Origin of the sequence: Kaistia terrae, assembly GCF_026344005.1 — a bacterium.
Classification (GTDB): domain Bacteria; phylum Pseudomonadota; class Alphaproteobacteria; order Rhizobiales; family Kaistiaceae; genus Kaistia; species Kaistia terrae.
The window spans coordinates 113,533-168,806 of sequence record NZ_JAPKNH010000008.1 but is presented as its reverse complement, the minus strand read 5'-3'; the positions used below and the strand labels follow the sequence as shown (position 1 = coordinate 168,806).

The window sequence follows — 55,274 nt, the reverse complement described above, 5'->3', positions numbered from 1 at the left end:
AAGAACCAGCCATACATGTCTGGCCGACGCTCTGCCGGGAAGGATGGCTTTTGCACCCGGCCGTCGCGAACGGCGGGAAAATCATAGCCCGTTGCCCAGGTCTTGGACGAGACCTCTTCGCGAAACGTGATCTCGCCCTTGGCAAAGGCCTGAAACTGCACCTCGTCGTCCTGGTAGAATTCGACCCGGATACGATCGAAATTATAGGCTCCGACGGCGACCGGCAGATCCCTGCCCCAATAGTCGGCGACGCGCTGGTATTCGATCGAGCGGCCGGGGCTGACCTTGCCGACGCGATAGGGGCCGGAGCCGAGCGGCGGGTCCATGGTCGAGGCTTCGAAATCGCGACCGGCATAATAGGCTCTGGAGAAGATCGGCAGCGTCGAGGCGACGATCAGCGGCACCTTGCGGTTCTGCTTGCCGGAAAACACGATTTTGACGTCGCGCGGTCCTTCGGCGGTCACCGAAACCATCTCGCGGATCGACTGCGAGATGTCGGGATGGCCCTTCTCTTTCAGTGTCTGGAACGAAAAGACGACGTCGTCGGCCGTCAGCGCCGAGCCGTCATTAAACGTCACGCCGTCGCGCAGGCGGAACGCATAGATGTTGCGGTCTTCCGAAACGGTGACGCTCTCGGCGATCAGGCCATAGGCCGAGCCGGGCTCATCGGTCGCCGCGGCCATCAGCGTGTCGAAGCAGAGCTCGATACGGGGCGGCGCGTCGCCCCGGAAGGTGAAGCCGTTCAGCGTGTTGAAGGTGTAGGCGTTCTGATTGTAGTACCAGCTCGGCGCGGAGAAAATGAAGCTGCCGCCTTTTGGCGCATCCGCGTTCAGATAGTCGAAATGCTTGAAGTCGCTCGGATATTTGAGGTCGCCGAAGATCGAAAGCCCGTGCGCGCCGGTCGCTTCGGCCGCCGAGGCGGAGATCGGGGCCGAGAGGCCGATCCATGGAGCGGTCGCCCCCGCCGCCGCGCCTGCGAGCAGGGCGCGGCGCGTCAGGCCAGATGCGCGGTGCGGGTCGTTCAAGGCCCGTTTGCTCAAGGCTTGGCCCCCAGGGCCTTCTCCTTGGCCGGATCGATCCACCAGGAATCGGTGTCGATGCCGACATAGTCGGGCTGCTTTTCCGGAATGCCGAACTTGTTCCAGTAAGCGACGTTGATCGTGTCGCTGTACCATTGCGGCACGACATAATAATTCCACAGCAGCACGCGGTCGAGCGCGTGGGTCGCGGCGACGAGGTCTTCGCGGTTGGTGGCGAAGACGACGCGGTCGATCAGCTTGTCGATGGCCGGGTTCTTGATACCCATCAGATTACGGCTACCGGGTGCGTCGGCGGCGGCCGAGCCCCACATCTCGCGCTGCTCGTTGCCGGGCGATTGCGACTGGCCAATCACGGTCGAGACGACGTCAAAGTCGAAATCGTTGGTTCGGGCGACATATTGCGCCGTGTCGACAACGCGAAGTCGCGCGTCGATGCCAATGCGCTTGAGATTCTGGATGTAAGGCGCGACGACGCGCTCGAAGGACGGGTCGCTCTCGAGGAACTCGATGGTGAAGGGTTCGCCTGACTTGGCGTTGACCAGTCGGTTGCCCTTCAACTCCCAGCCTGCTTCCTGGAGCAGGGAGAGAGCCTTGCGCAGATTGTCGCGGAACGCCTGCGGCGTGTCGTTCACCGGCAGCTTGAACGGCGTGGTGAAGACCTCAGGCGGAACCTGATCGCGCACCGTTTCGAGGATTTCCAGTTCCTTGCCTTCCGGAAGGCCGCTGGAAGCGAGGTCGATGCCGGCGAAGTAGCTCTCGATGCGCTTGTATTTGTCGAAGAACAGCGTGCGGTTCATCGTCTGGAAATCGAAGACGTAGTTGAGCGCTTCGCGGACGCGCGGGTCCTGGAACTTGTCGCGGCGCTGGTTGAGCACATAGCCCTGCATGCGGCCGGCGGCGTGATAGGGGAAGGAGCGCTGGACCACATTGCCGCGCTTGACCGCGTCAAAATCATATTCGGTCGTCCAGCGACCGATGCGGTTCTCCTGGCGGTAGTCATCGAGACCTCCCTTCTTGAAGGCCTCCCAGGCGGCGTTCGGGTCGCGGTAATAGTCGAACTTGATGCGATCGAAATTGTTGCGGCCGACGCGGGTCGGCAGATCCGCGCCCCAATAATCCGCCACACGCTTCCAGACGATCTGGCGGCCGGGCGAGAGGGATTCGATCGCGTAGGGGCCGGAGCCGAGCGGCGCCTCGAGCGTCGACTTCGAGATGTCGCGCTTCCTGCCGCTGGCGTCCGAGCCTTCCCACCAATGCTTGGGCAGGATCGCCAGGTCGCCCATGATATTGGGCAGCTCGCGATTCCCCGCCTTGTCGAAGGTGAAAGTGATCTCGCGGTCTCCGGTGATCTCCGCCTTGGCCACATTGGCGTAGTACTTGTTGTACATCGGGCTCTGGGCCTTCAGCGTCTCGAACGACCAGATGACGTCTTCCGGCGTGATCGGCTTGCCGTCATGCCAGCGCGCCTTCGGATTCAGGCGGAATTTCACCCAGGCGAAATCATCGGGATAGCTGAGCGCTTCGGCGATCAGGCCGTAATTCGTACCGGCCTGGTCGGTCGCCTGTTCCATCAGCGTGTCGTAGAGCAGGCCGCCGCCAAATGCGCCAAAGCCGGCCGCCGGCGTGCCCTGTACGATGTAGGGATTGAGACTGTCGAACGTGCCGACGGCGGCTCGGTTCAGCGTGCCGCCCTTGGGCGCGTCCGGATTGACATAGTCATAGTGCTTGAAGCCGTCTTCGTATTTCGGCGCCCCGATCAGCGAGGTCGAGGACCGCCAGACGTCGTCGGCCATCGCGCCGGTTGTCGCAGGCAGCAGCAGCGAAAGGCTGAACAGGGCGGCGGCGACAAACTTCATGGACGCGATTCTCCGGCTGGCTACACTCATTACTAAGGCGGATCGCGCGAAGGGCAACTCCTGCGTGATCGACTGAATCGTCATCGCAATAGAAAAAGGCCGGAGAGTGATCTCCGGCCTTTTGCAATTTGTCGCAGGAATGCGTGTCGCCTAGTGCGCGGCAGGCTGATCGGCCGGGGTTGCCGGAGCCGGAGCCGGAGCCGCGGGCGCGGCCGGGGCTGCAGGCGCAGCATCGGCAGGTGCCGCCGGTGCAGGCGTTGCCGGAGCAGGCTCCGCAGCCGGTGCTGCAGGAGCAGGCTCGGCTGCCGGTGCTGCGGGAGCAGCCGGAGCGGCATCCGTCGCCGGAGCGGCCGGTGCTTCGGCGGCGGCCGGCGCTGCTTCTGCCGGAGCAGCGGCTTCAGGGGTCGGCAGCGGAACCGGATCATGCGACAGCGAGCGCAGATATGCGATCAGATTGGCGCGATCCTCGGTCTTCGGCAGGCCAGCAAAACCCATCGCCGTGCCGGGCATGTCGGCCTTCGGGCTCTTCAGGAAGTGGTAGAGGTGCTCATAGGTCCACTTCTTGCCTTCGCCGTGTGCCGTCTGCATTGGGGCGGAGTATTTGAAGCCGTCGACGGAACCGATGCCGCGATCGACGATATTGTAGAGATCCGGGCCGACCTTGGAGCCGGCGCCCTCAACGAAGTTGTGGCAGGCCGCGCACTTCTTGGCGACAGCCGCGCCGGCGTCGACATTGGCGCTGGCGAGCAGTGTCGCAATCGGCGGGTCCTGCACAACGGCCGCAGCCGGACCACCCTCGGAAGTCTGTTCAGCGACCTCGATGATGAAACCCGGCTTGGCCGGAATCGCCGGCGAATAGATCACTCCCGAGAAGATGCTCAGAGACATCACCACCAGAAGCGTAAACAGGATCGCACCGACGATCTTGTTGAGCTCGAAAGAATCCATCGGTCTTGGCCCCAGACGCTTCGAAAAGGCTATAGGGGCCGGCAGCCCCCTTGGCGCCATGTCCCCCGCATATGGCGCGGAAACTACAAGCTTTCCAGTGTTGGGTGCAATACGTATGAACGCTTCCAGATTGAGACGTTTTGACACCCGCATGCCTGTCATCGGGCAAAAATCGAGGAAAACCCAATGCGTTCCGCCTCCGAGGCCCTGGTGCTTATCCCCGCTCGCATGGCTGCGACGCGGCTGCCGGGCAAGCCTTTGGCCGATATTCACGGCGTTCCGATGATCGTTCACGTCTGGCGCCGGGCCTTTGAGGCGCAAATCGGGCCGGTTGTCGTCGCCACCGACGATCACGATATCGCCGCCGCCGTTCGTGTTGCCGGCGGCGAGGCGGTGATCACCCGCACCGATCACGAGAATGGCTCGGCCCGTATTCACGAGGCGGCGGGTATCGTCGATTCGGCACGGCACTATGATGTCATCGTCAACGTCCAGGGCGATTTGCCGACGATTGAGCCGGCTTCGATCGCCGCCTGCTTCGCACCGCTCGCCGATCCGGCCGTCGATATCGCCACCATCGCGGCGCTGATCGATCGCGACGAAGATCGCACCAACGAGAATGTCGTGAAGATCGTCGGTTCGCCGCTTTCTGCGAATCGTCTGCGCGCCCTCTATTTCACGCGCGCCACCGCGCCCTGGGGTGACGGGCCGTTACTCCATCATATCGGCCTCTACGCCTATCGCCGCGCCGCGCTCGACCGCTATGTCGCGTTGCCGCCGTCCGCGCTGGAAAAGCGCGAGAAGCTGGAGCAATTGCGGGCGCTGGAGGCGGGGATGCGCATCGACGTCGCCCTCGTTGACGCCGTGCCGCTCGGTGTCGATACTCCCGCCGATCTCGAAAGGGCGCGCAGCCTGCTTGCCGCTCCCCACGGCCGCTAGCTCCTTGTCTGGTCGCGTTTTCTTCACGCGAACCGGAACCCACTTCGCTCGAAAACGCTCGAGTCGCCAGCAATCTTGAACAGAAGTCTCAATCCCATGAAGAAGATCGTGTTCCAGGGCGAGCCTGGCGCCAATTCCCACATCGCCTGTGCCGACGTCTATCCCGACTATGAGGCCATACCAGCCGCCACCTTCGAGGATTGCTTCCAGGCGATCACGCGCGGCGAAGTCGATCTCGCCATGATCCCGATCGAGAACTCGCTCGCCGGTCGCGTCGCAGATATCCATCATCTGCTGCCGGATTCGGGCCTGCACATCATCGGCGAGTACTTCTTGCCGATTCGCTTCCAGTTGATGGCGCTCAAGGGCGCGACGCTGGAGACGATCAAGACCGTCGAAAGCCATGTCCATGCGCTGGGCCAGTGCCGCCGCATCCTGCGCGAGCATGGATATCGCGCTGTCGTCGCCGGCGACACGGCGGGTGCTGCCCGTATCATTTCCGAGACCAGCGATTTGACGCGCGCTGCGCTTGCGCCGCGATTCGCCGCAGAGATCTATGGCCTCGATATCCTGGCCGAGAATGTCGAGGACGCGGAACACAATACGACGCGCTTCGTCATTCTTTCGCGCGAACCGGCACCTGCCGCCCATGACGGCAGTCCGGTGATCACCACCTTCGTCTTCCGCGTCCGCAACATTCCGGCCGCGCTCTACAAGGCATTGGGTGGTTTCGCGACGAATGGCATCAACATGACGAAGCTGGAGAGCTACCAGCTGGACGGCCGCTTCTCGGCGACGCGCTTCTATGTCGATGTCGAGGGCCATCCGAAGGACCCGGCTTTGGCGCGCGCGCTGGAAGAGCTCGCCTTTTTCTCGGCGGAGTTGCGCATTCTCGGCGTCTACGCGGCGGCCCCGTTCCGCGCCGATGTCGTTGAGCCGCACGACTAGGGCTGCCTCATTCTGAGGCGGGCCTCAGGCCCTCAACCCAACCCTCTCCCGCAAGCCGGCGAGGGAGCTTTCTTCACCTCTCCCTGAGGGAGAGGTTTGCGCGACGCTGGCCGACTATTTTGAGGGAGTCCTCGATCATCATCCTGAGGTGCCCGGCGCAGCCGGGCCTCGAAGGAGGGTCCAGGAAACGCCCCTGACGGAGACCACGGGGGATTTTCCCGACTTCATCTACAAGTCGGAGTGCCCGCTGGATCCTCCTTCGAGGCTTCGCTCACGCGAAGCACCTCAGGATGATGGGGGAGCCGGTCGATCGCCCTGAAGCGTAAGAACGCCCGCCAAAAAAGCCCTCGCCCGCTTGCGGGAGAAGGTGGGGTGAGGGACCTTCCGTCCGTTCAGCCCGCTTCGACCCAGGCGCGAATCAGCGTGTGGGCAATGGCCATGCGCGGGGGCGTCGAAAGGCCGTCCGTATGGTCTTCGTCCAGCATCGCCCGCGTCTCGTCGCGCGAGAACCAGCGACAATCTTCCAGTTCTTCGGTGTCCGGCACGATGTCGGTCGAAATCGCCTCGGCGATGCAGCCGATCATCAGCGACATCGGGAACGGCCAGGGCTGGCTGGCGTGATACGCGACGCGGCCGATCTTGATGCCCGCTTCCTCCTGGATCTCGCGGCGGACAGCGTCTTCGATCGTCTCGCCCGGTTCGACGAAGCCGGCCAGGCAGGAATAGGTGCCGGGCGCGAATCGCGCCTGCCGGCCCATCAGGCAGCGGTCGCCATCGACCGCCAGCATGATGGCAACCGGATCGGTGCGCGGGAATTTCTGCAGGCCGCAATTCGGGCAATCGCGGCGATAGCCGCCCTGCGCCATCGTCGAGCGCGTGCCGCACCGGCCGCAATGCCGGTTCACGGCATGCCAGTGCAGCAGCGCGCGCGCCTGTGCCAGCGCGCCGAGCGTGCCGGGCTCGACCGTATCCGACAGGATGCCGCCGGAATAGGCGGCGGTCGCCAGCGTGCGCAGCGGCACGGCGTGGAAGGCGTCAACGTCGAACGAGGTTTCGTTGCCGACGATCGCGGCGATGCGGGGCGAAGATCCTTCCCAACCGAGCAGGATCGCGTCGTCCATCAGGGCGCCGAGCGCCTTGGCCTCCTTGAGGCTAAAAAGGCTTTCCGAAGTCCCGCCGGCGCGCATCATTGCTTCATCGCCGCGCAGCAGGAAGACGCGCAGGTTCGGATCGGCGAGGGCAGCGGCATAGGTCGATTCGTTGCGCCCCTCGCTGCGGCGGTCGAGCGAATTGCCGGAAAAACCGACAGTCGTGCTGGGCTCGACAGGCGGCAAGCGATCAAAGAAATTGCGGGTCATGGTGCTGCTTGATGTGCGGGATCGGTGGTCGACGAGCTTGGACTCGCCCATGAATCTGGTGATTACGCCACAGACCCCTTATCCGCGATAGCCCCGATCAAGCTTCGGGCTTGCCATTTCGATCGGGAACGACGATATGTCTCCGCGGGAGGTTGGTGGTGGACGAGCCACTCGCCAATCGGGTCAGGTCCGGAAGGAAGCAGCCCCAACGAGCCACGGCACGGGTCGCGTGCCAGCCTCCTACCTTTTTCCCAGCCATCGCGTCATCTCGATGATCAGACGGCGCGCCCTTCGGGGTGTGCTAAGGTCGGGAAAGCATGCCCGCGAGGGCAGCGCGAAATGGGCTTGGACAACAGGACGGTAGCGGGCGACGCATGGACGGCGGTGATCTTTCCAGCAACCCGAAGGACGGCGCGAACGGCGCCTACCGCGTGCTTGCGCGCAAATACCGGCCCCGCAGCTTTGACGATCTCGTCGGCCAGGAGCCGATGGTTCGCACCCTCAAGAACGCCTTCGAGACCGGCCGCATCGCGCAGGCCTACATGCTCACGGGCGTTCGCGGTGTCGGCAAGACGACGACGGCCCGCATTCTCGCCCGTGGCCTGAACTATTCCATTCCCGGCCAGGTCGACCGCCCGACCATCGACATGCCGACCCTTGGCGTCCATTGCGCCGAGATCATGGAAGGCCGCCATGTCGACGTGCTCGAGATGGATGCGGCTTCCAATAACGGCATCGACAACATCCGCGAGATCATCGAGGCCGTGCGCTACAAGCCGGTCACGGCGCGCTACAAGGTCTACATCCTCGACGAAGTGCACATGCTGTCCGGTGCTGCCTTCAACGGCCTGCTGAAGACGCTCGAAGAGCCGCCCGAGCATGTGAAGTTCATCTTCGCTACGACCGAAATCCGCAAGGTTCCCGTTACCGTCCTGTCGCGCTGCCAGCGCTTTGACCTGCGTCGGATCGAATCGGATCGGCTGATCGGCCTGCTGCGCTCGATAACCGAGAAGGAGCAGGTCGAGATCGGCGACGACGCGCTGGCTATGATCGCCCGCGCCGCCGAAGGTTCGGCGCGTGATTCGCTGTCGCTGCTCGATCAGGCGATTGCCCATGGTGCCGGCGCGATCTCGCCCGAGGACGTGCGGGGCATGCTCGGCCTCGCCGACCGCGCCCGTATCATCGACCTGTTCGAGGCTTTGATGGGCGGCCGCATCGCGGAAGCGCTGGCGCTGCTCAAGGAACAATATGACATTGGCGCAGATCCGGCCGTCGTGCTGCAGGATCTGGCTGCCTTTACCCATGCTGTGACGCGCTTCAAGGTCGTGCCGGATAGCGGCGAGGACGCCGCTCTGCCGCAGGAAGAACGGGTTCGCGGTCGGGCCTTGGCCGAAGTCGTTTCGCTCCGCGTTTTGGCGCGCGCCTGGCAGATGCTCTTGAAGGGCATCGAGGAAGTGTCAAGCTCGAGCCGGCCCCTGGCCGCCGCCGACATGGTTCTCATTCGCATTGCTCATGCCGCCGACCTGCCGACGCCGGACGAGGCGCTGCGCCTGTTGAAAAGTGGGGGGTTCTCGGCCGCTTCGCCGGGCGGCGCTGCGCCGCAGATTTCGCATCAACCGTCTTCCGCGCCGCAATCGTCAGGCGGTTCGAACGGTGGCCCGGTCGGCCAGATGCGCACCATCACCAACACGTCGCCAATGCCGGCTGCTACCATGGCGCAGCCGATGGGCGCGCCGCAGGCGAAGGCCGAGCCGGCGATCCGCTTCCAGCGCTTCGAGGATCTCGTCGCCTATGTCGGGCTGAAGCGCGACATCCCGTTGAAGCTGGCGCTCGAACAGCAGGTCAAGCCGATCCGCTTCGAGGCCGGCCTGCTGGAATTCGAGCCGACGCCGGATGCGCCGCGCACGCTGGCGCAGGATCTCGGCCGCAAGCTGACCGACTGGACCGGCGACCGCTGGGTGGTGGCGCTGGGCCGTGGTGCGACCGAGCCGACGATCGCTGAGGCGCGTGCCTTCGCCAAGGACAAGGCGCGCTCGGACGCCGCCGCTGATCCGCTGGTCGCCGCCGTGCTGTCGCGCTTTCCGGGCGCCAAGATCGTCGATATCCAGATCCGCGGCGCCGAAGAGCCCGAGGGCCTGCCGTCGCCGGCCGTTCCGGTCGACAATCCGGACGAAGCGCCCGATCCCGACGACGATTGATCCGTCGAACTTCCATCCATTCGAACCAGGAGAACCCGCATGCGCGACATTCTCGGCATGATGAGCAAGGCCAAGGAACTGCAATCCAAGATGCAGGACATGCAGGCCGAAGTTGCCAACATCGAGGTTGAAGGTTCGGCCGGCGCCGGCCTCGTCACGGTTGTGATGACCGCCAAGGGCGACCTGCGCAAGCTGACCATCGATCCGTCGCTGTTGAAGCCGGAAGACGTCGAGATCCTCGAGGACCTGATCATTGCCGCCCATGCCGATGCGCGCGCCAAGGCCGAGCGCACCATGGCTGAGAAAATGGAAGCCCTGACGGGCGGCCTCGGCCTGCCGGCTGGTCTCAAGCTGCCGTTCTAGTCTGACGGAGAAGGGGCGAATGCATCGGCTTTCGTCCTTTTCGTTCCGCATAGCCAAGTAGAAAAATGTCGCGCAGCACTGCCGGTCCCGAGATCGAACGCCTGATCCAGCTTTTGGCGAGACTGCCCGGTCTTGGGCCGCGTTCGGCCCGGCGCGCGGCGCTGGCGCTGGTCAAGAAGAAGGACCAGCTCTTGGTGCCGTTGGCGGGCGCGATGACCGTCGCGGCCGAGCGTATCCTGACCTGCTCTGTCTGCGGCAACATCGATACGGCAGATCCCTGCACGCTCTGCACCGATCCGACACGCGACTCGAAGACGATCATCGTCGTCGAGGATGTGTCGGATCTCTGGGCGCTGGAGCGGGCCGGCGCCATGAAGGCGCGCTACCATGTGCTCGGCGGCACGCTCTCGCCGCTCGACGGCGTCGGGCCGGAGGATCTCAACATTGAATCGCTGGTCGGACGGTGTTCGACGGGCGAGGTGTTGGAAGTGATTCTAGCGGTCAACGCCACCGTCGACGGCCAGACGACCGCGCACGTCATCACCGACCGCCTGACCGGGACACCGGTCAAGGTCTCGCGACTTGCGCATGGCGTTCCGGTCGGCGGCGAACTCGATTATCTCGACGAGGGCACGCTCGCCGCCGCCATCCGCGCCCGCACGCCTTTCTAAGGCGGCCGCTTTCACGGAAGTTTTCTCGCCCGCTGCCGTAGAGGGGGCGGGATAGCCACTTGTCATCACGGGGGAACGAGCATGCCGTCCGAAATACCCGACGTCGCCATTCTGCTGGAAGCCCACCGCTTCTGGTTCGAGGAACTGGTTGCCGGCGTCGATGCGCCGGCCGAGCGGGTGAAGGTCTGGTTTTCGCGCCGCGACGCCACCGACGACGCTTGCCGCGTGCGATTTGGCGATCATCTCGATGCCGTCGCCGAGACGGATTGGCCGTTCGAGACGCTGCCGCCGGCGGCCGGGATCGGCTTCGTGCTGTTCCTCGACCAGTTTCCGCGCAACCTGTTTCGCGAGGATGGCCGCGCCTATGCCTATGACGCACGCGCCCGGGCGGCGGTGCGGCGGCTGATCGCCGGCGGGGTCGCGCGGTTCACGCCGATCGAGCGCGTCTTCCTCTATCTGTCGTTCGAGCACAGCGAGGAACTGGTGGACCAGGATCTTTCGGTCGAGCTGTTCGAGGCCCTTCTGGCCGAGGTGCCGGAGGCCGAGAAGGAGACCTATCGCTCGTTCGTCGACTACGCCGAGAAGCATCGCGACCTGATCCGCCGCTTCGGCCGCTTCCCGCACCGCAACGCCGATCTCGGCCGCGCCTCGACGCCGGAAGAGATTGAGTTTTTGAAGGACGGGCGCGGGTACTAAAGGAAGCTGTGTCACACTCGAACGGGGGACATACCTCACCTCTCCCTGAGGGAGAGGTCGACGGCCAAAGGCCGGCGGGTGAGGGTTTACGGCCTCACCGGATGGTTTCCTAAACCCTCACCCGGAGCTTCGCTCCGACCTCTCCCTCAGGGAGAGGTGAGGGACTGAACTCGACAATCAGGTTCACCACCAGCCAGATATGACCTACTCCCCGGCCAAGAGATCCGGCTGGCGGTCATAGGCGGGCGAACCTTCGTCGCCGAATTCCAGCGCCTCGATCTTCGCGCCGCGCGCGCTGAGCTTGCGGGTCGAGATCAGGATGTCGTCGATATCCCTGGACGCCAGGTCGAAATGCGTCTTCAGCTTGAGGACGCGGTCGTTCACCCGGCCGACATCCTCCATCAGCTTCATCACCTCGCCCTGGATCAGATGCGCCTGCTCGCGCATGCCGGCATCCTTCAGCACGGACTGAATGACCTGGATCGACAGCATCAGCAGCGACGGCGAGACGATGACGATGCGCAACCGGTGTGCGCCCTGGATCAGATCCTCGAAGCGCTCGTGGATGTCGGCGAAGATCGATTCGGACGGCACGAACATGAAGGCCGTGTCCTGAGTCTCGCCGGGGATCAGATAGCGCTCGGCGATGTCCTTCAGGTGCTTGGTAACATCGCGGCGGAACTGTGTCTCGGCGGCGCGCGTCAGCTCAGGCCCCTCGGCGGCGCGGATCGCGTTCCAGGCTTCGAGCGGGAACTTGGCGTCGACGACCAGCCCGGCCGCGCCATTCGGGAAGGCGACGACGCAATCCGGTCGGTTGCCGTTCGAAAGCGTCGCCTGGAACTGGTAGCCGCCCATCGGCAGGCCGTCCTGGACGATCGCCTCCATCCGCGCCTGGCCGAAGGCGCCGCGCGTCTGCTTGTTGGCGAGGATGTGCTGCAGCCCGACCACCTGGCTCGAAAGCTCGGTGATGTTGCGCTGCGCCGTGTCGATGACGGCGAGGCGTTCATTCAGTTTCGTGAGGTTTTCATGGGTGTTGCGGGTCGATTCGACCATGGTCTGGCCGATGCGGTGGCCAAGCCCGTCCATGCGGTTTGACAGCCCGTGCAGCAGCTCCGATTGCCGCGAACCAAAAACCTCCGCCATGGTCTGCATCCGGCCGGTCATCTCGCTCTGGATGCGCACCAGTTCGCCGATCCGGCGTTCGAATTCGCCGCCCAGCATCGCCTGTTCCGCCTCCGCCGCGTCGCGCCGGCTCATGCCGCGCCAGACCACGATCAGCACGAAGAAGAGCAGCGCGACGCCAAGGGCGGCGGCTGCCAGCACCAGCATGGCGACGGTGATCGGCCGATCGCCGACGGAGAAGAGGACATCCTGCATGGCCCCTTCATAGCAGATTCGCGTGCCAAGACGAGATCAAAACAAGAACATGGGCGCAATCGATACGCCCGTGCCCCATCATTCCTCGTTGACCGACCCGGCTGCATCTCTTATCTGAAACGGCTTAATCTGAGGTTTTCATGGCCCTACTCGACATCATCACACTGCCGGACGCGAAGCTGAGGCTCGTCAGCGAGCCGGTCGAGCGCATCGACGACGAATTGCTGCGCTTCATGGACGACATGCTGGAGACGATGTACGAGGCGCCGGGCATCGGCCTCGCCGCGATCCAGGTCGGCGTGCCGCGCCGCATCGTCACCATCGACGTCTCCGGCCGCGAGGAGGGCAGCAAGCCCGCGCCGCTGTTCCTGATCAATCCGGAAATCGTGACGAGCTCCGACGACCGTTCGGTCTATGAAGAGGGTTGCCTGTCGATCCCGGATTATTATGCCGAGGTCGAGCGCCCCGCTTCCGTGCGCCTGCGCTATCTCGATCGCGACGGCAAGCTGCAGGAAATCGAGGCCGACGACATCCTCGCTACCTGCGTGCAGCATGAAGTCGACCATCTCGATGGCAAGCTGTTCATCGATTATTTGTCCCGCCTGAAGCGCGACATGGTGATCAAGAAATTCGTCAAGGCTGCCAAGACGGGCATCCGGCCGGAATTCAAGTCGCATACGCCTGAAGAGATGTGAGGCGGATATGAGCCTCCGCGTCGTCTTCATGGGCACGCCCGACTTCTCCGTGCCCACGCTGGTCGAGATCATCGGCCAGGGACACGAGGTCGTCGCCGTCTATTCGCAGCCGCCGCGCCCGGCCGGTCGTGGCATGGCCGAGCGCAAGTCGCCGGTGCACGAGACGGCGGAGCGCTTCGGCATCCCCGTCTTCACGCCGAAATCGCTGAAGGGCGCCGACGAGCAGGAGGCCTTTGCCTCGCTCGACGCCGATGTCGCTGTTGTCGTCGCCTATGGCCTGATCCTCCCGCAGGCGATCCTCGACGCGCCGCGCGAAGGTTGCCTCAACCTGCATGCCTCGCTGCTGCCGCGCTGGCGCGGCGCCGCGCCGATCCACCGCGCCATCATGGCCGGCGATGCCGAGACCGGCGTCATGGTCATGCGCATGGAGGCAGGTCTCGATACCGGCCCCGTCGCCATGGCCGAGAAGATTGCCATTGCGCCCGACATCACCACAGGCGATCTGCACGACAAGCTCGCCCGGCTCGGCGCGGATTTGATGGTTCGGGCGCTCGCCGCCGCCTTGCGCGGCAGCCTCGATGCCGTGCCGCAGGCGGAAGAGGGTGTCACCTACGCCTCGAAGATCGACAAGGCCGAGGCCCGGATCGACTGGTCGAAGCCTGCCACGGATGTTCACAATCACATCCGAGGCCTGTCGCCGTTCCCGGGCGCCTGGTGCGAAATGACCTTTGGCGACAAGGTCGAACGCGTAAAAGTGCTGCGCTCGACGCTGGCAACCGGTTCTGGTGCGCCTGGGGCGGTGCTGGACGAGCAACTGACCATTGCCTGTGGCGAAGGCGCTGTCCGGCTGGTCGAGGTGCAGCGCGCCGGCGGCAAGCCGTTGCGGGCTACTGATTTCTTGCGCGGAGCATCGGTCGAAGCCGGTGCTCTCATCGGCTAGCCGATGCCTCGTTACAAAATCCTGATCGAATATGACGGCACGCCCTATGCGGGCTGGCAGCGTCAGAAAAACGCCCCCTCCGTGCAGCAGGCACTGGAAGCCGCCATCAAGCGGTTTACCGGCGAGGATGTGCTGACCTTTGGCGCCGGGCGCACCGATTCCGGCGTGCATGCGACGGGGCAGGTCGGCCATTTCGATCTCTCCGGCGAGTGGACCGGTCGCCGGATTCGTGACGCCATGAACGCTCAGCTGCGTCCTGCGCCGATCGCGATCCTTGAAGCCGAGCCGGTCGACGACAGTTTTGATGCGCGCTATTCGGCGGTGAAGCGGCACTATGTCTACCGCGTCATCGACCGACGCGCACCGGCGGCGCTCGAGATCAACCGGGTCTGGGATGTGCGAAAGCATCTCGACATTGACGCGATGCAGGAAGCCGCCAACTCGCTGCTTGGCTGGAACGACTTCACGACGTTTCGCTCGACGGATTGTCAGGCCCTGAGCCCGATGAAGACGCTGGACAAGCTGGACGTCCGGCGTGAGGGCGACCAGATCCTGTTCGAGGTCTCGTCGCGCTCGTTCCTGCACAATCAGGTGCGGTCGATGGTCGGCACGCTGAAAAAGGTGGGCGAGGGCAGTTGGCCCGTCGGCCGTGTCGCCGAAGTGCTGGAAGCACGCGACCGCAAAGCCTGTGGCCCGGTGGCCCCGGCAGGTGGTCTCTATCTGGTCCGCGTGGACTATGCCTCAGGCACCGAACAGCTTGCTGAAGATGCCGCTGAGGATGAGGCTTAGCGCCAGGTCAGCGCCTACCAGGCCGATCCGGAAGGCGACCGGGCCGCCGAGCGTCGCGCCGACAATCTGGTAGTGATAACGCAGCATGACGCCGATCACGGCCAGCGAGACGATGGCGGCGAACTCGATCGGCACCACGCCGAGCCCCGCCAGCAGCGCGATCAGCGCCTGCGGCGCCGCCATGATGACCGATGCCCAGTTCCGCACGACGATATAGGACGCGTAACTGCGCGCGATGCCGAGCCGCTTGGCGAAAATCGCCAGCAGAACCGGCATGGCGGTCCAGTCGAGCAGGAGGTCGAGGCCGCGCGACACGATGAACATCCCGTCGGTCGGTCCGGCGATGGTGACGTCTTCGGGGCGCAGCCGATGCTCGACGGCGATGCTGATCGCAAAGAAGGGCAGCATGTAGAGGATCGCGCCGAACGAGCGCCAGAAACCGTCGACGCTGAAATCGAAACGCCGCAGCCCGTCGCGCCGGCCGAGAAAGAACTCGAGCGCGCCGATCAGCGCGCTGGAGGCGGATGGGCTGATCATCGGGCTGCCGCCGTCACGCAAAATACTGGTCGAGAAAGCCGCGATAGATTGCCGTGAGCGCCACGAGATCGGCAACCGCCACCCGCTCGTCGATCTGGTGCATGGTCTGGCCGACCAGTCCGAACTCGACCACGGGACAATAATCCTTGATGAAGCGGGCATCCGATGTGCCGCCACTGGTCGAAAGCGCCGGGCGGCGGCCGGTCGTCTCTTCGACCGCGTCCGACAGCGTGCCGATCAGCTTCTCCGAATGAGTCAGGAACGACGCGCTGCCGGTCGGCACCAGATCGAGTTCGAAGACGATCTCGTTGCCGGCCGCGTCCTGGAGCCGGTTCAGCAGCCAGGCTTCCAGCGTGTCGCGGTTCCACTCGTCGTTGAAGCGGATGTTGAAGCGGGCGCTGGCCTCGGCCGGGATGACATTCCATGCCGTGTTGTCGACGGTGAGCCCGACGAATTCGAGATTCGAGGCATCAAAACGTTCATTGCCGTGATCGAGCGCTTCCGCAGTCAGCCGGCGGATCAGCTTCATCAGTTGCGGGATCGGGTTTATCGCCAGATGCGGATAGGCAACATGGCCCTGACGACCCTGTACGGTGATCGTTCCGGAGAGGCTACCGCGCCGTCCGACCTTGATGGCATCGCCGAGCGCCTGCGGGTTGGTCGGTTCGCCGACGATCGCCGCGTCAAAACGATGGCCGCGCTTGGCCGCCCAGTCGAGCAGCTTGACCGTGCCGTTGATCGAAGGACCTTCCTCGTCGCCGGTGATCAGCAGCGAGATCGTTCCCTGCTGCAACCTGTCCTCGGCGAGGAAATCGAGCGCCGCCGCCGCGAAAGCAGCGATGCCGCCCTTCATATCGACCGCGCCGCGGCCATACAGAATGCCGTCCACGATGTCGCCGGAGAACGGGCCATGCTGCCAATGCGCTTCGTCGCCGGGCGGCACCACGTCGGTGTGGCCGGCAAAGACGAAGTGCGGCGCGCCGCTGCCGATGCTGGCGAACAGGTTTTCGACGTCCGGCGTGCCGGCCTCGGAAAACACCGGCCGATCGACGGTGAATCCGGCTTCGGTCAGGACGCTGTCCAGATAGGCGAGCGCCCCGCCTTCAGCCGGCGTCACCGACGGGCAGCGGATGAGGTCTTGCAGGATGCGAATGGGGTCGCTGGCCATGGCATTGGGTCCTGCTGGAGCGGTGTCGAGCGAAGCGGGTGTTGGTTCGCGTGAAGAGAACGCCAACCAACAGGGAGCTAGTTCATTTCATCGTTTGGTGAAACGGCGAAATAAACTAGTCGCGAAGCAGCTCGTTGACGCTGGTCTTCGAGCGGGTCTTGGCGTCGACCTTCTTGACGATTACGGCGCAATAGAGCGACGGGCCGGGCTGGCCGTTTGGCAGGTTCTTGCCGGGCAGCGAGCCGGAGACGACAACGGAGTAGGGCGGTACGCGGCCGATATGGATCTCGCCCGTCTCGCGGTCGATGATCTTGGTCGAAGCGCTGATGAACACGCCCATCGAAATGACGGAGCCTTCGCCGACGATGACGCCCTCGACGACTTCGGAACGGGCGCCGATGAAGCAATTGTCTTCGATGATGGTCGGGCTGGCCTGCAGAGGCTCAAGCACGCCGCCAATGCCGGCGCCGCCGGAAAGATGGACGTTCTTGCCGATCTGGGCGCAGGAGCCGACGGAGGCCCAGGTGTCGACCATGGTGCCGGAATCGACGTAGGCGCCGAGATTGACGAAGGACGGCATCAGGATGACGTTCGGGGCGATATAGGCCGAGCGACGGACGACGGAGCCCGGTACGGCGCGGAAGCCAGCCTTGGTGAACTCGTCCGGGCCCCAGCCTTCAAACTTGGTCGGCACCTTGTCCCACCAGGTCGAGTTGTTCGGCGCGCCGGGGACCGGCGCCATGTCGTTCAGGCGGAAGGAGAGCAGCACAGCCTTCTTCAACCAGTCATTGATGACCCAATCGCCATCGATCTTTTCCGCGACGCGAACCTGGCCGAGATCGAGCAGGCCGAGCGTGGTCTCGACCGTCGAGCGGATGGCGCCCTGCGTCGCGGGGCTGATGCTCGCGCGATCCTCGAAGGCGGCTTCGACGGTGGACTTCAGGGCGGCGAGGTCGTGCGTGGTCATCGTTCTTCCTTGGCAACGAGCATCTTCCGGCGCGTGCGCGGCCGGAACGGTTCGGGCCGGACGATATCGGGCAATCGGGGGAAGTCAACGCGCAAGGCGTGGAGGCGGCTGTTTTCGCGCGCCGGGTGGCCGATAGAGGGCTCTGGGCGTGAGGAAGAAGGAGTTGGTCGAGAAGCGGTCCCTGCCGGCAGGGGCGACCGGCAGGGACGTTCGGTCAAAACTGCAGCGTTACGCCGCCGACGATCGTCCGGCCGCGACCATTCTGGTCGGTCGAGTCGCCGGACACGGCAGGGCTATAGGCGACGTCGGTCAGGTTCTCGACATTGACGAAGGCGGTCGCACGCTCGCTCGCCTTGTAGGAGGCGTAGAGGTCGTAGAGCGTGTAGCCGTCCTTCTCGCCCGTATCGCCGAAGCCGGTGGCAAAGCGGCTGCCGCTGACACGGTTCATCTTGCCGCCGATGGTCAGCGCCTTGTCGAACAAGCGGATGCCGATATCGACGGTCGAATAGTCCTCCGGCAGGAAGGTGCTGTCGCCATTGCCGATGCCGGCGCCCCAGCCAACCGGCTGGTTCATGTCGGAGAAGGTCATTCCGAGGTTCACATAGGCGAAGCCGGCGTCGTATCCGCCCTCGATCTCGACGCCGCGCGAGTGCGTCGTCCCCGGAACATTGACCCAGATCGCCCGCTGGTAGGGATCGCCTGGCAGCGTCAGCAGGTCGTTGACGATGTAATTTTCGATCGCCATGTCGAAATAGTTGACCTTCAAGCGAAGCGCGTCGTTCTCCAGCAGCAGGTCGTTCTTCAGCACGTTGGCGCCGACTTCCCAGCCCTTGCTGGTCTCGGGCTCCAGATAGAAGTTGGAGTACTGGCCGCCGCCGACGCCGGCGCCGATCGGCACCAGGGCCCAGAGCGCCTCGCGCGCCGATGGCGGGCGATAAGTGTGGGCATAGGTGACATAGGGCTGCAGCCAGTCGAACGGCTTCGCGGACAAGGTGATCTTCGGGTTCAGCGAATTACCGTCGCGCGAGACGTCGACATTGCCGCCGGTGTCCGGGCAGAAGCCGACGCCTGCCGTGCACGGGCTCTGGTGGCCGGACAGCGTCCAATAGTCGTAGTTCAGCCCGCCGTTCAGCTCGAACATGCCCCAGTTCAGGCCGACATCGGTGAAGGCGCGCGCCTTCTCCATGGTTCCCGGCGGGTTGGCGCCGCGGTACTGGTTGACGGTGTAGTCGTCCGACGTATAGGCGCCGCCATAGGTCCAGTTCAGCCCGATCGTGTCGGTCAGGTTGAATCGGCTGGTATTGGCGATATCGAAGCCGAGGCCGACCGCTTCGGTCTCGCGAAAGCGATAGGAACCGCCGAACGTCGGGTCGTAGACCATGTCGGTCTTGTTGTAGAAGGCGTTGATCTTCAGGTCGATCCAGTTGCTGTCCGGATCGTAGTGGTAGTTGGCCGTGTAGGTGGCGTTCTTCACACCCCAGTCATAGCCGGAGACGATGAAGGCGTTGTCGTACCAGCGGCCGCCGAGCTTCAGATCATGCTCGTCATTCGGCTGATAGTGCAGCTTGACGAGGCCGGAGGTGGGCGAGTTGCTGGCGTCGGGCGTGTTCATGACGCCGTTGTCGCCGCGCCGGTAGTTTTCATGCTCGCTGTAGGACAGCGCGCCCATGATGCTGGCAGTGCCGAAATCCGGCAGGGAGGCGCGGGCGCCGCCGGCGATCATGCTCGAGAAGCCGAAGCCGTTGCTGCCGGTCTTGAGCCGGGTCATGACGCCGACGTTTTGGCCATCCAGGACGACGTCCTCGAAGTCGAGGGTGCGGAAGTTCACCGCGCCTGCCAGCGCGCCCATGCCATTGGCGCCGTTGACCGCGCCGCGCTCGACGCCGATGCCGGCCAGCAGGATGGTGTCCATGTAGAGCAGTTCGCCACCGGACGAGCCGTGGCCGGCAGTGTTGCGGAAGGTCTGCGGCACGCCGTCGATCATCGTCTTGACGCGGCCGTCCGACTCGAAGCCGCGGATGTTGACCGCGACACCCGGCTGGCTCGAGGTGATGCGCGTAAATGTGCCGGGGATTGAGCGGATGATGGCGTTTGCGTCGCCGCCGAACTTTTCCTGCACGACATCGCCGTCGACGACGCTGACGCCGCCTGGTGTCATGTAGGGTGCATCCATCACCGATCCGGCCGTCACGGTGATCGGCTCCAGCACAGTCTGGCCCTGGGATTCGCGCTTCTTCCTGGCAGCAGCTTCCTTGGTGTCCTCCGGTTCGGCAGCCGTCGTCGTTGCTGACGCGCTCTGTGCATAGGCAACGGTGCCAGGGAGTAACGTCAAAGATGTCGCGAGGATTGTCGTGGACAACAAAAGGTGTGCCACACTCACAGCGTGAGGGTGCAAAATAGCCTCCATCAGTAAATAGGGGAGACCAGTTGCTGGCTTTTCAATCTAAAGTCGCTGGCTGCTGGCAGGTGTGGCGCTGATTATGGCGACGGCTGACGCGAGTCAACGAATTGACGGAATTATGATCTATTATTGTTCAAAGGTTGGGTGGTATATTGTAAGTATTATTAGTATAGTTCGGATCTGTGCTGACGCAGCGTTTCGGGAACGCTTGACGCAGCGGTGGGCTCGCTTGCCCATGGGAGGCGCGAGCCGGGACCTGGCAGGCATTTCACGAATGCGGCTCACGGCAGAGGGATGGCGCCATCAGCGGAAAACGGTGGATGCAGGCAGGACTGTGGCGCTTCTGCCACGGTGATCGGCCGCCAGGCCATCAGGGGCGGGGAGCGATTCGGCCCAGGAAAACGCCGAGATCATCGGTCAGATGATCGATGTGGCCGGTGTTGGCGGCCGCTTCCCACGCTTCGACGGGAACGGCCCCAGTGCCGCGTGGAACCACGAGAACCGTTGCCATGCCGAGTGATTTCGGCACTTCGAGATTGCGCGGCAGATCTTCGAACATCACGGCCGAGGCGGGATCGATGTCGTTGTCGCTCAGGAAGCGAGCATAGGTGTCGGGATGTGGTTTGGGGACGAAGCCAGCGCGGACGATGTCGAAGATGTCGTCGAAGGGCGCGTCGAAGCCGATCCGGCTCAGGATTCGTTCCGCATGGCTCCTCGAACCATTGGTGAAGATGAAGCGTCGGCCCGGCAGCCGCGCAATTGCCGCGACAAGCGCGGGATCGGGCGTCAGCACCGAATGGTCGATGTCGTGGACGTAATCGAGGAAAGCATCCGGCGTGATGCCGTGCTCCACGATCAGCCCGCGCAGCGTGGTGCCATGGCGGCGGTAGTAATCCGCCCGCACGAGCGCTGCCGCCTCGGGCGAAATGGCCAGAAAGCCCTGCAGATAGAGAAGGATGCGCTGGCTGACCTGTCCAAACAGGCCGCTATGGCTTGGATAGAGCGTGTCGTCGAGGTCGAAAACCCACGAGCGGATGTCGGCGAACCGGGCGAGCGCCGGGTCCGTCGACAGCGGGTTTTCGGACATCCGACCGATCAGCGCTTGATCAGCGTGCCGGCGCCGCGCTCGGTGAAGAGCTCAAGCAGGACGGCATGTGGCGTCTTGCCGTCGAGGATGACGACACCCTCGACGCCGCGGTCGAGCGCCTCGATGCAGGTCTCGACCTTCGGGATCATGCCGCCTGTGATGGTGCCGTCGGCGATCATCGCCCGCGCCTCGGCAACCGACAGTTCCTTGATCAGCTGCTTGTTGCGATCCAGCACGCCGGGGACGTCGGTGAGGAACAGCAGGCGGGTCGCGTCGAGCGCGCCGGCAATGGCGCCGGCAAAGGTGTCGGCGTTGACATTATAGGTCTCGCCGTCCTCGCCCGCGCAAACAGGCGCCAATACGGGGATGATCTCGGACTTGGCCAGCACTTCCAGCACTTCGGTGCGAACCCGCGTCGGCTCGCCGACGAAGCCAAGGTCGATGACACGTTCGATGTTGGAATCAGGGTCGATGACGGTGCGCGTCAGGCGCTTTACCGTCACCATGTTGCCGTCCTTGCCGGTCAGGCCGATGGCGCGGCCGCCCGCTTCGGTGATCGTCTGCACGATCTCCTTGTTGATCGATCCGGCAAGAACCATCTCGACGACCTCGACGGTCGCCTTGTCGGTGATGCGCATGCCGGCCGCCCATTCGGACTTGATGCCGAGTCGGTTGAGCATGGCATTGATCTGCGGACCGCCACCATGGACGACGACCGGATTGATGCCGGCGAGCTTCAGAAGTGTGATGTCTTCGGCAAAGGCCTTGCCGAGTTCTTCCGAACCCATGGCATTGCCGCCGAACTTGACCACCACGGTCTTCTCGTCATAGCGCAGCATGTAAGGCAGCGCGGTGGCGATCAGTCGTGCGGTCAGCACGGGGTCGGTGCTGTCCTCAACCCGCATATCCATCCTCAAATCTCCGCTCCGCTGCACAAGGGCAGCGCTCTATAGCGATTTCGCGATGGCGGAACAATGACGGCGGCGGCTCGCCGCGCATCTTTGTCAGGTCGCGAGCTGGGCGATTTCGGCGCGCAGAAGATCCATGCCCTCGCCTGTCTCCGAAGAGGTGGCGATGACGATCGGAAAGGCGGCAGGACGCTTGGCGATGGCCACTTCCGTCGCTGCCTTGACGCGGGCGAGTTCGCCCGTCTTCAGCTTGTCCACTTTCGTCAGCACGATCTGGTAGGAGACCGCCGTTTCGTCGAGCAGATTGAGCGTCAGCATGTCGTTCGCCTTCAGCCCATGGCGCGAATCGATCAGCACATAGACGCGGCGCAGGCTGACCCGCCCCCGGAGGTAGTCCCGGATCATCCGGTTCCACGCATCGACGAGCTTCTTCGGGGCCTCGGCATAGCCATAGCCCGGCATATCGACGATCGACAGGCCGCTATTGGAGGTGAAGAAGTTCAGCTCCTGCGTGCGACCCGGCGTGTTCGACGTGCGAGCCAGGCCGATGCGGTTGGTCAGCGCATTGATCAGCGACGACTTGCCGACGTTCGAACGACCCGAGAAGGCGATTTCCGCCACGTCGATCGGCGGAAGATGCCCGATCGTGGGCACGCTCATCACGAACTCCCAGGCTTTGGCGAAGAAGAGTCGTCCCGCTTCGATACGGTCGATCTCTTCCTGATCGATCTCCGGCATTAGCTCTTGGCCTTTGTTGGTACGGTGGTCTTGTCGCCACCGTCCTTGGGCTTCTTCTTGAAGGTCGACATGATGTTGCCGAGCAGGTTCACGTCGACGCCCTGGCGCCGCATGATCACCCACTGCTGCGCAATCGACAGCGTGTTGTTCCAGGCCCAGTAGATCACCAGTCCGGCGGGGAACGTGCCGAGCATGAAGGTGAAGATCACGGGCATCCAGTTGAAGATCACCTGCTGCGCCGGGTCGGCCGGAGCCGGATTGAGGCGCATCTGGACCCACATGGTCACGCCCATGATCAACGGCCAGATGCCGATCATCAGCATGTGCGGCGGCGTCCAGGGGATCAGGCCGAACAGGTTGAACAGCGTGGTCGGATCCGGCGCGGACAGATCGCGGATCCAGCCGAAGAACGGCGCGTGCCGCATTTCGATGGTGACGAAAATCACTTTGTAGAGCGAGAAGAAGACCGGGATCTGGATCAGCACCGGCCAGCAGCCGGCGAGCGGATTGATCTTTTCCTTCTTGTAGAGCGCCATCAGCTCCTGCTGCTGCTTCACCTTATCGTCGGCGAAGCGCTCGCGCAGGGCTGCCATTTCCGGCTGCACCTTCTTCATCGCGCTCATCGACTTGTACGACTTGTTGGCGAGCGGGAAGAACACGGCCTTGACGACCACGGTGACGAGCAGGATGGCGACGCCGAAATTGCCGAACAGCCTGAAGAAATAGTCCATCAGGTAGAACAGCGGCTTGGTGAAGAAGTAGAACATGCCCCAGTCGATCAGCAGGTCGAACCGGTCGATGTTGAGGCTGGTCTGGTAGTTCTGGATCACCGACACCTGCTTGGCGCCGGCGAACAACAGGCCCTCGGCCGTCGCCGTGCTGCCGGGCTCGACGGTGATCGGCGCGCTCTGGAAGTCGGTCTGGTACAACGGCGTCGCGCCGCCGACATGGCTGAACTTCGCGTCGAACGTCTTGGCGCCGCGCGGAACAACGGCGGCAGCCCAATACTTGTCGGTGATGCCGAGCCAGCCCGCCGTGATGCCCTGGAAGCTGGAAGGGCCGTCTTCGCGAAGGTTCTTATAGGTGAACTCCTGCAAGCCCTTCTCGCCAAGAACGCCCAGCGGGCCTTCATGCAGGATGTAGTAGCCGGCGACATGCGGTTCGCCGAGGCGCGTGACGCGGCCATATGGCGACATGGTGACAGGAGCGCCTGTCGCGTTGGCGACCTCGTCCTTGACCGTGAACATGAACTCGCGATCGACCGAGATGGTCCGGGTGAAGGTAAGGCCGGCGCCATTGTCGAAGGAGAGGGTAACGGGCGTCTCGACCGTCAGCTTGGCGTCTGCCGGCGCGGTCCAGAGAGTGTCCGGTCCCGGTGCGACGACGCCGGCGGGAGCGACCCAACCGAACTCGCCGAAAAAGCCGTCCGGCCCGTTGGAGGGCGACAGCAGAATGATGGTCGGGCTGTTCGGCTCGACCGTTTCGCGGAAACCGTCGAGATGCAGATCGTCGAGGCGGCCGCCCTTCAGATTGATCGAGCCGGTGACGGAAGGCGTGTCGATGGCGACGCGGGGGCTGGTGGCAAGCGCGGCGTCGCGCGTCAGGAGCGCGCCGACGGGCGGCTGCGCCGGAGCGGCGCCGGGCGCGGCAGAGTTGGCGTTGGCCGCGGCAGTGCTGCCCGCGTCCAGCTGTTGCTGCGTCTGCGTAATCTGGCGGGTCTGCTCAAGCTGCGGGCCCGCGACGAAATACTGCCATCCGAAGACGACCGCCACTGAAAGGATGACGGCTAGGATCAGATTGCGGTTATCGGTCATCGTTCACGTCTTTCGGGTGAGGTCGCTTGGCCCGGCTGCCGGGCTGTTTCCTTGCCGCGCTCATTTTGCCGCGGCCCGGACGACGGACGCTTTAACGCGTCGAAGCCGGAGATAAGATCGGTCACGAGAGTTTCGAAGGGCAGCGACAGTGTGGCGCGGCGGCCGACCAGAACATAGTCGGTGCCCGGAACCGCGTGCTCTGCACCGGCGATGCGGATGGCTTCACGCAGGCGCCGCCGAATCCGGTTGCGCTCGGGCGAATTGCCCATCTTCTTCGTAACCGTATAACCCACGCGAGCCGGATGAACGGGATCATCCGCGCGCGGATTTCGTTTTTGCAAAACAAAGCCGCGCCGGGAGGCTCGGGGCCCTCCGGCGACGGCAAGGAATTCGGCGCGTTTCTTGAGACGATCCATGGTCTTCACGTGATCCATGGGAGGCCCTTCCGGACGCCGGCCGGCTTTCCCTCGGCCTGATTAGGCAGAGAGCTTCTTACGGCCCTGCGCGCGGCGAGCCGTAATGACCTTGCGTCCACCAACGGTGGCCATACGGGAACGGAAGCCGTGGCGGCGGGCGCGAACGAGCTTGCTAGGTTGATACGTGCGCTTCATGCGTCGTCACCGCTTGGGGCGGCCCCTCGAATTCGAATGTTTATCATCGGATGAGCGAGCCTTTCCGGTGGTACAAGACCCATGCCACGACGATTGCCATGGCACGACGGAAAGCATGCTCTCGTGAGCCCGGCTTATACGGACTAGGGAAACCCAAGTCAACGCGAGTCCGGCATCGCGACGTCATATGCCAGGGCGCAGCCGGCGTCACGGGCGAAATGTATCAAACTGCCGCGACGGCTTGGCGCGAGGGCGCGTTTGACGCGGCAAGGCCGGGAGAGGCATCATGCTACGCTCGTCGGTCACGAGGAGTGCCGATTGAATATCGCTAAGGTGATGGACGTCAAAGCAGAACCATTGCAGCCCGGTGTCGACGCCCAGGCTTCTGTGCCGGACGTTGCACCCGCGCGTCCGCGTCGGCATGGCTTTGGCCTGTCGATCAAGCTGATCCTGTTGACCATTGTCTTCGTCATGGTCAGCGAAGTCGCGGCCTTCGTTCCCTCTGTCTCGAGCTATCGCACCCGCTTTCTCGAAGAGAAGCTCGCCACGGCACAAGCGGCAAGCGTTCTGCTCGGCTCATCGGCCTGGGCCGACGTGCCGCGGTCGATCCAGGACGAGCTGCTGGCATCCGTCGGCGCCACGGCCATCGTGCTGCGCACCGGCAACGCGACCCGCCTTCTCGCCGCCGTCGAAATGCCGCCAACCGTCGACGAGGTGGCGGACCTGCGCGACACGTCGATGCTGCGCGCGGCCGCTGCCGCCTATTCGACACTGACGGCGTGGACGCCCCGCACTCTGCGCGTGATCGGCCCGACGCGCGACGGCAAGAGCCTGGAGCTCGTCATTAGCGACAGAACGATGCGCGCCGGCATGATCCGTTTCGCCGGCAACATCCTCCTGCTCTCCGCTGTGATCTCGATCCTGACGGCGACGCTGATCTATTTCAGCCTGCAGCGTCTGCTGATCCGGCCGATGCGTCGGCTGGCCCAGGCGATGGTGCGCTACTCGGAGGATCCGGAGGACAAGTCGCGCATCATCGAGCCGAGCGGGCGCTCGGACGAAATTGGTATCGCCGAGGACAAGCTCGCCGCGATGCAAAGCCATCTGACCGAATCGCTGGCCCAGAAGCGCCATCTCGCCGATCTCGGCCTGGCGGTGTCGAAGGTCAATCACGACCTTCGCAACCTGCTCGCCTCGGCGCAGCTCTTCTCCGATCGAATCGCTGCCTTGCCGGATCCGGCGGTCCAGCGCTTTGCGCCGAAGCTGATCGCTACCCTGGGTCGCGCCATCGACTATTGCCAGACGACGCTCACCTATGGTCGGGCGCGGGAGCGCGAGCCGCAGCGCCGCCTCGTCGATCTTGCCCGGATTTGCCACGAAGTCGCCGACGTGCTCGGGCTGGAGCAGCATGCGACCATCGTCTTCGACAATCGTATCGAGGCCAATTTCGAGGTCGATGCGGATCCCGACCAACTGTTTCGCGCGTTGCTGAATCTCTGTCGCAACGCCGTGCAGGCGATGGATGGCGAGGGCGATCCGGCCGTCGTGCGTCGCCTTTTCATCGAAGCGCGGCGGGAGGGGAGCGTCGTCGTCATTCGGGTCTGCGACACGGGCCCCGGCGTTTCGGCCAAGGCGCGGCAGCACCTGTTCCAGGCCTTCCAGGGCGGCGTTCGTCCGGGCGGGGCAGGCCTTGGCCTTGCCATCACGGCCGAGATCGTGCGCGCCCATGGCGGCGCGATAGCACTGCTGGATCAAAGCGCGCCGGGGGCTGTGTTCGAGATCTCCTTGCCCGATCGGCCGATTGCCTTTGATCTGGCGGCTCGCGCCCGGGTCGGCTAGGTCGTCGGATGTTTCTCCACAGGCAGCTCCAACTCGACGCTTGCAATCGGAGGAATGAGGCTGTAGCAATCCCCTCGTCGACGGCCTGAGGGTCGGCGCGGCGCCCCGGGGGTTTGATCCAGGGCGGTGCAAGCGACAGGCGCCCGTAGCTCAGCTGGATAGAGCACCAGACTACGAATCTGGGGGTCAGGAGTTCGAATCTCTTCGGGCGCGCCATTTACTTCAAGAAAATCAACGACTTGCCGAAGCGCCCTCCGGGGCGCTTTTTGCATTTTGGCTCAGCCTTGGGCGGGCAACTAGGGTTGCCTGCGCGTCCGTATGGATAAGCGGTAGAGTTAGCCCTGCAGAATGGATTGCAGGGCCGCCCGCGCTGCGTCCGTCGAGGCGGCGGAAAAGGCCGGCATGCTGGCGGAGGTGTGAGGGCAAGGCTATTCGCCGTCGTGATCGACGCTTTGCCCGGTCAACTTGGCTACTCAGCGCGTCCCGGATGATGAGCAGGCATTGATGTCGGGCGTGCCGCCGGGGCCGCAGGCATTGACCGGCTGCATCGCCTTGATCGCCGGCGAGTTCGGGTCGCTGGTGCAGCCACCGAGGCCGAACAGGCCCGCTATCAAAAAGAGTATGGCACTCGATTGGCGCATGATAATCGGCCCGTGATTTGACGTGTTTCAAGTGCAAATAGGGTTGGTTGATCGGATGGCCATGTCCTCGCCCAAATAATTCCTTCGCAGTGTGGTGAACGACGCCTGGGGTGGCGTTGCCATCACGTCTCTCTTTTCCGCACAGGACTGGTTGCCTTTTCGACCGTTCGCCAAAGGACGATGCCCCGCTGAGGGCAGGGCATCGCCACGATCGACTGCTAGAGACGGAGATTACTGGAGCGAGGTACAGAAAGCCTTCACCGCCGACGAATAGCGCAGCGGTTCTGCTGTGACATTCTGATTGCAGGTGTTCTTTGCGGCCGTCAGCTGCTCGGGCGTCAAATTGGCTGCACCCTGAGTAATGTCATACCCGAAGACATCCGTATCTGGCACCTGCACCTGAGCATCCGTGCCGCTGGTCTGGCCGCTCTGGGCCGCGCCTTGCGCCGCCGGTGCGGGGGTGTCGGTAGACTGTGCCATCGCCGGCGATGCGAAGAGGAGCACAAGGGCAGCGGTGGCTACGGTATATTTAAGAATAGTCATTTATTCCTCCGATTTGCCAGGCCGCGCAGAATAAAACATCCACCCTACGGGCCGATCAATCAGTCGATCTATTCGACCGAGTAATCAATAAACGGAATGGCCTAGAATTGGTTCCGAAAAACTTACGGTCATCGCGGCTGTGCCGTTCGCTTCCGCAGAGGAATTGTTTTGGCTTACGTGCATCACGAGTCGCGATAGCCATCAGAAAAATGCTGAGACTGGCACCATGCGCGCGGGAATCAGATAGGCCGTGCGGCTGTAACTAGCCGAGCATCGATACGCCGGAAATCATCAGACGGTTATTCGAGGCGCCCTCTGGGGCGCTTTTTACATTCTGGCTCGGGGTGATCGAAATCGCTGGCAAAAAACTGCGGCCAATGGCGGCTATCAACGGAATAGCTGGTCATGGAGATCGATGGGTTCGGCGTTTCATGCGCCTGCTGGTGCCTTGCAGCGAAGCTCTGCGACAAGCGGGAGTCTGGTTGCCGACGGCGAAAAATCCACAGCGTCGAAGATGCAATCGATCGGAGTTATGCATCCTCGGCGCTTGAGGTCGTCTCGCTATTAAGGGTGCCAATTCCGGCGTCGATCCAGGCGCGCGTCTGATCAAGCACCTCGTTTGAAAGCGCCTCATCCTCGATCGCGCGGGCTATGATCACAGCCCCCACCATGGCCGCCCAACTGCCGATCGCCGCCCGGCGCTTTTCTGTCGCGCTCGCTTCGGGTAGCGCAGCGCCAATCCGGTTGATCTGCGATCGGACGCCCTCTGTCATGGCTGAACGCGCGGCCGTCGTTTGATGACGGATATCCGAAGCCAGGCCTGCTGTCGGGCAACCGCCGGCAGCATTGTCGCGATGCAGGGGTGACAGATATGTGTCGAGAAAAGCCTGGAGATTGCCCGTACCCTTCGCGTCCCCCGTGAGGACGTGGGCAATGGCTTGCGCGATCAGGTCATCCTTCGACGTGAAATGACCGTAGAAGCCGCCGTGGGTCAGGCCCGCCGCCTTCATGACTTCAACCACGCTGACGGCGTCGAACCCCTTCTCGCGGAACAGGTGACTGGCAGCGTCCAGGATCCGCCTGCGATTCTCCGCCATCTGCTCGCGAGTTACCCGCATTTTTGAAATCTCCGTCCGAGTCGTTGACATTTTCATGATGGTCATCATATTTGGCGCTCATTCATGATCATCATCATGAATATAGGTTTAATCACTAGAGAGAGCAACGCCATGGCTGTCCTTCCGTCAGTCCTCATCACAGGCGCGTCCACCGGTATCGGCGCCACATATGCGGATCGCTTTGCGCGTCGCGGGCACGATCTCGTGCTGGTCGCCCGTGACAAGGCGCGTATGGAGACGCTCGCGGCCCGTCTGCGAGCCGACAACGGCGTCACCGTCGACATTCTTCAGGCCGATCTGACGCAACCCGGCGATCTGGCGGCCGTGGAGGCGCGGTTGCGCGACGATGCCCGCATCGGGATCCTCGTCAACAATGCGGGCGCGGGCCTGGCGGGCGGTTTCGATCAGCAGCCGGTCGATGATGTCGAACGGCTCGTGACCCTCAACACGACGGCCGTTGTTCGGCTGGCCAGCGCTGTAGCGCCACGTTTTGTCGAGGCAGGCGAGGGCGCCATCATCAATATCGCGTCGGTCGTTGGGCTCGTGCCGGAGTTCGGCCAGACGGTCTACGGCGCCACCAAGGCTTTCGTCCTCTACCTGTCGCAGGGGCTGAGTTTCGAACTCGCGCCGAAGGGTGTCTACGTGCAGGCGGTGCTGCCCGCGGCGACACGCACCGAGATCTGGGAGCGCGCAGGCGTCGACGTCAATACGATCCCGGGCGTGATGGAAGTGGGCGAACTGGTGGATGCCGCTCTGGTTGGTTTCGATCGGCGTGAGCCGATTACCATCCCGCCGCTTCCGGATGCAGGCCAATGGGACGCCTATCAGGCCGCGCGCCAGCAGATGATCCCGGGCTTCGGCCAGGCTCATGCAGCAGAACGCTATCGGAACGCCTAGGCAGGAGTGATCGACGTCGCCCTCGCGCCAAGCCAGGCAGCGGCTCGATCGCCCCTCAACCTGATATCGTACGGCTGCGGCAGAGCTAGGAGCTTCTGCCGCAAAGACTAGGAGACGCCCCACCATGAAGGCCTTCATCCTCGACAGATACAAGAAGAAGGGAGCCTTGCGCGTCGGCGAGATGCCGGACCCGGTGGTGGCGCAGGATGACGTTCTGATCGAGATCCATGCGGCCGGGCTCAATCTCCTGGATTCAAAGATTCGCGATGGCGACTTCAAGCTCATCCTGCCGTATCACCTGCCTCTTATCCTGGGCCATGACCTGGCCGGAACCGTCGTTCGGATCGGATCGAACGTCCGGCGCTTCAAGCCTGGCGACGAGGTCTATGCCCGGCCGCGCGACGGCAGGATGGGTGCGTTCGCGGAATTCATCGCCGTGAACGAAGCCGACGTGGCGTTGAAGCCGAAGAACCTTACCATGGAGGAAGCGGCTGCCATTCCCCTTGTCGGCCTGACCGCCTGGCAGACGCTGGTGGAGCGGGCTCAGCTGAAAAGAGGGCAGAAGGTCCTCATCCATGCCGGCTCCGGCGGCGTTGGCACGTTCGCCATCCAGCTGGCGAAGTATCTCGGTGCGACCGTAGCGACGACGACCAGCACGGCCAATATCGACCTGGTAAAAAATCTCGGTGCCGACGTCGTCATTGACTACAAGACACAGGATTTTTCAAAGATCCTGTCCGATTATGATGTCGTCCTCAACAGCTTGGACGGTGCTACGCTCCAGAAGTCGCTGGCGGTGCTGAAGCCCGGCGGAAAGCTGATTTCGATCTCCGGTCCACCAGACCCGACATTCGCCCGGGAACAAGGGTTGAACTGGGTCGTGCGGCAGGTCGTGGGCCTGCTGAGTTTCGGAATCCGGAAGAAGGCCAGAGCCCAGCGGATCGGCTACTCGTTTCTCTTCATGCGGGCCAATGGGGAACAGCTGAGCGAAATCGCGGGCCTCATCGAGGCCGGCGCCGTTCGTCCGGTCCTAGACCGCATATTCCCGTTCGAGGCGGTCAACGAGGCTCTCGCCTTCATCGAAGCCGGCCGCTCCAAAGGCAAGGTCGTCGTCAAAATCAAATAGTGAGGGCGGTGATTGCGCGAGTTGGAGGCTGTTCATGCGCCTCATGGCGTCGCCCCGGTTGCCGATGTCCGAATCCGGGGCGATTGATCCCGCTGCTCCCTCTTTCCTATTCGCTGCTGATCCGTTAGGTCAGTTGGGAAAGTGGGGGGATATCATGACATTCGCAGCGACACTGATCCTGATTGGCCGCATCATTCTCGGCCTGTTCTTCGTCATCGCCGGCATCCGCAATTTCCTGAATTTTGCCAAGGCCAGCGCATCCGAGACCAATTACGGCTTCAAGCTGCCGGCGCCGGTGGTGGCACTCGGCTTTGCCTCACAACTGGTGGGTGGTCTCTCCGTCACGCTCGGCATCCTGCCCGGCTGGGGCGCCGCGCTGCTGATCCTCTTCCTGATCGGCGCCACGACGCTGTTCCATAACTTCCTGCTGTTCCAGGGTGAGGCGCGGAAGCCGCATCTCTATTTCACCCTCGTGAACTGCGCCCTCGTCGGCTACTGCCTGATGGTGATCGGCCTCGCCCTCTGAGCGTAGACGGCATCGCGGCTTTCCTATTCGGGGCGTGCCTTCCAGGCGCGCCCCGATTTCGTCAGTGCCGCCTTCAGTGCGAAACCGAACTGGAGAAGACGTTGACGATGATGACGCCGACGATGATGAAGCCGAGGCCGATAAGCGCGGCGGCGTCGAGCGTCTGGCGGAAGAGTACGACCCCGATCGTCGAAATCAGCACGATGCCGAGGCCACTCCAGATCGCATAGGCAATGCCGACCGGCATCGTCCGCAGCACGACGCTCAGGAAATAGAAGGCCGCGCCATAGCACAGCGCCATGCCGAGGGTAGGCCACGGCCGGGTGAACTGCTGCGATTGCTGCAATAGCGTGGTACCGATCACCTCGAGGGCGATGGCGACGCCAAGCGAAGCGTAGGTTGCAAGGGCCGGGTTCATGGCCTGTCTCTCTTCATGGTCATCTCGACGAGGGTTTCGCGCAGTACGCCGCGATCCATCCGCAGCGCCATATCCACGTCGGTCAGGTCGGCAAGCCAAGCGCCGTCCGCCGCGTAGCGGACGATCTCGAGCGAAGGGCTGGAATCCGTATCGGCGTGCCGCTCTAATCGTCCGCGCAGCCAGCCGGACCAAAGTTTGCGAAGATTGGCGTCGGCCATCATCGAGATAGAGAGCGCGCGCCATGGGCTCGGCGCCTTCGATTCGATCAACCGCAGCGCCGAGATGACATAGGCGCGGGTGAAGCGACCCTGTACGACCGCGTCATCCTCCAGCAGCGCTTCGATCTCGTCGTCCAGCGCTCGCAGCAGGTCGTCAAAGACCCCCTCGATCAGCTTCTCCTTGCTGGGGAAGTGATGGAACAACCCGCCCTTCGTCACATTCGCGGCATCCGCGACAGCCTGGATTGTCACCGCGGAAAGGCCGCCCTCGACGGCGAGATTCGCGGCGCAGTCGAGCAGGGCGCGACGCACGAGTTCCGGTTGCTTCTTGCGTTCGTGGGCTTTTGTCATGCTTTAAACATACCGAACGGTCGGTATTTTTTAAAGAAGATTTTGCGATCTGTTTTGGGGCTTTTCAAGAAGGGAGGGGCCGGCGGCCGGCCCTCTGCTCGGCTTGGGAGTGAGCCCGTGCCGGCTATGGCCGGATGGCTAAGTGCATCACCGCCTAGAGCCAGGGGCGCGCAAGATGCGCACCCCTGAAGTCTGCGGTTCTATTTCTTGATGGCTGGCGCGGGGGCAGCCTGAGCGGCTGCGTCGGGTTGAGCCTTGAGATTCTTGGTCCCGACGGGAGTCTCGGGCTTTGGGCTGAAGCTTGTCGAACTGCCGCGCACTAGGGCGCCGCCAGTGCAGCCGCCGCCGATAGCCTTGGGCGGGTTGACGACAATCCAACCGCCGGAACTGTTCTGAGGGATGATCTCGCCGCCGGGACCGACGCAGCCCCATGTGCCGTCAGGGAAGAGCGTGATCTTGCCTTTTTTTACCTTGGCCATCGCCGTTCCGGACATGGCGACGGCGAGTACAAGGGACAAAGCCAGCAGCTTCTTCATTTCAGTTCCCTGCGAATTCGCCAGCGATATTGCTGGCTGACGCCGCAGCCTAGTCGTTTCTGCTCTGAATACAGTATGACCGCCGTCACAACCCGTGCGCGAAAATTTCGCCTCGCAAAACAGCGGGTCCGAACGCCGTGCCTGACTCATGCGGAGACACCAGCGTCGGGAATCCTGACGCTGGTGCTCTATTGGTCAGTCGTTCAGTTCGGTGTCCGGCATCGAGACGAAGATCAGGACCGCGATGATGGTGATGAAGAAGTGGAACGCCGATTCGATGCCGTTCCAGGTCTGCGACATCCACATGCCGAACCATTCGCCGCCCACGGACAGGAACGCGACCTGCCAGACGAGAAAGCCGAAGGCGAGGCCGCCGATTGCCCACTTCTTGGATCGGTTGAAGGAGCGGGCGTCGGCGCCGAGGCGGCCGAGCATGGCGAAGGTGCCGATCCAGCACAGGATCGCCGTCAGCGTCTCGGCCGCGATGATCAGAATGTAGAAGGCGTGATGCAGCGTCGGGCTGGTGATGGCGCGATAGTGGATGGTGGCGTTCGGGAAGATCGTATCCATCATCAGGACGTGGCGCACGAACTCGAAGTTCGAGCCATAGTCCGTGATGTTGCCGAAGGCGACCAGTGTCGCGAAGAAGGCAATCGACGCGACGAGTGCTGTCTTGCTGATTCGAGTGATCTGCATGGCGTTTCCTCTTTGTTGTGAACCCAAAGCGATACGCCAAAGCTTCTACGGACAAGTAAACGCCATTTGGACACGCCATCATCGTCGATGACGCCGGTATTTCATCGCTCTCGTGTCCGGATGCCGGTGGATATAGCCATGCCCCGGCTCGCAACGGCCAACAGCCTAGCGATAGCCGGTCGCGTCGGTCGGTTTATCGGCTTCCTGCACTTCGACCAGATAGCGCCAGGCGTCCGGCTGCGAGCCGTCGAGATCGGTGAAGCCGTAGGCTTTTGCCAGTCCGCCGCTGGAAAGCGACTGGCCGTTCCAGCGGGTGCGGTCGGGGTCGGCCGCCAGAGCCGCGACGGCGCGCCCGACGAAGCGCGGCGTTTCCGAAATGACGAAATGGGGCTGGGCCGCGATCGCATCGCGCCAATTGTCCTCGCGAACGCCGAACGCCTCCAGCATCATCTCGGAGCGCAGCCAGCCGGGCGTCAGCGATACGGACGTCGCACCGTGTGGCGCCAGATCCCTGGCATGCGACCAGCCCATGCGGTTCACGGCCGTCTTGGCGAGATCGTAGAAGGGCGACAGCCGGTAACGCGTGGCGTTGTAGTCAGCCGTGCCGTCTGTCATCTCCACCAGTAGTCCGCCCGGATTGGCGATCAGGAGCGGTAGCGCGAAATGCGCGGTGATCAGATGGGTGTCGATGCCGAGACGGAGCAGGCGCAGTCCGTTTTCGAGATTGTGCTCCCAAACCGGCTTGTTCCATTCGAACAGCTTTTCGCCGCCCCAGATGTCGTTGACCAGGATATCCAGCTTGCCCTCGTCACGGCGGATGCGTTCGACCAGCGCGCGGACCGCGTCGGGTATGAGATGGTCGGTCGGCACGGCAATGCCGCGACCGCCAAGCGCGGTCACTAACTCGGCCGTCTCCTCGATCGTCTCAGCGCGCTGGTATTCCGATGGACGGTCGCGCGTCGTGCGGCCGCTGACATAGACGGTCGCGCCGGCTGCGCCGAGTTCGGCGGCAATGCCGCGCCCGGCGCCACGGGTTGCGCCGGCAACGAGCGCCACTTTCCCTTTCAAAGTCATGATTTTCTCTTCCTTTTGCCGCGCGGCGCGCTGGTCCGGGTGGTTCGATTCGTATATAAACAAATATTCGCTTATAAATGGATGTCAACATGCCGCGCCGGAAGACCTTGTCGGATGAAGCTGTTCTGCAGGCGGCGCTGGCGCTGCTGCATGAGCGCGGGCCGGAGGCGCTTACCTTCGAGAATCTGGCGCGCTCTTGCGGGCTATCCGGCTCGACGCTCGTCCAGCGTTTCGGCAGCAAAGCGGCGTTGAAGCAGGCGGCGTTGCTGCGCGCCTGGGACGGGCTCGACGAGAGGACAGCGGCGCTTGCCGCCGCTGTGCCCAGGAACCCCGCCGGGGCAATCGCGCTGCTGGTCGGTCTTTCCGATTATGGCGAGATCGAAGCCTATGCGGAGGGCCTGCTGGTGCTGCGCGAGGATTTGCGCGACCCGTTGCTTCGGGCCCGCGGCGCGCGCTGGCGGGCGGCGCTAGCCGAGGCTCTCGACGCCTGCTTCGTCGATACGGCGACCGCGCCGGCGGATATCGGTCTATTGATGGCGTCGCAGTGGCAGGGCTCGCTGCTTTGGTGGAGTTTCGATCCCGTGGGCGACGTCGCCGAGCATGTCCAGCACAGCCTGGTGCGCTTTGTTGCTGTGCTGCTGGCTGGCGAGCGCGGGCGTCGGTAGCAACGGCTGCGGAAATTCGCGTGTCTCGCATGCTAGGTCATGGCGCTTGGCCGGCGGGAATGGCACCTTGGCCGCATCGGACAGATCGCCGAGGCTGGCGCGGTACGACCGGCAGCGGGGGAGGGTGGCGCGAAGCGCCGCACCCTGCCGGAAAACAATTCGGGGAGAGACAAGAATGGTGGAATTGGCAGGCAAGGTGGCAATCGTCACCGGCGGGGCTACCGGCATCGGTTTTGGTGGCGCGCAGGCGCTGGCCGCTGACGGAGCGACGATCGTGCTGTTTGGGCTCGACAAGGGCGCGCTGGACAAGGCTGTCGCGGCGTTGGAGGCCGCAGGCGCGACGGCGCATGGCATTGTCGGCGACGTTTCGAGCAATGCGTCGGTCGCGGCCATGGTGGCGGAGACGGTCGAAAAATTCGGCCGCATCGACATCATCGTCAACAGCGCCGCGATCCAGCCCTATGGCACCGTCGAAACCATGTCCGAAGCCGATTGGGACCGCGTGCTGGGCGTCAATCTGAAGGGCACGTATCTCACCGCCCACCATGCCATTCCGGTGATGCGCAAGAACGGCGGCGGCGCGATCGTCAACATCGCCTCGGTGCAGGGCATCGCCTGCCAGACCAATGTCGCCGCCTATGTCGCCTCGAAGGGTGGCCTGCTGGCGCTGACCCGCGCCATGGCGCTCGATCACGCCAAGGACGGCATTCGCGTCAATGCGGTCTGCCCCGGCTCGATCGATACGCCGATGCTGCGTTTCGCTGCGAGCGAGAATCTCGACGGCAAGACGGAGGATGAAGTGATCGCCTTGTGGGGCGCCGCGCATCCGATCGGCCGGGTCGGACGGATCGAGGATGTCGGCGCGATGGTCGCCTTCCTGGCCGGCCCGCGGGCCGCCTTCTGCACCGGCGGCGAATACAAGGTCGACGGCGGCCTGCTGGCCAAGATCGGTGTCGTCCTGCCGGATTGAGGCGACGGACGTCGTCGGTTCACAATTAAAAAAGCCCCCGGTGAAGGCTCTTCGCGCGGGGGCTTTTTACTGGGTGAGGCGTGCTTATTCGGCGTCGGCGCGCAGGATGCCGATGCCTTCTTCGGTCAGGACGTAGCCGGCGACGCGCGTCCGGACGAGGCCCAACTCGATCAGTTTCTGCACGGCCTTGCCGTTGAGGCCGACATAGGGGCCGGGACGCGCGACGCGGGCCAGCGTCTTCAGCTCGATTTGATTCAGGTCGGTCTTCGAAACGGCCATGGCACGGATCCTCTCAATGATTAGCCGCGGACAATAGCGATTAATCCCATCAAGACTAGCGCTGCGCCGCGAATTGGTGAAGCCCGTCGGGCGCCGCGAAAATCGCGACGCCGAAGCGGTAGGGATGGGCTATTCCGCCGCCTCCAGCAGGCCGCGCTTCTTCAGCAGAGCGGATGGCTCCGGGTCGCGTCCGCGGAAGGCGCGATAGGCCTCATCCGGCTTGCGGCGATTGCCGGCCGAATAGACGTAGTCCCGAAGCTTGGCAGCGACGGTTGGCGCAAACAGGTCGCCAGCCTCCTCGAAGGCACCAAATCCATCGGCATCGAGCACTTCCGACCAGAGATAGGAATAATAGGCCGAGGAATAGCCGTCGCCGGCGAAGACATGCTGGAAATGCGGCGAGCGGTGCCGCATCACCATCGCCTCCGGCATGCCGATGTCATCTAGCACCTTCTGTTCGAAGGCGGGGGAGTCGAGGCCGTCGGTGTTGTCGAGCAAATGCAGTTCGAGATCGACCAGCGCTGACGACACGTATTCGACCGTGGCAAAGCCCTGGTTGAAGGTGCGGCTCGCCATCAGCTTCTCGATCAGGGCCTTCGGCATCGGCTCGCCGGTCTTGTAGTGCAGCGCGAAGCGCTCCAGCACTTCTGGCTGCTCAAACCAGTGTTCATAGAGCTGCGACGGGAACTCGACGAAATCGCGGGCCACATTGGTGCCGGCGATCATCGGATAGGTGACGTCCGATAGCAGCCCGTGCAGGCCGTGGCCGAATTCGTGGAACAGCGTGCGGGCGTCGTCGAAGGACAGCAGCGTCGGCTGGCCCTCTGCCGCCTTGGCGAAGTTCATCACGTTGACGATGACAGGCCGGATATCGCCGGTGAGCTTCTCCTGGCCGCGATATTCGCTCATCCATGCACCGGAGCGCTTGGAGGAACGGGCAAAATAGTCGCCGAGAAACAGGCCGACCGGGTTGCCGTCGCGATCCTTCACCTCGAAAACGCGAACGTCCGGGTGGTAGACGGGCACGTCGAAGCGTTCGGTGAAGGTGACGCCGAACAGTCGCGTCGCTGTGTCGAAGGCGGCCTCGATGATCTTGTCGAGCTGGAGATAGGGCTTCAGCTGGCTCTCATCGAGATCGAACTCGGCCTTGCGCCGCTTCTCCGAATAGTAGCGCCAGTCCCAGGCGGCAACGTTGAAATTGCCCCCTTCCGCTTGCGCCAGAGCTTGCAGCGCCTCGCGCTCGGCGATCGCCTGTGTGCGAGCCGGCTTCCATACCGATTTGAGCAGGCCCATCGCCGCTTCCGGCGTTTTGGCCATGGAATCGTCGAGCCGGTAATGCGCGAAGGTGGCAAACCCGAGCAGCTTCGCCCGCTCGGAGCGCAGCTTGACGGTTTCGGCGATGATGGCGCGGTTATCGGTCTTGCCGGCTTCGCCCCGCGCGGTCCAGGCGGCGAACGCCTTCTCGCGCAGGTCGCGCCGGGCGGAAAACTGTAGGAACGGCTCGATCGACGAGCGCGACAGCGTGATAACATGCTTGCCGTCGAGGCCACGATCCCTGGCCGCCTGTGATGCTGCATCGCGCAGGAAATCGGGCAGGCCGGCGAGATCGTCCTCGCCTTCCAGCGTCAAACTCCAGCTTTTCTCGTCGGCGAGTACGTTCTGGCCGAAATTGGTGCCGAGCGTCGCCAGTCTTTCGGCGATGGCGCCAAGCCGGGTCTTGGCCTCCGGCGGCAGGCCGGCGCCGGCGCGCACAAAACTGGTGTGATAGCGCTCCAGCACGCGGGCCTGCTCGGCGTCGAGCCCGTCATTGCCGGCCTTGAACAGCGTGTCGATGCGGTCGAACAGTTTTGCGTTCTGGTAGATGCCGTTGCTGTGCCGCGCCAATACGGGGGCGAGATCGAGCTCGATCGTCTCCAGCGCGTCGTTGGTATGCGCGCCGGTCAGGTTGAAGAAGACACTGGCGACGCGGTCAAGCTTTCGGCCGGCGCGTTCCATCGCAGAAATCGTGTTGTCGAAGCTCGGCGCCTCGGCATTGTCTGCAATCGCCGCGATCTCCGTCTCATGCTCGGCGATCGCCGCCTGGAAGGCGGGGGTATAGTGGTCGGGATCGATGGTGGCGAAAGGCGGGACGCCGAACGGCGTGTTCCAGGGCGCGAGAAGCGGATTGTCGACAGTCATGCGGGCCTCGGTGAGAATGAGCTGGCCCAGACATGGAGCCATCGGCCGCGCGGTTCAAGCTTAATGCCGGCTTCATTCCTCTCTATAGGAGAGAGACCAACCTCCTGTCCGATTCGAGTTTCGCCATGACTGCCTCCGCTCCGCCCCGTCCCCGCATGCTCGTCGTCGGCGATGTCATGACCGATGTCATTGTGCGACCGGACGGGCCGCTGGTCGTGGGCTCCGACCGGCGCGCCAAGATCGGCCTGTATCCGGGCGGCTCGGGCTGCAACCAGGCGGCCTGGCTGGCGCATTTCGGCATTCCCGTCGCCTTTGCCGGCCGGGTCGGCCGTCGCGATCTGGCCGAGCAGGAGCAGGCGCTGCGGGATGCCGGCGTTGTTCCGGTGCTCTCCGCCGATGACGAGCGCACGACCGGCATGCTGATCGTCATTCTTTCGGAGGATGGCGAACGCAGCTTCCTGACCGATCGCGGCGCCAATGACGGGCTTTCGGCCGAGGATCTGCCCTTTTCGATGCTGAACCAGATAGATCTCGTGCATGTCTCCGGCTATTCGCTGTTTACGCCGGGGCCGCGGGCGGCCGTGATGGCGCTGATGGCGGTGGCGCGGGCGCGCGGCATCACGGTGACCGTCGATCCCGCCTCGGTCGGCTTTCTTGAAGAGGTCGGCCCTTCGAATTTCCTCGGCTGGACCAGCGACGCCTCGATCATCTTCCCGAATGCCGAGGAAGCCTTGTGTCTCACCGGCACGCGCAACACGGCCGAGCAGATCCGTTTCCTGACGGCGCGTTATGACCTCGCCGTGATCAAGCGCGGCGCCGAAGGGGCCGAAGCGGCCAATCTTTCCGTCCGCCTCAAGGCACCCGCGCCCAAGGTCGAGGTCGCCGACACGACGGGGGCGGGCGACGCGTTTCTCGCTGGCTTCCTGGCGGCCCATCTTGCCGGCAAGGGCATCGATGCCTGCCTGCATCGCGGCGTCGAAGCCGGCGCCCGGGCAACGACCGTCCTCGGCGGCCGCCCCACGGCCGGCGACCCGCTCCCGCGCGTCTGGGGTGAGGTGTAGGGAGTAGCCGAGCCGGATTTCGGCTGGGGTGAAGCACGGTGTCGCCTCAAACGCGGCGTCATCCTCGTGGAGGCGAGGATCCATTCAGCTATTTTCCTCGCCGCCAGAACCTCCCCATGCCCCGGCTGCATGGATCCCGGGTCAAGCCCGGGATGACGGCGGAGGGGTGGGCTGGGAGTAGCTCTGTCAGCAGGGGCGCATGCCGCCTGCCTGAACAACCTACCGCCTCACAAAACTCGTAGCTCCATCCGCCAGCGCGACTTCGATCACCTGCAGGCCCCCCTCGCTCCGACGCGACGGGAACATTTCCGGCAGGCGCGCCTCGTGCGGCGGGACGACCCGGCCGAGGTCGCCGCCGGCTGCCTGCACGATGGCGTCGAGCGCGAACACCATGTTGGTCTGGCTGCCGATGCCCATGCCGACCGGCCGGTAGAACGGGTCCGCCGGTTCGCCGCCATGCAGGTTCTCCATCCGGTAGACGAGGTCGCCGGTGATCACGAAACTGTCCTCGCTCGCGCGCCTTCCGTCATTGCGGATGACGACGAATTGCGAGCCGGGCGTGTGCGTGTCGGCGGCGATCCTCAAGTCGATGCCGGGAAAGACATCCTCGCGGTCGCCATTCACCGAGACGAGGCGGCCGTCGCGGGCGAGTTCGACGCAGCGCAGGATGTCGGCGGGGTCGGTGGTGCGCATCAGCCAGCGGAAGCGCCGGTCGAGCGACATCGCCCAGATCCAGCGTGAAAGCTCGGTCTCCTGGATGTGGAATTTCGCGTTCGGGAATAGCGCCAGCCCGCCCATATGGTCGAAATGGGCGTGGGTGATGATGACGTGGTCGATATCCTCGGGCGTCATCCCGACTTCGGCCAGGACGTCGCGCGGCGAGGCCCAGTTCACCACCCCCGACCGATCGGCGAGGAACTTGCCATAGGCGGCGTCGTCATGGCCGCAATCGATCAGGATGGTGTGGTCGTCGCTCTTCAGCAGCGTGTAGGCATAGGGAAGCTTGCAGGTGCCCTTGTTGTGCTCGCCATAGACCAGCGCGCTCAGCGGCATTTCCGGAATATAGGCGTATTCCAGCACCCAGATCGAATAGATGGACATGGGCCCTCCCGGCCGCGTTTCAGGCTGTGACGAGGCCCGGCGCGTGCATCGCGCAGCAGGCCCCGGTGAGATCGATCAGGTCAAAACCGGGCAGCGCCCTCGACGCGGCGCCGAGTTCGGCCCAGGCGGCGTCGAGCAGCCGCTTCGGTTCGGTGACGCCTTCGCGGCTAAGTGGCGCGGCACTGATGAGGGCGAGAGTTTCCGTCAGCCGCGTGGCCGTGGCGACGAGATGGTCGTGATGATGGCGGGTTTTGGCGGAACGGGGCGTCAGGCGAAGCGTGGCATCGCGGGCGCTCTCCAACAGATCCGCTGCGACGGCGAGCATGGGATGATGGGGCCCGGCCGAGCGCGCACCGCTGGCGGCGAGCAGCAGCAGGCCGCCCAGCTGCGCCGTGACGGCGCGCAAATCCTCGAAGCAGGGCCCCGCCGCCTCGACATAGGTGCGCGTGGCGTCGTCGAGTCCGCCAGGCTCCTCGCAGCGAAACGCCTCGGATTCGAACCGGTTGCTCATGCCCTCTCCCGCCGAACCAATGGCTCCCCCACGGCTGGCGGCGCAGCATGGTCGATCGCGGGCCCGGGCTCAAGAGCGGACGGAAAAGTGTCTCCTCCGCTCAGTCGCCCGGAAAAGACAGGTCGACCAAGCGGAGGAGATTGTTGGCAAACGGCTATTCGCCGTAAGGGACCCAGATGTTCTTGACCTGGGTGGCGCGACGCAGAAACTCGCGGCCCTGCGCGGAAGCCTCGGTCCAGCGGCGCGGAATGCCCTGGTTGGCCCAGACCGGCTTCAGATTACCGGCCGAAGCCTTTTCCACCAGCGCGCTGCCGGCCTTGGAGCCGAAATACCAGAGTGCCGCGACGTCGTCGTGCTCGGCCAGCGTCTTGGCGAGAGCGTCGCGCTCGCCGGTGACAATGTTGACCACGCCGGCCGGCACATCCGAAGTGTCGAGGATCTGGTAGAAGTCGGTCGCCGCCAGCGGATGGCTGGAGGACGGCACGACGATGACCCGGTTGCCCATGGCGATAGCCGGCATCACCAGCGAGACGAAGCCGAGCAGCGGCGCCTCGTCCGGGCAGAGAATGCCCATGTTGCCAAAGGCTTCGTTCATGGCAAGCGTGACATGCCGCGACTTGGTGGCATGCACCGCGCCGTCGAACTTGTCGGCCTGGGCCGCGTACCAGAAGGTCCGCCGGATAGAGACTGCCACCTCTTCCGCCGCCGCCTTGGCCGAGACACCGGTCATGGCAACGATCCGCGCTTCAAACTCCTTGGCGCGGGAAGAGAGATTTTCCGCAACGTAGTAAAGCACTTGCGCGCGGTTATGCGCCGTGGCGCCGCCCCACGATCCGGCCTTGCCGGCCGCTTCGACGGCGTTGCGGATGTCCTTGCGGTTGCCGAGGCCGGCCTGGCTGATCGGCTGCCCCTTCGGACCGAGCACCGTGTAGGAATAGCCCGAATCCGGCCGAGCCTGCTTGCCGCCGACATAGAGTTTTGCCGTGCGGTCGATCGACGGCAGTCCCGATATCTCGTCATCGGCGACCGGCAGCGGCGACAGCTTGGCAGCGACTTTCTCGTCTGCCTTCAAGGGCTTGTCGGTGACCGGCTTCAGATATTCAGCCATGCCCTCGCGCCCGCCTTCGCGGCCAAAACCGCTCTCGCGATAACCGCCGAAGCCGGAGGCGGCGTCGAACATGTTGGTCGAGTTGATCCAGACCACGCCGGCCTTCAGCTTGGCTGCGATGTCGAGCGTGACATTGACGTTTTCCGACCAGACCGAAGCGGCGAGGCCGAAACGGCTGTTGTTGGCGATCGCCACCGCCTCGTCGGGGGTGCGGAAGGTCATGCCGACCAGCACGGGTCCGAAGATCTCGACCTCGGCGATGGTCGATGCCGGCGCGACATTGGTGAACAGCGACGGCGGGAAGAAACAGCCCTTCGCTGGTAACCCTTTGTTAACCTGGAAGAGCGTCGCGCCCTCGGCTTCGCCCTTGGCGACCAGCTCCTTGATCCGCTTCAGCTGGACCGGGTCGACGATGGCGCCCATGTCGATCGACTTGTCGAGCGGATCGCCGACGCGAAGATTGGCCATGCGGGTGCGCAGCTTGGCATAGACGGCTTCGGCGACGCCCTCCTGCACCAGCAGGCGGGAGCCGGCGCAGCAGACCTGGCCCTGGTTGAACCAGATCGCATCGACCACACCTTCGACGGCGCCATCGAGGTCGGCGTCCTCGAAGATGATGAAGGGCGATTTGCCGCCAAGCTCCAGCGACAGCTTCTTGCCGGAGCCCGCCGTCTTCTCGCGGATGATGCGGCCGACCTCGGTCGAGCCGGTGAAGGCGATCTTGTCGACGTCCGGATGCTCGACGATGGCATTACCCGTGACGCCGTCGCCGGTGACGATGTTGACGACGCCGGCCGGCAGACCGACCTCGCGGCAGATCTCGGCAAAGGCAAGCGCCGTCAGCGGCGTGTATTCGGCCGGCTTCAGCACGACCGTGTTGCCGGCGGCCAGCGCCGGGGCGATCTTCCAGGCCAGCATCAGCAGCGGGAAGTTCCACGGAATGATCTGGCCGCAGACACCGACCGGTCCTTCGCCGGGGAACTCGCTCTCGATCAGTTCGGCCCAGCCGGCGTGGTGGTAGAAGTGGCGGGCGACGAGGGGAATGTCGATGTCGCGCGTTTCGCGGATCGGCTTGCCATTGTCCATCGTCTCCAGCACGGAGAGGAAGCGCTCGCGCTTCTGGATGTGGCGGGCGATGGCGTAGAGATAGACGGCGCGATCATGGCCGGTGAGTGCCGACCACGACTTGAACGCCTTGCGCGCGGCCTTGACGGCCTTGTCGACGTCGGCGGCGTTGCCCTGGGCGACCTGCGCCAGCTCGGTCTCATAGGCCGGGTTGAACACCGGGAAGCGCTTGCCTTCCGACGGCGCGACGAACTTGCCGTCGATGAAATGGTTGAAGCCGTCCTTGTGCTGGTCGAGCCAGCCGACGACGGGTTCGTTCACTTCCGGAGCGGGGCCGTAATCCATGCTCACGAGGATGTCCTTGACGAGTGCCATGTTCGTTTTCCTCAGGCGAGCGCGTGACGGATGGTGGACGAATAGCGGCCGGTGACGAAATGCTCGATCTGCCGCTCGATGTCGGCGAGCAGCGAACTGGCGCCGATGCGGAACAGGTCCGGCTCGAGCCAGGCATTACCCAACTCTTCCTTCATCAGGATCAGCCAGGACATGGCGTCCTTGGCGGTCTTGAGACCGCCGGCGGGCTTGAAGCCGATCTTGAAGCCGGTCAGCGCTTCGTAGTCGCGGATGGCGCGGCACATCACCAGGCTGACCGGCAGCGTCGCATTGACGTCTTCCTTGCCGGTCGAGGTCTTGATGAAGTCGGCGCCGGCCTGCATGGCGACCATCGACGCCTTGTAGACATTGCGCAGTGTCTTCAGATCGCCGGTCGCGAGGATCGCCTTCAGATGCGCCTCGCCGCAGGCCTCGCGCATGGCGGCGACTTCGTCATAGAGCGCCTGCCAGTCGGCGTTCAGCACATGGGCGCGGGTGATGACGATGTCGATCTCATGCGCGCCCTCGCCGACGGCGTAGTGGATCTCCTCCAGCCGCTGCTTCAGAGGGGTCAGGCCGGCCGGGAAGCCGGTGGCGACCGAGGCGACGGGAATGCCCGAGCCTTCCAGCGCCTTGACGGCGGGCGCGACCATCGTCGGATAGACACAGACGGCGCCGACTTTTGGCGGATTGGCCTGGAGCCCGAGCGCCTCGACCAGGTCCTCGCGGAACGGCCGGCGCGCCTTCATGCAGAGCCGGTGGACGCGGGCGGGCGTATCGTCGCCTGCGAGCGTCGTCAGGTCCATCAGCGTCACGGCCTTGATCAGCCAGGCCGCCTGATATTCCTTCTTCACCGTCCGCCTTGTGGAAAGCGTCGCGGCGCGGCGTTCGGCGGCCGAGGTGTTGACCTGGGCGCTTTCGAACCAGTCAACCTGCAACGGCGTGCCGTCATTGCGCTTCAGGGCGTTGGATAGCGGCGGCGCATTCGATGTGGACGGAGTCTTGCGCTCCGTGGAGCCGTCAGCCGGCATGGGTTTTCTCCCGGTCTTCGGAAAGGGTTTTTTCGTTGGTGGCGTAGTCGGACAAGGCATGAAGCGCGGTCGCCTCGTCGGTGACGAGGACGTTGACGTAACGCGCCTTCAGGGCGGCGAGGACGACGGCGTGCTTTGCCTTGCCGGAGGCGACGCCGATCGAATGAGTCTTGTCGCGCAGTCTCTCGGGCGCGAGGCCGATGGTGCGGGCATCGAGAGCCGGGTCGGCAATGGCGCCGTCCGCGTCGATGAAGCGGCCGAGCACGTCGCCGACGGCGTTCTTGGCTGCGAGGCCGTCGACGTCCTCGGCGGTCAGGTAGCCGGATTCGACATGCACCGATCCCGCCATGCCGCCCAGCCCGAAGCAGGCGACGGGGGCCTCGCCGGCCAGCGTCAGCACGCTTGCGATGACCGGGTCTTCCTCGATGACGTTGCGCGTCTCGGCGCGTCCGACGATAGCGGGCACCGGCAGCAGAGTCGCCGTGCCATTGCCGGCCTCGGCGAAACGTTCGGCGACGGTGTTGGTCTTCAGAGTCGCGGATTTCAGATTGGTGGCGCCGTTCATCAGCACGATCCGGACGCCATCGTTCCAGCCGGGCGCCAGCCAGTGCGCCACGGAGGCCATGGTCCGGCCCCAGGAGACGCCAATAAGGCCGGGGCGCGGGCTGAGGCTGGCCAGATACTGTCCGGCCGCCTGCGCGACCGCGTCCTGCGCCACGTCGCCATCGCCCATCGAGGGCACGACGATCGCCTCGCGCAAGTCGAACGCCTTCTGCAGCCGGGATTCCAGCGCCGGCAGGCGTTGCGCTCGGGGCACGATGGCGATGCGGACGATGCCGGTTTCACGCGCATCGCGCAGCAACCGGCTCACCTGCCAGCGGGTCAGGCCGACTTCCTCGGCGATCTCGCTCTGGGTGCGCTCGAGGTCGTAATAGAGCTTCGCGACCTGCACCATGCGGTGCTCGCGCTGCTCATCACGGGTCGGTGGCGCTGGTGTGGCGACGCTCGGCATGGCTTTCACAAATGTGAGGCGCGATCACTTATGTGAAATGGATAGGCTGTCGCTGGGGAAGAGTCAAGGCGGAGTGGGGGTGGTTGCCAAAGGTTCGATCTGAGGGTCATGCGAGGCGTGCAAGCCCCTCACCCCAACCCTCTCCCGCGAGCGGGAGAGGGTGCGCGGCTGCATTCGCGGCTCGCCTCTTCGACGATGAGGAGCGCCGGCCGCACCCCACCCTCGCCGTCATCCCGGGCGAAGATCCGGGACCCATTCAGCGGTAACGTGGGGAGGTTCGCGCGCCCCAGAACCCGGCTGCATGGATCCTTGTCTGCGCGAGGATGACGCCGGGTGTGGGAGGCGGGAGCGAGGGGCTCAAACGGGGAGCCTTCGGCGGCATGGATCCCTGCTTTCGCAGGGATGACGGGGAGGGTGGGGAAACGGAGAGGTCCGGCTGCCGAAGTTGCTCTCCGGCATCTGCTCACGCTCGTCGTCATCCCGGCCCCCGAGCCGGGATCCATTCAGCGGTAGCGTGGTGAGGTTTGCACGCCCCAAAACCCGGCTGCATGGATCCTCGTCTGCGCGAGGATGACGCCCGTGTGTAGGAGGCGGGAGCGAGGGGCTCAAACGGGGAGCCTTCGGCTGCATGGATCCCTGCTTTCGCAGGGATGACGGGGAGGGTGGGGAAACGGAGAGTTCTGACGAGGGAGTTGTTCGTCGGCGCCGGCGCCAGCTTCACCTCCACCTCCAACCCAACTTTGCTCCCAATCTTACCTCCGGCGTCAGTCCACGCTCGCCGTCATCCCGGGCTTGACCCGGGACCCATTCAGCCGAGGTTTTTCCGGGTGAAACGCCCGAAAACCCAGCGGAATGGGTCCTCGCCTTCGCGAGGATGACGCCAAGTGTGGGGCGCGGGAGAGGGGGATCTCGACTGCTTGTCGTCATTGATGGCGAGCACCGGCCGGAACCCCCTCCCGCTTGCGGGAGAGGGTAGGGTGAGGGCCTTGCCGGCGCCCGACCCAGACGCCTCACGCCCGTGCGGCGGCGCCTTCGACGATGACCTTGAAGTAGAGGTCGAGGAAGCGCGGACCGTCGACGGCGATGCAGATCTTCTGGTTCGGCAAGCCGTCCCAGGGCGTCGGTGGGAACGAGCGGGTCGTCGGCTGCTGGATCGTCTGGCCGATCGCGATGCCTTCGGTCACCACCTTGATCGGGCCGGGACGGGTCTTGAACAGGGTCGGATCGAGCAGATAGGCGACCGCCGAGGAATCGTGCACGAAGATGCCGTCGATGCCAGTCGCGCGGCGGTAGAAGTCCTCGTAGAAGCGCGAGATATCCCAGAAGAACTGGCCGGCCTTGCCGCCCTTCTCGCGCAGCTCTGCCATGTAGGCGGTGGTCATCACACATTCCTGCGTCACGTCGAGGCCAACGGCGACGACAGGCCACGGGGCTGCGAACATCTCGTCGGCGGCGTGCGGGTCGCCGATGATGTTGGCTTCGGCCACCGGCGTCACATTGCCGGAATGACCGTAGAAGCCGAACGCGCCGCCCATGATGACGACTTCCTTGACCAACTCGGCGATGCCGGGATCTTCGCGCAGCGCCAGCGCCAGGTTGGTCATGCGGCCGACGGCGACGATGACGATCTCGTGCGGGTGCTTGCGCACCATGTCGATGATGAAGCGATGCGCCGGCAGTTCATGTTCCTTGACCGACAGCGTGTCGGGGATAGGAACTTCGCCGAGGCCGTTCCGGCCGTGCACGAAATGCGGCTCCTCGACCATCGGCACGACCAGCGGCTTGCCCGCGCCGCGCGCCACCGGCGCGGCGATGTCGAACAACTGCTTCAGGTAGAGCGCATTGTGGGTCGTCGTGTCGATCGAGGCATTGCCGAGCACGGTGGTGATGCCGACGAGGTCGATCTCCGGCGCATATTCCAGGAACAGCAGCGCCATGGCGTCGTCGATGCCGGGGTCTGTGTCGTAGATCACCTTGATGGGGGCGGTGCTCGGGCTTGTCATTCTGGGTCCTGATCGTTCTGGCGGGCCGGCAAGTCGTCCCGTTCTTCTGCCTCGGGCGATCGGCGCCCGGAGGGGCCGGCAAGATCGGACAGATTTGCCGATCTGAACAGGGGGCGCGGCTTTCGTCGCCGCTTTTCCGCTGCCCCTCGAAGACCTGCCAGATAATGGTCAAGGCGATCGATCGGCAAGCATCTTAAGTCCATTTCGATCAACTTGATCAATATTCCTGATGCGAGTTTGCAGACTTGCTTGCTAAAAGCCGTTCTGGATAATGACCAGCACATCAGGAAAAGCGATCAATATGATCAAATCGCAACGCGAACAGCGCATTATCGAGATTCTGGCCCAGGCGGGCGAGGAAGTCTCCGTGCTGGAAATCGCGCAGCGCATCGGCCGCGTCTCCAGCGTCACCATCCGGCGCGACATCGTTCGGCTGGCCGAGGAGGGCCGGGTCGAGCGCACGCATGGCGGGGCGCTGGTGCAGGCGACCTCGGCCCAGGGGGACGAGCCTCCGGCATCGCGCGACAGCGCGTTGCAGGACGAGATCGAGGGCGTCGACGCCATCGTGCTGCCGCCGATCGGCGGGCGCGGCGCGGATACGCTGCGCATGCTGGCGAAGCGCCGGCATATTCCATTCCTGGCCGAATCCTCGCCGCAGGAAGGCGGCGTCTATCTGGGACCGGATAATTTCACCGCCGGGCGCGAACTGGGCCGCGCCGCCGGCCGCATGATGTCCGGCGCGATCGACGAGGCGCGCGTGCTGCTGGTCTCGCTGGAGACGCTGCCGAACACCCGCGCCCGCTGCGACGGCTTCATCAAGGGATTTGGCGAGACGTTTCGCGGCACGGTTCGCCCCTGGCGCGTCGATGGGCAGGGCAGTTTTCGCATTGCCTTGCGCGCAAGCCTGGATGCATTCGCCGCCTATCCCGACATCAATGTGATCTTCGGCGTCAATGATCACTCCGTGCTGGCAGCAATCGAGGCCTCCGATACGGCGGGCGTCGCCGAAGTCAGCGCCTTCTCCGTCGGCGGCGAGGGCGGCGTCTTGTTCGACGCCCTTGCTTCACGCGGAAAACTGAAGGCGGCGAGCGCGCTGTTTCCGGAAATCGTCGGCATCCGCGCGGTCGAGACGCTGGCGGGCGCCCTGCATGGCAGCGCCATGCCGGACGAAATCCGCACGCCGCATGTCGTCATCACCCCCGACACGCTCGACCAATATTATCGGAGATCCGGCGCGGGCTGGGGCCTGGCGCCCGAAGCGGAGGCGTCGATCCTTGGCGCGACCGAGCGGCCGGCCTTCGTGCGTTCGGTCGGGCCGCGCCGCGCCATCGGCTTCGTGCCGCATTATCCGGCGCATGACTGGTATCGCAACATGGCGCGCGCCATGCGCGAGCGGGCCGAGGCGCTTGGCTTCGAGCTGAAGATCGCGGCGCCGCAATCGGGCATTGCCCGGGAGATCGCGGCGATCCGCCGCTTGATCGCGAAAAGCGCCGCCCGGTTGGTGCGCGATGGCGACACCATCCTGATCAACAGCGGCACCCTTTCCACGCTTCTGGCCGACGAACTGATGACCCGCGCCAACATCACCATCGTCACCAACGCGGTCGATGTGATGGAGCGGCTTTCCGGCCGGCCGGGTCTGAAGCTGATCATGACGAGCGGCGAATATCAGCTGAAGGATCGCTGCCTGGTCGGCCCCAGCCTTGGCGCGCTGTTCGAGACGATGCGGGTCGATCGCGCTTTCCTGTCGGTCGATGGCATCTCGCCGCATTTCGGCGCCTCGGCGACGGACGAGCGGCTGGCGCTTGCCGCCAAGCGCTTCGTCGACGCCTCGCGCGAGGTTGTCGTCATGGCCGACCATTCGCTGGTCGGGGTCGAGGCCAGCCACCGCATCGTGGCGCTCGGCTCGATCGACGATTTGATCACGGATTCCGCCTCGCTGCCGGCGGATCGGCTCGCCTTTGCCTCGATGGCCACGCGCATCACGCTGGCCGACGAGGAGCCGGAGGAGATGGCGGCGCCCCGGACCGGAGGGTCCGTGGCGGACAGACGGAAGGCCTGATCGGCCGGACACTTACAGAAACTGAAGAAGAACTGGGAGGGTACCATGAAGAAACTGCTTCTCGCCGCGACGATGCTCGCGGGACTGACGCCTGCCGCATTCGCGCAGGAGACCATCACGCTGAAGTTCTGGGACAACCAGCAGACCGAATCCGGCCTGAGCCAGTACCAGCAGGAAGCGGTCAAGCGCTTCGAGGCCGAGAATCCCGGCATCAAGATCGAAGTCACGACCATTCCCTACCCGGAATTCCAGCAGCGCCTGCTGACCGCCGTGCAGGGCGGCAACGCGCCTGACATTTCGACCGTCGACCAGATCTGGCAGGGCGCTTTCGCCGAAGCCGGCGCGATCGTGGAGCTGGACGAGCAGGCCAAGGCTGCCGGCCTGACCAAGGACGGCTTCTTCAAGGGCGCCTGGGACTCGGCCAACTACAACGGCAAGCTGTACGGCGTGCCGTTCAATGTCGACGTCTGGCAGTTCTCGTTCCTGAACAATGCGCTGTTCAAGGAAGCCGGCATCGACCCGGCCTCGATCTCGACCTTCGAAGGCCTGAAGGCAGCGGCGGAAAAGCTGACCGATCCGGCCAAGGGCAAGTATGGCGTCGGCCTGTTCGGCCACAAGGGCGAAGATACCGTCGCCGTGCTCGACAGCTTCATATTCTCGAATGGCGGCAAGGTGCTGGACGAGAACGGCAAGTGCGCCCTGACCAGCCCCGAGGCGGTCGGCGCGCTCGAATACCTGCAGACGCTGGTGCCGTTTGCGCCGAAGGGCATCCTCAACGCCTCGTCGGGCGACATGCGCGAACTGTTCCTGAACGGCTCGCTCGGTGTCGAGTTCTGGCCGGCGCTGGAGCAGCCGACGCTGCAGAAGTCGAAGATCGACTGGGGCTTCGAGAACGGCACCGCGCCCGCCGGCAAGACCCCGGTCGGCACCTATGGCGGCTGGAACCTCGTCGTCTACAAGTCGTCGCCGCACCAGGACGCGGCTTGGAAGCTCATCCAGTTCCTGACGCGTGAAGACGTCAATGGCGCGGTCGTCGATCTGATCCCGGCCAACGTCAAGGCGGCCAAGACCTTCCTGGAAGCGAACCGCAAGGGCGCCGACAAGATCATGACGCATCTGGAAAACGCCCAGCCGCGTCCGCTCTCGGCCCGCTACCTCGAAGTCTCCGACATCCAGGTGACACTCGCCCAGGACGTCTATTCCGGCGCCAACGCCGCCGAGGCCGCCGCCAAGGCCTGCGCCGCCATCGACGGCCTGAACTAAACCTAAGCCCTTGCCCTCTCCCGCCTGCGGGAGAGGGTTGGGTGAGGGCCTCTTCCGTCATCCCCGCGAAAGCGGGGATCCATCAAGGTCTGAAACGCCTCAGGCTGCATGGATCCCGGATCTCCGCTTCGCTGCGTCCGGGATGACGCCAATACGACGTGCGGCGTCCCTTTTGAAAAGAACTAGATCTCATGCTGAAACGCGATCGCTGGCTCACCTGGATCTTCGTGACGCCCGCCGTCCTGCTGGTCGCGGTCATGATGTATTATCCGATGATCGGAACGGTCATCGAGAGCTTCTACTCGACCTCGTTCATCAACCCGACGCCGAAATTCGTCGGCCTCGCCGTCTACCAGAAGATCTTCGGCAGCGCCGATTTCTTGCAGATCGTCTGGAATTCCTGCGTCTGGACGCTGGCCGTCGTGGCGCTGCAGAACGTCTTCGGCTTCTTCTGCGCGCTGCTGCTCAACCAGAAACTTCCCGGCCAGGGCCTGATGCGGTCGCTGATCCTGCTGCCCTGGGTGCTGCCAGGCGTCGTCGCCGCCATCCTGTGGCGCTTCATGTACGACCCGCAGCTCGGCCTCATCAATTCGTTCTTGATCAGCGCCGGCTTCGGCGATCAGGGCCTCGCCTGGCTTGCCGACTCATCCACCGCCATGGCCGCCGTCGTCATCGCCGCCGTCTGGAAGGGCTTTCCCTTCTGCACCATCGTCTATCTGGCGGCGCTGCAGAACGTCGAGGAAGAGCAGATGGAAGCGGCCCGCATCGACGGTGCCGGCGCGGTTCGCCGGCTCTGGCACATCGTGCTGCCGTCGATGAAGGAGGTGATCGCCATCAACTTCATCCTGACCACCATCCTGACCTTCAACTATTTCGACATGATCTGGGTCCTGACCCGCGGCGGGCCGCAGAACTCGACGCATATCTTCCCGACCAAGATCTACGAGCTCGGCTTCGGCCAGTTCCGCTTCGGCGAGGCGGCCGGCTACGGCGTCGTCTCGATCGTGATCCTCGCCCTCCTGATCACGCTCTATTTCCTGGCCCAGGGCTCGGGTCGAAAGGCTGCATCATGAGCGTCGCTCCCTCCAAAACCTCCCGCTTCGGCCTGATGCTGCTGCAGTTCGGCCTCTGCATCGTGATCCTGCTGCCGTTCTTCTGGATGGTCTCGGTCTCGCTGAAGCCGGCCGCCGAGCCCTTCGCCATTCCGGCCCGGCTCTGGCCGGATAACCCGACGCTGGAAAACTACGTCACGGCGTTCCGGCCGGAATTCCGCACCTATTTCTTCAATTCGGTCGTCGTGTCGCTGTCGACGGTGGTGATCACCGTGACGCTGGCGCTGTTCGCCGCCTATTCGTTCACCCGCACGCAGATGCGCGCCATTTCGGTGCTGATGGTGTTGGTCATCGTGGCGCAGATGTTCCCGGCCAGCGCCATCATCATCCCGATCTACAAGATGATGAAGTCGGCGAACCTCTTGAACACCTACACCTCGCTGATCCTCGCCTATGTGACGGTGACGCTGCCTGTGGCGATCTGGATGCTGCGCGGCTTCCTCACCCGCTTGCCGGTGGCGCTGGAAGAGGCGGCGGCGATCGACGGCGCCGGGCCGTTCAAGATCTTCTTCCTGATCATCCTGCCGCTGTGCAAGCCGGGCATCGTCGCCACCTCGGTGTTCGTGCTGATCGTCACCTGGCAGGAGTTCCTGTTCGCGCTCTCCTTCACCTCGACCAAGGACATGCGCACGCTTCCCGTCGGCATGAACGATTTCATCGGCCAGTACGGCATCCGCTACGGCGAGCTGATGGCAAGCTCGGTGCTGATCTCCGTACCTGTGATCGCGATCTTCTTCCTCCTGCAACGCCAGTTCGTGGCCGGCCTCACCGCCGGCGCCGTGAAAGGCTGATCGATGTCCGAACCCCTCGTCATCCGCGAAGAGATCGAGCCCGGCATCGTCCGGCTTACCTTCAACCGGCCCGACAAGCTGAACGCGCTGTCGACGCCGCTGATGCAGCAATTCGAGGCGCATCTGGATGCGATCGCCATCGACCCAGCCGTGCGGGTCGTCGTCCTGGCAGGCGCGGGTGAAAAGGCCTTTGTCGCCGGCGCCGACATCGCCGAATATCGCGGCAACCGCCAGGCCGCGTTCATCGCCTACCAGCTCGAAAGCCGGCGCGTCTTCGACAAGCTCGAAGCCCTCCCCAAGCCGACCATCGCGGCGATCCGTGGCTATGCGCTCGGCGGCGGTTTTGAAATCGCGCTCTGCTGCGATGTCATCCTTTGCGCCACCAGCGCCCGGCTCGGCCTGCCGGAAGGGCTGCTCGGCCTGTCGCCCGGCGGCGGCGGCACGCAGCGCCTGACCCGGGCCGTCGGTCGCATCATCGCTTCCGACATGATGCTGGCGGCGCGCCGCATCACCGGCGAGCGCGCCTTTGGGCTCGGCCTCGCGGCCGAATGCGTCGCCGACGAGGCGCTGGCGGAAACCGTGCTCGGCCGCGCCCGTGCCATGCTGAAGGTCGCGCCGCTGGCGCAGGCCGAGATGAAGCGGCTGATCCGGCAGGGGCCCGATGCGGCGCTGCCGGTGGCGCAGGGTTTCGAGCAGGAAGTGCTGTTCCGCCTCTACGGCACGGCGGACGGCCAGGAAGGCATCGACGCCTTCCTCGACAAACGTGATCCGGTGTTCAAGGGAATATGACGATGCGCGGAAGCGAACTTTTGGGACGGGTTGCCGTCGTCACCGGCGCTGCCATGGGCATCGGCCGCGCCTCGGCCGAAGCGCTGGCGCGGGAAGGCGCATCGATCGTCGTTGCCGATTTTGACGCCGAAGCCGGCGCCAATACGACGGAAGAATTGCGCGCCACCGGCGCCGAGGCGATCTTCGTGCGCACCGACGTTTCGGTGATGGCCGACATGGAAGCGATGGCGGCGGCGGCGGTAAAGGCCTTTGGCGGCATCGACATCCTCGTCAACAATGCGGCCCGCGCCATTGGCGGCGTCGTCGACGAGATCGACGAGGATAGCTGGAACACGGTCATTTCGACCAACCTGTCCAGCGTCTGGCGCGGCATGCGCGTCTGCGTCCCCGAAATGCGCAAGCGCGGCAAGGGCGCCGTCGTCAACATGTCGTCGGTGCAGTCGCTCGCCGGCTTCAAGGGCTGGGCCGCCTATGCGGCTGCCAAGGGCGGCATCAATTCGCTGACCCAGCAGGCGGCGATCGACCTCGCCCCGCACGGCATCCGCGTCAACGCGGTGGCGCCCGGCACGATCATGACGCCGCTCAACGAAAAGATCTTTGCCACCCATCCCGATCCGCAGGGCCTGATTTCGAGCTGGAACAACGCCCATCCGCTCGGCCGCTTTGGAGAAGCGCCGGAAGTTGGCGAAGCGGTCTTGTTCCTGGCGAGCGATCGGGCTTCCTTCATCACGGGAGAAATCCTGCGCGTCGATGGCGGCCTGGTCGTCAGGGGCGAGTAACGCGCGGCAATCATCACGGGAAGGAAGCGGAATGAACGAGAGCGATTTTCATACGATCGAGGCCAAGGGCGTCCGTGCGACGCTCGACCT

Annotated in this window: 54 protein-coding genes, 1 tRNA gene and 1 other RNA gene (2 of these 56 only partly in view); 25 read left to right on the top strand and 31 right to left on the bottom strand. The window is 64.2% G+C overall.

The genetic code is table 11. The features are described from left to right. The 3 genes from OSH12_RS20510 to OSH12_RS20500 all read right to left on the bottom strand — a co-directional run. A protein-coding gene (locus tag OSH12_RS20510) for an extracellular solute-binding protein (RefSeq protein ID WP_266345480.1) crosses the window boundary here: on the bottom strand, positions 1-1,040 show its 5' portion. It extends 871 nt beyond the left edge of the window; 1,040 of the gene's 1,911 nt are visible here — the first part of the coding sequence; the start codon lies at positions 1,038-1,040; its stop codon lies off the left edge, out of view. Continuing rightward, positions 1,037-2,896, bottom strand: a complete 1,860-nt coding sequence (locus tag OSH12_RS20505) for an extracellular solute-binding protein (protein ID WP_266345479.1) — start codon at positions 2,894-2,896, stop codon at positions 1,037-1,039. Before OSH12_RS20505 ends, OSH12_RS20510 begins: the two co-directional genes overlap by 4 nt. Before the next feature lie 150 nt (positions 2,897-3,046). Beyond that, on the bottom strand, positions 3,047-3,844 hold the full coding sequence (locus OSH12_RS20500) for a c-type cytochrome (RefSeq protein WP_266345478.1): 798 nt from the start codon (positions 3,842-3,844) through the stop codon (positions 3,047-3,049). Between the two features lie 186 nt (positions 3,845-4,030). Between OSH12_RS20500 and OSH12_RS20495 the strand changes: the two genes are divergently transcribed. Both OSH12_RS20495 and OSH12_RS20490 read left to right on the top strand, forming a co-directional pair. Then, entirely contained in the window at positions 4,031-4,783 is a 753-nt protein-coding gene (locus tag OSH12_RS20495; RefSeq protein WP_266345477.1) for a 3-deoxy-manno-octulosonate cytidylyltransferase, read from the top strand. 96 nt (positions 4,784-4,879) lie between these two features. Then, the gene (locus OSH12_RS20490; protein WP_266345476.1) at positions 4,880-5,731 is read left to right on the top strand and encodes a prephenate dehydratase; all 852 of its coding nucleotides are present in this window, start codon (positions 4,880-4,882) and stop codon (positions 5,729-5,731) included. A gap of 392 nt (positions 5,732-6,123) precedes the next feature. Here OSH12_RS20490 and nudC read toward each other — a convergent pair whose 3' ends face one another. Beyond that, positions 6,124-7,089, bottom strand: a complete 966-nt coding sequence (nudC, locus tag OSH12_RS20485) for an NAD(+) diphosphatase (protein WP_266345475.1) — start codon at positions 7,087-7,089, stop codon at positions 6,124-6,126. A gap of 147 nt (positions 7,090-7,236) precedes the next feature. Here nudC and ffs point away from each other — a divergent pair. From ffs to OSH12_RS20460, 5 genes are all read left to right on the top strand, one after another. Then, positions 7,237-7,333, top strand: an RNA gene (ffs, locus tag OSH12_RS20480) — signal recognition particle sRNA small type. Positions 7,334-7,463: 130 nt separating this feature from the next. Next, positions 7,464-9,287, top strand: a complete 1,824-nt coding sequence (locus tag OSH12_RS20475) for a DNA polymerase III subunit gamma/tau (RefSeq protein ID WP_266345474.1) — start codon at positions 7,464-7,466, stop codon at positions 9,285-9,287. Positions 9,288-9,326: 39 nt separating this feature from the next. Then, positions 9,327-9,650 (top strand): YbaB/EbfC family nucleoid-associated protein, encoded by a 324-nt coding sequence (locus tag OSH12_RS20470; RefSeq protein ID WP_266345473.1) that lies wholly within the window; start codon positions 9,327-9,329, stop codon positions 9,648-9,650. Positions 9,651-9,715: 65 nt separating this feature from the next. After that, entirely contained in the window at positions 9,716-10,321 is a 606-nt protein-coding gene (gene recR, locus OSH12_RS20465) for a recombination mediator RecR (protein ID WP_266345472.1), read from the top strand. Between the two features lie 81 nt (positions 10,322-10,402). Further along, positions 10,403-11,017: a DUF924 family protein gene (locus OSH12_RS20460; protein ID WP_266345471.1), complete on the top strand. Its 615-nt coding sequence runs from the start codon at positions 10,403-10,405 to the stop codon at positions 11,015-11,017. 204 nt (positions 11,018-11,221) lie between these two features. Here the strand turns inward: OSH12_RS20460 and OSH12_RS20455 are convergent, their stop codons facing one another. Beyond that, positions 11,222-12,394: a DNA recombination protein RmuC gene (locus OSH12_RS20455; protein WP_323180700.1), complete on the bottom strand. Its 1,173-nt coding sequence runs from the start codon at positions 12,392-12,394 to the stop codon at positions 11,222-11,224. Positions 12,395-12,534: 140 nt separating this feature from the next. On the opposite strand from OSH12_RS20455, the gene def reads away from it, so the two are divergent. The 3 genes from def to truA are packed head-to-tail and all read left to right on the top strand — an operon-like array spanning position 12,535 to position 14,818. Then, complete coding sequence (gene def / locus OSH12_RS20450) at positions 12,535-13,089, top strand: peptide deformylase (protein ID WP_266345470.1); 555 nt, start codon at positions 12,535-12,537, stop codon at positions 13,087-13,089. Between the two features lie 7 nt (positions 13,090-13,096). After that, positions 13,097-14,029: a methionyl-tRNA formyltransferase gene (gene fmt / locus OSH12_RS20445; RefSeq protein WP_266345469.1), complete on the top strand. Its 933-nt coding sequence runs from the start codon at positions 13,097-13,099 to the stop codon at positions 14,027-14,029. 3 nt (positions 14,030-14,032) lie between these two features. Then, entirely contained in the window at positions 14,033-14,818 is a 786-nt protein-coding gene (gene truA, locus OSH12_RS20440; protein WP_266345468.1) for a tRNA pseudouridine(38-40) synthase TruA, read from the top strand. On the opposite strand, the gene OSH12_RS20435 is transcribed toward truA, so the two are convergent. The 10 genes from OSH12_RS20435 to rpmH form a co-directional block, all read right to left on the bottom strand. Next, a complete protein-coding gene (locus OSH12_RS20435; protein ID WP_266345467.1) occupies positions 14,771-15,355 on the bottom strand; it encodes a hypothetical protein in 585 nt (194 codons plus the stop codon). The genes truA and OSH12_RS20435 overlap by 48 nt on opposite strands. A 13-nt stretch (positions 15,356-15,368) precedes the next feature. Next, positions 15,369-16,523 (bottom strand): succinyl-diaminopimelate desuccinylase, encoded by a 1,155-nt coding sequence (gene dapE / locus OSH12_RS20430; RefSeq protein WP_266345466.1) that lies wholly within the window; start codon positions 16,521-16,523, stop codon positions 15,369-15,371. A gap of 115 nt (positions 16,524-16,638) precedes the next feature. Further along, positions 16,639-17,490 (bottom strand): 2,3,4,5-tetrahydropyridine-2,6-dicarboxylate N-succinyltransferase, encoded by an 852-nt coding sequence (dapD, locus tag OSH12_RS20425; RefSeq protein ID WP_266345465.1) that lies wholly within the window; start codon positions 17,488-17,490, stop codon positions 16,639-16,641. A 214-nt stretch (positions 17,491-17,704) separates the two neighbouring features. Beyond that, the gene (locus OSH12_RS20420; RefSeq protein ID WP_266345464.1) at positions 17,705-19,822 is read right to left on the bottom strand and encodes a TonB-dependent receptor domain-containing protein; all 2,118 of its coding nucleotides are present in this window, start codon (positions 19,820-19,822) and stop codon (positions 17,705-17,707) included. A gap of 439 nt (positions 19,823-20,261) precedes the next feature. Next, positions 20,262-20,978, bottom strand: coding sequence for a pyrimidine 5'-nucleotidase (locus OSH12_RS20415; RefSeq protein ID WP_266345463.1), 717 nt, complete (start codon positions 20,976-20,978; stop codon positions 20,262-20,264). 8 nt (positions 20,979-20,986) lie between these two features. Continuing rightward, complete coding sequence (argB, locus tag OSH12_RS20410) at positions 20,987-21,889, bottom strand: acetylglutamate kinase (RefSeq protein WP_266345462.1); 903 nt, start codon at positions 21,887-21,889, stop codon at positions 20,987-20,989. A gap of 93 nt (positions 21,890-21,982) precedes the next feature. Next, positions 21,983-22,624, bottom strand: coding sequence for a ribosome biogenesis GTP-binding protein YihA/YsxC (gene yihA / locus OSH12_RS20405; protein ID WP_266345461.1), 642 nt, complete (start codon positions 22,622-22,624; stop codon positions 21,983-21,985). Beyond that, complete coding sequence (yidC, locus tag OSH12_RS20400; protein WP_266345460.1) at positions 22,624-24,438, bottom strand: membrane protein insertase YidC; 1,815 nt, start codon at positions 24,436-24,438, stop codon at positions 22,624-22,626. The genes yihA and yidC overlap by 1 nt, the downstream gene beginning before the upstream one ends. After that, positions 24,435-24,872: a ribonuclease P protein component gene (gene rnpA / locus OSH12_RS20395; protein ID WP_266345459.1), complete on the bottom strand. Its 438-nt coding sequence runs from the start codon at positions 24,870-24,872 to the stop codon at positions 24,435-24,437. Before rnpA ends, yidC begins: the two co-directional genes overlap by 4 nt. Positions 24,873-24,914: 42 nt before the next feature. Beyond that, positions 24,915-25,049: a 50S ribosomal protein L34 gene (gene rpmH / locus OSH12_RS20390; protein ID WP_266345458.1), complete on the bottom strand. Its 135-nt coding sequence runs from the start codon at positions 25,047-25,049 to the stop codon at positions 24,915-24,917. A gap of 693 nt (positions 25,050-25,742) precedes the next feature. Here rpmH and OSH12_RS20385 point away from each other — a divergent pair. Together OSH12_RS20385 and OSH12_RS20380 are read left to right on the top strand one after the other, a co-directional pair. Then, positions 25,743-26,888, top strand: coding sequence for a sensor histidine kinase (locus tag OSH12_RS20385; protein ID WP_407660764.1), 1,146 nt, complete (start codon positions 25,743-25,745; stop codon positions 26,886-26,888). Between the two features lie 139 nt (positions 26,889-27,027). Beyond that, positions 27,028-27,104: transfer RNA gene (locus OSH12_RS20380), tRNA-Arg, on the top strand. Positions 27,105-27,361: 257 nt separating this feature from the next. On the opposite strand, the gene OSH12_RS20375 is transcribed toward OSH12_RS20380, so the two are convergent. The 3 genes from OSH12_RS20375 to OSH12_RS20365 form a co-directional block, all read right to left on the bottom strand. Then, positions 27,362-27,529, bottom strand: a complete 168-nt coding sequence (locus OSH12_RS20375) for a hypothetical protein (protein ID WP_266345456.1) — start codon at positions 27,527-27,529, stop codon at positions 27,362-27,364. A 231-nt stretch (positions 27,530-27,760) separates the two neighbouring features. Then, positions 27,761-28,072 (bottom strand): hypothetical protein, encoded by a 312-nt coding sequence (locus tag OSH12_RS20370; RefSeq protein WP_266345455.1) that lies wholly within the window; start codon positions 28,070-28,072, stop codon positions 27,761-27,763. A gap of 530 nt (positions 28,073-28,602) precedes the next feature. Continuing rightward, the gene (locus tag OSH12_RS20365; RefSeq protein WP_266345499.1) at positions 28,603-29,190 is read right to left on the bottom strand and encodes a TetR/AcrR family transcriptional regulator; all 588 of its coding nucleotides are present in this window, start codon (positions 29,188-29,190) and stop codon (positions 28,603-28,605) included. A gap of 111 nt (positions 29,191-29,301) precedes the next feature. Between OSH12_RS20365 and OSH12_RS20360 the strand changes: the two genes are divergently transcribed. From OSH12_RS20360 to OSH12_RS20350, 3 genes are all read left to right on the top strand, one after another. Then, a complete protein-coding gene (locus OSH12_RS20360) occupies positions 29,302-30,087 on the top strand; it encodes an SDR family NAD(P)-dependent oxidoreductase (RefSeq protein WP_266345498.1) in 786 nt (261 codons plus the stop codon). Positions 30,088-30,211: 124 nt separating this feature from the next. After that, complete coding sequence (locus tag OSH12_RS20355) at positions 30,212-31,213, top strand: NADP-dependent oxidoreductase (RefSeq protein ID WP_266345454.1); 1,002 nt, start codon at positions 30,212-30,214, stop codon at positions 31,211-31,213. Positions 31,214-31,367: 154 nt separating this feature from the next. Then, the gene (locus OSH12_RS20350) at positions 31,368-31,739 is read left to right on the top strand and encodes a DoxX family protein (protein WP_266345453.1); all 372 of its coding nucleotides are present in this window, start codon (positions 31,368-31,370) and stop codon (positions 31,737-31,739) included. 73 nt (positions 31,740-31,812) lie between these two features. On the opposite strand, the gene OSH12_RS20345 is transcribed toward OSH12_RS20350, so the two are convergent. From OSH12_RS20345 to OSH12_RS20325, 5 genes are all read right to left on the bottom strand, one after another. Continuing rightward, a complete protein-coding gene (locus tag OSH12_RS20345) occupies positions 31,813-32,157 on the bottom strand; it encodes a DMT family transporter (RefSeq protein ID WP_266345452.1) in 345 nt (114 codons plus the stop codon). Beyond that, the gene (locus tag OSH12_RS20340) at positions 32,154-32,726 is read right to left on the bottom strand and encodes a TetR/AcrR family transcriptional regulator (protein ID WP_266345451.1); all 573 of its coding nucleotides are present in this window, start codon (positions 32,724-32,726) and stop codon (positions 32,154-32,156) included. The genes OSH12_RS20345 and OSH12_RS20340 overlap by 4 nt, the downstream gene beginning before the upstream one ends. 200 nt (positions 32,727-32,926) lie before the next feature. Further along, the gene (locus tag OSH12_RS20335) at positions 32,927-33,262 is read right to left on the bottom strand and encodes a hypothetical protein (RefSeq protein ID WP_266345450.1); all 336 of its coding nucleotides are present in this window, start codon (positions 33,260-33,262) and stop codon (positions 32,927-32,929) included. A 195-nt stretch (positions 33,263-33,457) separates the two neighbouring features. Further along, entirely contained in the window at positions 33,458-33,958 is a 501-nt protein-coding gene (locus OSH12_RS20330) for a DUF2165 family protein (RefSeq protein WP_266345449.1), read from the bottom strand. A 165-nt stretch (positions 33,959-34,123) separates the two neighbouring features. After that, a complete protein-coding gene (locus OSH12_RS20325) occupies positions 34,124-35,032 on the bottom strand; it encodes an SDR family oxidoreductase (protein ID WP_266345448.1) in 909 nt (302 codons plus the stop codon). An 89-nt stretch (positions 35,033-35,121) separates the two neighbouring features. On the opposite strand from OSH12_RS20325, the gene OSH12_RS20320 reads away from it, so the two are divergent. Then, positions 35,122-35,697, top strand: a complete 576-nt coding sequence (locus OSH12_RS20320; protein WP_266345447.1) for a TetR/AcrR family transcriptional regulator — start codon at positions 35,122-35,124, stop codon at positions 35,695-35,697. A 175-nt stretch (positions 35,698-35,872) separates the two neighbouring features. Beyond that, a complete protein-coding gene (locus OSH12_RS20315; RefSeq protein WP_266345446.1) occupies positions 35,873-36,667 on the top strand; it encodes an SDR family NAD(P)-dependent oxidoreductase in 795 nt (264 codons plus the stop codon). An 84-nt stretch (positions 36,668-36,751) separates the two neighbouring features. On the opposite strand, the gene OSH12_RS20310 is transcribed toward OSH12_RS20315, so the two are convergent. Beyond that, positions 36,752-36,946, bottom strand: coding sequence for a hypothetical protein (locus tag OSH12_RS20310; protein ID WP_266345445.1), 195 nt, complete (start codon positions 36,944-36,946; stop codon positions 36,752-36,754). A gap of 129 nt (positions 36,947-37,075) precedes the next feature. After that, positions 37,076-39,124, bottom strand: a complete 2,049-nt coding sequence (locus OSH12_RS20305; protein WP_266345444.1) for a M3 family metallopeptidase — start codon at positions 39,122-39,124, stop codon at positions 37,076-37,078. Positions 39,125-39,249: 125 nt separating this feature from the next. Here OSH12_RS20305 and OSH12_RS20300 point away from each other — a divergent pair, with 125 nt between their 5' ends. Beyond that, complete coding sequence (locus OSH12_RS20300; RefSeq protein ID WP_266345443.1) at positions 39,250-40,185, top strand: carbohydrate kinase family protein; 936 nt, start codon at positions 39,250-39,252, stop codon at positions 40,183-40,185. 219 nt (positions 40,186-40,404) lie between these two features. Here the strand turns inward: OSH12_RS20300 and OSH12_RS20295 are convergent, their stop codons facing one another. The 6 genes from OSH12_RS20295 to OSH12_RS20270 form a co-directional block, all read right to left on the bottom strand. Further along, the gene (locus tag OSH12_RS20295) at positions 40,405-41,286 is read right to left on the bottom strand and encodes an N-acyl homoserine lactonase family protein (RefSeq protein WP_266345442.1); all 882 of its coding nucleotides are present in this window, start codon (positions 41,284-41,286) and stop codon (positions 40,405-40,407) included. Positions 41,287-41,305: 19 nt separating this feature from the next. Further along, positions 41,306-41,797, bottom strand: coding sequence for a hypothetical protein (locus OSH12_RS20290; RefSeq protein ID WP_266345441.1), 492 nt, complete (start codon positions 41,795-41,797; stop codon positions 41,306-41,308). A gap of 154 nt (positions 41,798-41,951) precedes the next feature. Next, positions 41,952-44,345, bottom strand: coding sequence for an aldehyde dehydrogenase family protein (locus OSH12_RS20285; protein ID WP_266345440.1), 2,394 nt, complete (start codon positions 44,343-44,345; stop codon positions 41,952-41,954). A gap of 11 nt (positions 44,346-44,356) precedes the next feature. Then, complete coding sequence (deoC, locus tag OSH12_RS20280; protein WP_266345439.1) at positions 44,357-45,373, bottom strand: deoxyribose-phosphate aldolase; 1,017 nt, start codon at positions 45,371-45,373, stop codon at positions 44,357-44,359. Continuing rightward, positions 45,363-46,385 carry a sugar-binding transcriptional regulator gene (locus OSH12_RS20275; protein WP_266345438.1) on the bottom strand — a complete coding sequence of 341 codons (1,023 nt, stop codon included), beginning with the start codon at positions 46,383-46,385 and terminating at the stop codon, positions 45,363-45,365. Before OSH12_RS20275 ends, deoC begins: the two co-directional genes overlap by 11 nt. A 1,010-nt stretch (positions 46,386-47,395) precedes the next feature. Further along, complete coding sequence (locus OSH12_RS20270) at positions 47,396-48,388, bottom strand: nucleoside hydrolase (protein ID WP_266345437.1); 993 nt, start codon at positions 48,386-48,388, stop codon at positions 47,396-47,398. Between the two features lie 301 nt (positions 48,389-48,689). Between OSH12_RS20270 and OSH12_RS20265 the strand changes: the two genes are divergently transcribed. From OSH12_RS20265 to OSH12_RS20235, 7 genes are all read left to right on the top strand, one after another. Beyond that, positions 48,690-50,450 (top strand): substrate-binding domain-containing protein, encoded by a 1,761-nt coding sequence (locus OSH12_RS20265; protein ID WP_266345436.1) that lies wholly within the window; start codon positions 48,690-48,692, stop codon positions 50,448-50,450. Between the two features lie 45 nt (positions 50,451-50,495). Continuing rightward, positions 50,496-51,713, top strand: a complete 1,218-nt coding sequence (locus OSH12_RS20260) for an ABC transporter substrate-binding protein (RefSeq protein ID WP_266345435.1) — start codon at positions 50,496-50,498, stop codon at positions 51,711-51,713. A 191-nt stretch (positions 51,714-51,904) separates the two neighbouring features. Then, positions 51,905-52,786 (top strand): carbohydrate ABC transporter permease, encoded by an 882-nt coding sequence (locus tag OSH12_RS20255; RefSeq protein WP_266345434.1) that lies wholly within the window; start codon positions 51,905-51,907, stop codon positions 52,784-52,786. Continuing rightward, positions 52,783-53,616: a carbohydrate ABC transporter permease gene (locus tag OSH12_RS20250; protein ID WP_266345433.1), complete on the top strand. Its 834-nt coding sequence runs from the start codon at positions 52,783-52,785 to the stop codon at positions 53,614-53,616. Before OSH12_RS20255 ends, OSH12_RS20250 begins: the two co-directional genes overlap by 4 nt. Before the next feature lie 3 nt (positions 53,617-53,619). Next, complete coding sequence (locus OSH12_RS20245) at positions 53,620-54,405, top strand: enoyl-CoA hydratase/isomerase family protein (protein WP_266345432.1); 786 nt, start codon at positions 53,620-53,622, stop codon at positions 54,403-54,405. Between the two features lie 2 nt (positions 54,406-54,407). Continuing rightward, the gene (locus OSH12_RS20240) at positions 54,408-55,184 is read left to right on the top strand and encodes an SDR family NAD(P)-dependent oxidoreductase (protein WP_266345431.1); all 777 of its coding nucleotides are present in this window, start codon (positions 54,408-54,410) and stop codon (positions 55,182-55,184) included. 31 nt (positions 55,185-55,215) lie between these two features. Further along, positions 55,216-55,274, top strand: the beginning of a protein-coding gene (locus OSH12_RS20235) for a hypothetical protein (RefSeq protein ID WP_266345430.1). The gene runs 1,057 nt beyond the window's last position; 59 of the gene's 1,116 nt are visible here — the first part of the coding sequence; its start codon is at positions 55,216-55,218; the stop codon falls past the right edge of the window.

What these genes read in the sequence shown, in the direction of transcription:
- OSH12_RS20505 (WP_266345479.1), bottom strand. Translation starts at nt 2,896, where the DNA reads ATGAAGTTTGTCGCCGCCGCCCTGTTCAGCCTTTCGCTGCTGCTGCCT.
- OSH12_RS20500 (WP_266345478.1), bottom strand. Translation starts at nt 3,844, where the DNA reads ATGGATTCTTTCGAGCTCAACAAGATCGTCGGTGCGATCCTGTTTACG.
- OSH12_RS20495 (WP_266345477.1), top strand. Translation starts at nt 4,031, where the DNA reads ATGCGTTCCGCCTCCGAGGCCCTGGTGCTTATCCCCGCTCGCATGGCT.
- OSH12_RS20490 (WP_266345476.1), top strand. Translation starts at nt 4,880, where the DNA reads ATGAAGAAGATCGTGTTCCAGGGCGAGCCTGGCGCCAATTCCCACATC.
- nudC (WP_266345475.1), bottom strand. Translation starts at nt 7,089, where the DNA reads ATGACCCGCAATTTCTTTGATCGCTTGCCGCCTGTCGAGCCCAGCACG.
- OSH12_RS20475 (WP_266345474.1), top strand. Translation starts at nt 7,464, where the DNA reads ATGGACGGCGGTGATCTTTCCAGCAACCCGAAGGACGGCGCGAACGGC.
- OSH12_RS20470 (WP_266345473.1), top strand. Translation starts at nt 9,327, where the DNA reads ATGCGCGACATTCTCGGCATGATGAGCAAGGCCAAGGAACTGCAATCC.
- recR (WP_266345472.1), top strand. Translation starts at nt 9,716, where the DNA reads ATGTCGCGCAGCACTGCCGGTCCCGAGATCGAACGCCTGATCCAGCTT.
- OSH12_RS20460 (WP_266345471.1), top strand. Translation starts at nt 10,403, where the DNA reads ATGCCGTCCGAAATACCCGACGTCGCCATTCTGCTGGAAGCCCACCGC.
- OSH12_RS20455 (WP_323180700.1), bottom strand. Translation starts at nt 12,394, where the DNA reads ATGCAGGATGTCCTCTTCTCCGTCGGCGATCGGCCGATCACCGTCGCC.
- def (WP_266345470.1), top strand. Translation starts at nt 12,535, where the DNA reads ATGGCCCTACTCGACATCATCACACTGCCGGACGCGAAGCTGAGGCTC.
- fmt (WP_266345469.1), top strand. Translation starts at nt 13,097, where the DNA reads ATGAGCCTCCGCGTCGTCTTCATGGGCACGCCCGACTTCTCCGTGCCC.
- truA (WP_266345468.1), top strand. Translation starts at nt 14,033, where the DNA reads ATGCCTCGTTACAAAATCCTGATCGAATATGACGGCACGCCCTATGCG.
- OSH12_RS20435 (WP_266345467.1), bottom strand. Translation starts at nt 15,355, where the DNA reads ATGATCAGCCCATCCGCCTCCAGCGCGCTGATCGGCGCGCTCGAGTTC.
- dapE (WP_266345466.1), bottom strand. Translation starts at nt 16,523, where the DNA reads ATGGCCAGCGACCCCATTCGCATCCTGCAAGACCTCATCCGCTGCCCG.
- dapD (WP_266345465.1), bottom strand. Translation starts at nt 17,490, where the DNA reads ATGACCACGCACGACCTCGCCGCCCTGAAGTCCACCGTCGAAGCCGCC.
- OSH12_RS20415 (WP_266345463.1), bottom strand. Translation starts at nt 20,978, where the DNA reads ATGTCCGAAAACCCGCTGTCGACGGACCCGGCGCTCGCCCGGTTCGCC.
- argB (WP_266345462.1), bottom strand. Translation starts at nt 21,889, where the DNA reads ATGGATATGCGGGTTGAGGACAGCACCGACCCCGTGCTGACCGCACGA.
- yihA (WP_266345461.1), bottom strand. Translation starts at nt 22,624, where the DNA reads ATGCCGGAGATCGATCAGGAAGAGATCGACCGTATCGAAGCGGGACGA.
- yidC (WP_266345460.1), bottom strand. Translation starts at nt 24,438, where the DNA reads ATGACCGATAACCGCAATCTGATCCTAGCCGTCATCCTTTCAGTGGCG.
- rnpA (WP_266345459.1), bottom strand. Translation starts at nt 24,872, where the DNA reads ATGGATCACGTGAAGACCATGGATCGTCTCAAGAAACGCGCCGAATTC.
- rpmH (WP_266345458.1), bottom strand. Translation starts at nt 25,049, where the DNA reads ATGAAGCGCACGTATCAACCTAGCAAGCTCGTTCGCGCCCGCCGCCAC.
- OSH12_RS20385 (WP_407660764.1), top strand. Translation starts at nt 25,743, where the DNA reads ATGCCGCCAACCGTCGACGAGGTGGCGGACCTGCGCGACACGTCGATG.
- OSH12_RS20375 (WP_266345456.1), bottom strand. Translation starts at nt 27,529, where the DNA reads ATGCGCCAATCGAGTGCCATACTCTTTTTGATAGCGGGCCTGTTCGGC.
- OSH12_RS20370 (WP_266345455.1), bottom strand. Translation starts at nt 28,072, where the DNA reads ATGACTATTCTTAAATATACCGTAGCCACCGCTGCCCTTGTGCTCCTC.
- OSH12_RS20365 (WP_266345499.1), bottom strand. Translation starts at nt 29,190, where the DNA reads ATGCGGGTAACTCGCGAGCAGATGGCGGAGAATCGCAGGCGGATCCTG.
- OSH12_RS20360 (WP_266345498.1), top strand. Translation starts at nt 29,302, where the DNA reads ATGGCTGTCCTTCCGTCAGTCCTCATCACAGGCGCGTCCACCGGTATC.
- OSH12_RS20355 (WP_266345454.1), top strand. Translation starts at nt 30,212, where the DNA reads ATGAAGGCCTTCATCCTCGACAGATACAAGAAGAAGGGAGCCTTGCGC.
- OSH12_RS20350 (WP_266345453.1), top strand. Translation starts at nt 31,368, where the DNA reads ATGACATTCGCAGCGACACTGATCCTGATTGGCCGCATCATTCTCGGC.
- OSH12_RS20345 (WP_266345452.1), bottom strand. Translation starts at nt 32,157, where the DNA reads ATGAACCCGGCCCTTGCAACCTACGCTTCGCTTGGCGTCGCCATCGCC.
- OSH12_RS20340 (WP_266345451.1), bottom strand. Translation starts at nt 32,726, where the DNA reads ATGACAAAAGCCCACGAACGCAAGAAGCAACCGGAACTCGTGCGTCGC.
- OSH12_RS20335 (WP_266345450.1), bottom strand. Translation starts at nt 33,262, where the DNA reads ATGAAGAAGCTGCTGGCTTTGTCCCTTGTACTCGCCGTCGCCATGTCC.
- OSH12_RS20330 (WP_266345449.1), bottom strand. Translation starts at nt 33,958, where the DNA reads ATGCAGATCACTCGAATCAGCAAGACAGCACTCGTCGCGTCGATTGCC.
- OSH12_RS20325 (WP_266345448.1), bottom strand. Translation starts at nt 35,032, where the DNA reads ATGACTTTGAAAGGGAAAGTGGCGCTCGTTGCCGGCGCAACCCGTGGC.
- OSH12_RS20320 (WP_266345447.1), top strand. Translation starts at nt 35,122, where the DNA reads ATGCCGCGCCGGAAGACCTTGTCGGATGAAGCTGTTCTGCAGGCGGCG.
- OSH12_RS20315 (WP_266345446.1), top strand. Translation starts at nt 35,873, where the DNA reads ATGGTGGAATTGGCAGGCAAGGTGGCAATCGTCACCGGCGGGGCTACC.
- OSH12_RS20310 (WP_266345445.1), bottom strand. Translation starts at nt 36,946, where the DNA reads ATGGCCGTTTCGAAGACCGACCTGAATCAAATCGAGCTGAAGACGCTG.
- OSH12_RS20305 (WP_266345444.1), bottom strand. Translation starts at nt 39,124, where the DNA reads ATGACTGTCGACAATCCGCTTCTCGCGCCCTGGAACACGCCGTTCGGC.
- OSH12_RS20300 (WP_266345443.1), top strand. Translation starts at nt 39,250, where the DNA reads ATGACTGCCTCCGCTCCGCCCCGTCCCCGCATGCTCGTCGTCGGCGAT.
- OSH12_RS20295 (WP_266345442.1), bottom strand. Translation starts at nt 41,286, where the DNA reads ATGTCCATCTATTCGATCTGGGTGCTGGAATACGCCTATATTCCGGAA.
- OSH12_RS20290 (WP_266345441.1), bottom strand. Translation starts at nt 41,797, where the DNA reads ATGAGCAACCGGTTCGAATCCGAGGCGTTTCGCTGCGAGGAGCCTGGC.
- OSH12_RS20285 (WP_266345440.1), bottom strand. Translation starts at nt 44,345, where the DNA reads ATGGCACTCGTCAAGGACATCCTCGTGAGCATGGATTACGGCCCCGCT.
- deoC (WP_266345439.1), bottom strand. Translation starts at nt 45,373, where the DNA reads ATGCCGGCTGACGGCTCCACGGAGCGCAAGACTCCGTCCACATCGAAT.
- OSH12_RS20275 (WP_266345438.1), bottom strand. Translation starts at nt 46,385, where the DNA reads ATGCCGAGCGTCGCCACACCAGCGCCACCGACCCGTGATGAGCAGCGC.
- OSH12_RS20270 (WP_266345437.1), bottom strand. Translation starts at nt 48,388, where the DNA reads ATGACAAGCCCGAGCACCGCCCCCATCAAGGTGATCTACGACACAGAC.
- OSH12_RS20265 (WP_266345436.1), top strand. Translation starts at nt 48,690, where the DNA reads ATGATCAAATCGCAACGCGAACAGCGCATTATCGAGATTCTGGCCCAG.
- OSH12_RS20260 (WP_266345435.1), top strand. Translation starts at nt 50,496, where the DNA reads ATGAAGAAACTGCTTCTCGCCGCGACGATGCTCGCGGGACTGACGCCT.
- OSH12_RS20255 (WP_266345434.1), top strand. Translation starts at nt 51,905, where the DNA reads ATGCTGAAACGCGATCGCTGGCTCACCTGGATCTTCGTGACGCCCGCC.
- OSH12_RS20250 (WP_266345433.1), top strand. Translation starts at nt 52,783, where the DNA reads ATGAGCGTCGCTCCCTCCAAAACCTCCCGCTTCGGCCTGATGCTGCTG.
- OSH12_RS20245 (WP_266345432.1), top strand. Translation starts at nt 53,620, where the DNA reads ATGTCCGAACCCCTCGTCATCCGCGAAGAGATCGAGCCCGGCATCGTC.
- OSH12_RS20240 (WP_266345431.1), top strand. Translation starts at nt 54,408, where the DNA reads ATGCGCGGAAGCGAACTTTTGGGACGGGTTGCCGTCGTCACCGGCGCT.